This is a genomic window from Pseudomonas sp. S2_E02, assembly GCF_054668355.1.
Window position 1 is genome coordinate 1 of the sequence record NZ_CP162761.1, and the last position, 57671, is coordinate 57671.

A 57671-nucleotide genomic window follows, 5' to 3' on the forward strand; every position below is an offset into this window, starting at 1 on the left:
CAACGGATCCACCCACCCCGTCGGATTCGGCACGTACTGGTACTGATTCAGCCCACCCGCCAATTTGATCGGATCCGGCGTCAGATACCGCCCCAGCCGCGGGTCGTAATACCGATGCCGGTTGTAATGCAGGCCGCTTTCGCCGTCGAAATACTGCCCCTGAAAACGCAGCGGCTGGTTCAGGTAGTCCTCGCCGGCCAGGGTCAGTGCGGCGACTTTGCCGTAGGCGTCGTATTGCGCGGACCAGACGATGTCGCCGCTGTAGTCGGTGAGTTCCTGCGGGGTGCCGAGGTGGTCGAGTTGGTAGTAGAAGGGGCAGGCTTTTTTCGGGCCTTTGCCGTCGAGCAGTGCCAGCGGGCGGAAGGTGCCGGGTTCGTAGACGTAGCTGCGGTATTCGTTTTCGCTGCTTTCGGCGACGAGGTGGTCGCCCTGCCAGAAGAACTCGGTGGTCTCGCCGTTGACGGTTTTGCTGATGCGTCGGCCGAAGGCGTCGTAGCGGTAACTGGCGGTCTGGCCGTCGGGGCGGGTCAGGCCGATCAGGCGGTGCTGGCTGTCGTAGCGGTATTCGGTGACGAGAGTCTGCGCGCGGCCGCGACGTTCGCGGATCAGGTTGCCGAAGGCGTCGTAGTCGTAATAACGGTCGCCCTGCATGAGCAAGCGATTGCCCTGGATCTGGCTCGGACCTGGGCGGTCCTGCATCAGCAGGTTGCCGGCCGGGTCGTGGGCGAAGGATTCCGGCAGTTCGTCGCGTGAATGGCGTACGCGGATCAGCCGGTCGAGGGCGTCGTAGCCGTAGGTGCGCTGGCCGTGGCGGCTGTCGGCGATGTGCGCGAGATTGCCGTTGGCGCTGTAGGCATAATCGCGGCGGTACAACGCATCGCGCTGATGACCTACGGCGTGGGCGAGTAATCGTCCCTGATCGTCGTAGGAATATTCGCTGAGCAGCAGGCCTTGCTGGCGCTGCAGTTCGCGACCGGACTGGTAGACATGGCGGGTCAGCGGCGTGCCGTTGAGGTCAATCCCGTTCAGCGCGCCGCCTTTGGCGTGGCGGTAGTCGAGCACGCTGTTGTCCGGCAGACGCATGCGTTTGAGCTGGCCGCAGGCGTCGTAGCGGTAACGCAGGGTGCCCCAGCCCTGATGCTCGGTGATCAAGCGGTCCTGGCGGTCGTACTCGAAGGCCAGCGGGTGTTGCTGGCCGTCGTCGACGCCAATCAAACGGCCGAGACGGTCGTATTGGTAGGTGACCTTGATGCCGTCGGGCAGGGTTTGACCAGCAGCCGGCCAGCAGCATCGCGCTCATAAGCAGTGAGCAAACAAGAGCCGTCATCACCGAACTCGGTCTTTTCCAGCAGATGCCCATTGAGGTCATAGGCGTACGCGGTACGCCGACCGTCAAAACCGCTTTCCTGACGAATCAGTCCGGTCGGCGTGTAGTCCAGCCGGTACTTTTCCCCGGACTCGTTTTCGATCTCGGTGAGCAGCAGTTGCGCATGGTCGTAGCGGTACTGCACCCGCGTGCCGTCGGGGTTGATCCGCCGCGAGACCAGGTGCAGATCGTCGTCATACTCATAACGGGTGATGTGCCCCTGTTCGTCGCGCTCGGCGGTGACCTGACCGTAGGCGCCGTAGCTGTAGGCGCGGGTGCTGCCGCCAGGAAATGTCGTCTGAATCAGTCGGCCAACGGCGTCCCAGTGCTGACGGGTGACTGCACCGTGTTCGTCCGCAGTCGTGGTCCGTCGCCCCAGCGCGTCGTAGGAAAAACGCCGTACGCCACCGTCGGGCAAGGTCTCTTCGGTCAACTGGCCGAGGCTATTCCAGACCAAGCGATGCCGGCTGCTGTCCGGGTAGCGGATCGACAGCAATTGCCCCCGGGTGTCGTAGTAGTAATGGGTGACCTGACCGTCGGGGTCGACCGCTTCGGTGACATTGCCCTCGGCATTGCGCCGGTAGATCCACACCGCCTCGCCACGCGAACGCCGATGCAGGAAACCGTTGCGATACTCGTAGGACGTGGGCGCCTCATCCGGTGGAATCAGCGCGATGAGCCGTCCGACTTCGTCGTAGCGGTATTCGGTGACAGCGCCCAAGGCATCCTGCTCGGCGATCAAGCGCCCGGCATCGTCATAGGCCTTGAGCTGCTCGCCACCATCCGCCGAGACTTGACGCACTAGTCGCGCACGCTCGTCGTGAACGTAGGTCTCTTCAGTGCCGTCGACGTAATGCACTGCGACGCTGCCGTCGTCATTCCAGACGTAACGCGTGTCCATCTGCGAGAACGACGCCCAGTGGCGCACGCAGCGCGCGGCTTTCCCCGAACGCTCCCACTCCCAGAAGAAGCTCGCACCGCCAGCCAGTTGCCGCTGCAGAATCACGTGAGCGTCGTCGTAGTCGTAGCGCTCGCTGTCACCGACGGCGTTGCTCGCTTCGATCAGGTGCTGATAGGCGTCGTAGCGGTAACTGACCAGCGCTTGTTCAGTGCTCCAGGCACCGTCGCGAAACACCTGGTAATCCACACCAACCAACTGCGCGCGGTCATAGCGCAACAACAGCGAACGCCCGGCGCCGTTGTCCAAGCGCTGCACCCGGTCAGACCGATCGCGCTGCACCGTCAGACGATTGCCATAGGCATCGCTGATCGCCGTCAGCCTTCCCGCACGAAAGTGATAAAACCGCGCCGCGTCCCCGGCCAGCGCGAGGATCAGTTCTTCCGGTTCATCACCGAGAAAAATCGCCGCCCGCGACAAACTGTTGTGAATCGCCGGCCGCTCAACGCTCGGCAACGGAAAACGGGTGCGACGGTTTTCGTGGTCGACCCAGACCACAAAGTCGCCTTCAAACGCCAGCCGATGCGCCAGCGAATGACTCCAGCCAAAGCCCAACCCAACATCGATTTCGGCGGCGCTGGAGCGATACAGGCGGGCGAACTCAAACGGCAACACGCCATCGAGCACCGCATCGCTCAAGGTCAACAGTTCTTCGCCGGTGACCATCGACACCGGGCAGCCGTTGGTGCAGGTGCGCGGCACACAATCGGCGCTGTCGCCGTTGGGGTTTTTCGCCTGATCCGGCGAATCGTCGTGAGGCTCATGCCGTTCCAACCGGCTCGAAGCACCAGACTTGTCCCGCACAACAGGCGCCGGATTCGGCACCGTCAACACCACAGAATCGGCCTGACGAATGTTCAGCGGTATCGACGGTGTCGGTTTCAACTCAACGTCACGCACATTGAGCATCAGCGGCTTCAAAACGCTGGCATGCCGCGTCAAATCCGCCGAGGACGTCAGTTCGGCCAAGCGCAAAGCCGAGGCTGCCAGCCACTCCCGCGCGCGCGGCGACTTGATCTTCGCCAGCACCTTGCTGCTCAAACGCAGCGGCACGCCCATGCCACCCGACACGCCCATCAACAGGAAGCTGATCAGCAATTCGACCCGCACCTCGGCCACCACTTCAGCCAGATACTGCGGCGGCAGCATCTTCAGCCAACTGGTAAACGCGGCCAGCTGAATGAACAGCAGCGGCTCGTCACTGAGGATCAACAGACCGTTGGCAATGGCGTCGCTGGAGGCATTCAATAACGCCTCAAGCTCGGCCTCGCTGAGGTATTCCAGCAACTTTTCACTGTTGGCCTGCAAGTCGGCGAGCAGGGCGAATACCTGGTGGATGTCATCCCAAACACCATTCAGGGCTTTCTCGAATCCACGCCAGTCGGCCTGTTGCAACTGACCGTAACGCTCAAGAAATCCGGCGCTGGAAAATTCCTTCCACTGCGGCTGAAATTCACTCCATTCCCCGCGCAACCAGCCCTCCAGGCCATCGATGATGCCCTGATAGGAGGCGTACAACGTCTGCACATGGTCCGTGGACACATCGGGAAAGAAGGTGATGCGATAACGCTGGCCCCGATCGCAGTCGGTCACTTGCAGAATGCCGCTGGGGCCGATGGTGTAATGCAGCGGCTCACCGAAAGTCAGCACGCCGCCGACATCGGCAAGCACCGGTTCGAGGGTTACCGGGGTGTTGCCAATCGGCACAAACCGCGCGGCCTCGAACATATGCACCAGTGTCAGCGACCCGCTGGCCGAGCACATGACCACCGATGAACTGAGCGGCTGGCGCGACGTGATCGGCGCGCTGAGGCGTACGTCGTTACCGACGGTGAAGACCTGCTCGACATCCAGCGCCGTCCCGGCCCAGAACTGCTCGGCCCAGGCCTCGTAGTTGTTCAGGCACAGGCGGAATTCGCGGATCAGGTGTTCGAAGTCCGGCTCATCGGGATTCAGGGCGGCAACAACGAGCAGGCCGATGCTGTTGTTCAGGGCCAGCAGCCGATCGGTTGGAAGCATTCGCAGTCTCTCGCGCACGTCAAAAAGGTGCGGGGACTTTGCGGGGGATCAAACAGGAAAGAAGTCGGGCGAGTAGGCGATGCCTGTAGGGCGTTTCGCTAAATATCTGCGAGTAGTTCATCGCTCAATAAACATTGGCCGTTGCTCAATGTCTGTCGCGCTCGTTATGCTGCTGAACCCTTTAATCAGATCCGAGCAGCGGTTCACCTGCCGCCTGGGATGTCTTTGTTAACGGATCCGATGATGAATGCACCACTGAAGGCGTTCGGCCCGATCAAGGCCGTGATTTTCGATATGGACGGTTTGCTGCTGGACACCGAGGGCATTTACACCGAAGTCACTTCGCTGATTGCCCAGCGCTACGGGCGCACCTTCGACTGGAGCGTCAAGCAGAACATCATTGGTCGTGGAGCCAACGATCTGGCCAATTACGTGGTGCAGGCACTGGATCTGCCGATCACCGCCGAAGAGTTTCTGGTGATCCGCGAACCATTGATGCGCGAGCGTTTTCCCACGGCGCAAGCGATGCCGGGTGCCGAGGAGCTGATTCGCCACCTCAAGGCGCACAACATCCCCATCGCCGTCGGCACCAGTTCGTCGCGGCTATCGTTCGGACAAAAAACCACGCTGCACCGCGACTGGTTCGCGCTGTTCGACTTCATTGTCACGGCGGACGATCCGGAAGTCGGCGCGGCGAAACCGGCACCGGATATCTTCCTGACCGCTGCCCGCCGTCTGGGTGTGGCACCTGAGGACTGCCTGGTGTTCGAGGATTCGCCGTTTGGCGTGACCGCAGCGAAAGCCGCAGGCATGACGGCCATCGCCATCCCCGATGCCGCCATGGCCGATGAAAAGTACGCACATGCTGACGGGATTCTTCGTAGTTTGAAAGCGTTCACGCCAAGTGCCTGTGGTTTGCCGGCGCTGGAATGGGTGTAAACATCTGAGACAAAAAAACGCCGCCCCTCTGTAAAAAGAGGAGCGGCGTTTTTCGTTCAGGCGACTCGAAAAATCAGGCGCCGAAACCACCGTCGATGGTCAGGCTGGCACCGGTGATGTAACCGGCTTCCGGGCCCGCCAGATAGGCGACGAAACTGGCGATTTCTTCGGCTTTACCGTAACGACCGACGGCCATCAACGGAATGAGGCTTTCGGCAAAGTCACCGTGCGCCGGGTTCATGTCGGTGTCGACCGGGCCAGGCTGGACGTTGTTGATGGTGATGCCGCGCGGGCCGAGGTCGCGGGCCAGACCTTTGGTCAAACCGACCAGCGCCGATTTGCTCATGGCGTACACACCGCCACCGGCGAAGGGCATGCGGTCGGCGTTGGTGCTGCCGATGTTGATGATGCGCGAACCTTCGCCCATGTGCTTGGCGGCTTCTTGCGAGGCGATGAATACGCTGCGCACGTTGATGGCCAGGGTCTGGTCGAAATCTTCCAGGGTGAAATCTTCCAGCGGAGCGACAGCCAGCACACCAGCGTTGTTGACCAGGATGTCGAGTCGGCCAAAGGCTTCGACCGTGGCGCTGACCGCGTGGCGGATCGCTGCGGCGTCGGCGCTGTCGGCCTTGATCGCCAGGGCTTTACCGCCGCTGGCGGTGATGCTGTTCTGTAACTCTTCGGCTTTGGCGGTGGAGCTGACGTAAGTGAAGGCTACTGCAGCGCCTTCAGCGGCCAGGCGTTTGACGATGGCAGCGCCGATACCACGGGAACCGCCTTGAATCAGAGCGACTTTGCCGCCGAGGTGTTGAGTGGTCATGTTCGATCTCCAGACTATTCAAGGCGGGATGCCTTGTTGTTGGTGCCGAGTATCGGCCTCTGATCCACAACCGTGTAGACCCTGATTGCTATAGTCTGTGTAAACCAAAAGTTTATAGTGGCGGCCATGGAAACCTTCAGCAGTATCGAATGCTTTGTCCGTAGTGCTGAGGTCGGCAGCTTTGCCGAGGCGGCGCGGCGCTTGAGTCTGACCCCGGCAGCGGTTGGCAAAAGTGTCGCAAAGCTTGAGGTGCGGCTGGGTGTGCGGCTGTTTCAGCGCAGCACCCGCAGTCTGACGCTGACCGAGGCGGGGCAGCTGTTTTTGAGTGAAGTCAGTGCCAGTCTGACCACGATCCAGAATGCCGTGGCCAATCTGGCCAGTGCCGAAGGGCAGCCGATCGGCACCTTGAAAGTCAGCATGGGCACGGTGTTCGGGCGCCTTTATATAGTGCCGTTGCTCGGCGAGTTTCTGCGGCGCTTCCCGGCGATCAATCCGGACTGGCATTTCGATAATCGTCAGGTCGATCTGATCGGGCAGGGCTTTGATGCGGCGATTGGCGGCGGCTTTGAGCTGCCACAAGGTGTGGTGGCGCGCAGATTGACGCCAGCGCATCGGGTGTTGGTCGCTTCGCAGGATTATCTGAACGGCAATCCTGCGATCACTCATCCGGACGATCTCAAGCAGCACGACGGCATTCTGATTCGCTCACCGCAAACCGGGCGTGTGCGTTCATGGCAATTGACGCACCGCGATCAGCTGCACAGTCCGTTGATGCTCAAGGCCAGGATGACCATGAGCGATTCCGAAGCCGCGTGTGCGACAGCAGCGCAGGGCCTGGGGATTGCACTGGTGAGCATGCCGTTTGCGGTGGGGTATCTGCAGGCGGGTACGTTGCAGCGGGTGTTGCCGGACTGGTTCGTCGATGATGGCAACATCTCCATCTATTACGCCGAACACAAATTGTTGCCGGGCAAGACGCGTGCGTTTGTCGATTATGTGATTGAACAGTTTGCGGAACAGGGATTGGCGCGGCGCTTTAGTGCGATTTGAGCAACCTTGATACCGAGTTGCAGTCTTCGCGAGCGGGCTCGCTCCCACATTTGGAATGCATTTCCCCTGTGGGAGCGAGCTTGCTCGCGAATGGGGCGACTCGGTTTCCGATGATGAGCCTAGCGGGCAAACCGCCCCGTCCAGCCAATGATGTTCTTCGGTCGGGGTGTTGCATACGTTCGCACTTTCGACGTCGACAAGCGCAAGCGCACCAGCGATTCCGCAATCGTTACCGCCGCCGTCACGCCATCCACCACCGGCACGCCAGTGCGCCGACGAATCTGCTCATCCAGGCCGGCCATGCCACCGCAACCCAGGCAGATCACCTCGGCTTTGTCCTGCGTCACCGCCAGTTCTGCCTGATGCACGATGGCTTCCAAGGCACGCTGTGGCTCGTGTTCCAGTTCCAGAACGGCCAGACCACTGGCCCGTACCGATGCACAACGATCCCACAGGCCGGAGAGTTTCAGCCGATCTTCGATCAGCGGTACGGTGCGATCCAGCGTTGTCACCACCGAATAGGCGTGGCCGAGAAACATCGCCGTGCTCGCGGCCGCATCGGTGATATCCACCACTGGCACGTTGAGCAATTCCTGCAGACCTTCGCGACCGTGCTCGCCGTAGCCGGCCTGAATCACGGCATCGAACGGCTGGTCGTAGGCCATCACCCGATCCATCACCGCGATGGCCGCCAGATAGCTTTCGAAATTGCCTTCAATCGAGTCGGCGCCGAAAAACGGTGTCAAACCGACGATTTCGGTACCGGGCGAGGCGACAGCCTGCGCCGAGCGGGCAATGGCCTCGGTGATGGATTCGGTGGTGTTGACGTTGACCACGAGAATACGCATGGGGAAATCCTTATAGCGGGCAGTTCGGCGGCCCGAAGTCCGGGCCACGAGGGAGTTAATGGCAGACGTTGTCGACAGCGATCGATTCGCCGCTGATGTCGGCGTAGTGCGGCTGGCGTTTGGCGATGATCAGGTAGAGCATTCCGGCGATCCCGGCGCCGATCAGCCAGGAGAACGGGGAGACGCTGTGGAAACCCGGCACGAGCGCCAGGACGATGGCGATCAGCGCCGCAGGAATAAATGCCGCCACCGCACGGAAATTCACCCCACGGCTGTAGTAATAAGCGCCGTCGGGATCTTCGCTGTAGAGCTGCGGGACGTTGATCCGGCCTTTGCGGATCAGCCAATAGTCGACCATGATCACCCCGTACAGCGGGCCGAGCAGGGCGCCGAGGCCAGACAGGAAGTACACGATCACCAGCGGGCTGTTGTAGAGATTCCACGGCAGGATCAACACGGCGATGGTCGCGCTGATCAGTCCGGCGCGGCGGAAGGTCAGGTACTTCGGCGCCAGGTTGCTCAGCACGAATGCCGGGGCGACGAAGTTGGCCATGATGTTCACCGCCACGGTGACAATCAGGAATGCCAGGCAACCGAGCACCAGGAAGAAGGTGTTGGGAATCGAGGCGATGATCTCGGTCGGGCTCTCGATGATCCGGCCGTTGATCTGAAATTGCGCACCGCAGAGCAGCACGGTAATCGCGGCGAATACCAGAATATTCACCGGCAAACCCCAGAAGTTTCCTACTTTGATGGTCTTGCGGCACGGCGATGAGCGGGCGAAGTCGCAGAAATTCAGAATCAACGTGCCGTAGATCGCCAGCCACAGTGCGCCGCCGGCAAAAATGTTGCGCCACATCTCGCCACCGGTCAGTGGCTCGCGGATCGACCAGGCGATGGTCGCGTTGGCCTGGAAGTACATCCACGCGGCGAGGGCGGCAACGGTCAGCAGAATCACTGGCCCGGCAAACGCTTCGTAACGGCGGACCATTTCCATGCCGTAGGCGAGGATCGCGAGTTGCACGAACCAGATCGCCACGAAGCACACCCAACCCAGCGACGACAGACCAAGAATCGAATCGTGGTCGTATTCGGCGAATCCGGGATGGACTGCAGTGAGCAATACGCGAAATACCACTGACGCCAGATACGTCTGAATGCCGAACCAGGCGATGGCGATAACCGCGCGGATCAGTGCAGGAATTTGCGCGCCGTGGATGCCGAAACTGATCCGGCTGATCACTGGAAACGGCACCCCGGTTTTTTGTCCCATGTAACCGGACAGGTTCATGAAGACATACACCAGCGCCGCGCCGATCCCCAGCGACAGCAGAATCTGCCAGCCCCCCAGGCCCAAGGCGTACAGACCGATGGCGAACGAGTAGTTGGCGATGTTGTGCACATCGTTGGTCCACAGGGCAAAGATGCTGTATTTGCCCCAGCGTCGACCTTCGGCCTTGGTTGGCGCCAGATCGCTGTTGTGCAGACGCGGACTGAGTTGTAACGGCTCGGCCAGACCGTCATGGGGTAACGGTTGGTCGAGAGCAGCGGCGGGCAGATTCAGCGCGATGTTGTTGGAGAGACTTGTACGCATTCCGGCAGGCTCCTGATGTTCAGGGCCGCGATGACTGTGCATGAGCCGTCAGGCTCGACAAATCTTCGTCGCGGCAGTGAAAGCATCACTGGTTACGGGGCATCTGCAGCCTGTACGGGATAGGGCGCTTCAGGCTTGCGGATCGAAAGTGGTTTTATGTTTTGCAGTTTTGTATACAAAACATGTATGCACCTAAGCCAGATCTGTGCCAGTCGTTGATCTATGTGCAGCCGTGCTCATTTCGAAAAGTTATCGATGTGCGCTAAGTGTCTGAAAATAATTGGCTAAAAATTGACCGGTTGAACAGGTATTTATTTTTGGCGGGGGATTTTGATGGCGGGCGGAGGCGAGGGATTTTTGGCAGGGATGTAACTTTTCAGGGCGCTTAAACAAAAAAGTGCACACATAAATGGCACCGATGGTGACATTCCTGTGTACATATTTATTGATTCGCTACAAAACCTTGTGGGAGCGAGCTTGCTCGCGAAGGCGGTGTGTCAGTTTAGGAAGATGCTGACTGACATTGCGCTTTCGCGAGCAAGCTCGCTCCCACAGGGAATGGGGTGACAATTAGAAGGATTACGCCTTGCTGATGATATTCCCGGCATGCAACCCGCACTCTTTCTGCGTCGCCTCTTCCCACCACCAGCGGCCTTCGCGCTCGTGCTGATTCGGCAGGACAGGGCGGGTGCACGGTTCGCAGCCGATACTGATAAAGCCGCGCTCATGCAGGCTGTTGTACGGCAACTCGAGCATGCGGATGTAACCCCAGATCTCTTCGCTGGTCATCTGCGCCAACGGGTTGAACTTGTACAGGGTGCGCTCGGGAGTGGAGAACGCGGTATCGATTTCCATCACGGCTACAGCACTGCGGGTGCCCGGGCTCTGGTCGCGGCGCTGGCCGGTGGCCCAGGCTTTGACGGTGGACAATTTTCGGCGCAGCGGCTCGATCTTGCGGATACCGCAGCATTCGCCGTGGCCGTCCTTATAGAAACTGAACAGGCCTTTTTCCTTCACGAACGGTTCGAGTTTCGTGTAGTCCGGCGACACCAGTTCGATGTCGATCTTGTAGTGCTCGCGCACCTGATCGATGAAGCGGTAGGTCTCCGGGTGCAGACGGCCGGTGTCGAGGCTGAACACCTTGACGTTCTTGTTGAGCTTCCAGGCCATGTCCACCAGCACCACATCCTCGGCGCCGCTGAAAGATATCCACAAGTCATCGCCGAACTCGGCGAACGCGAGTTTGAGGATGTCTTGCGCGGATTTGTTGGCATAGGTCGTGGCGAGTTCCACGACGTCGAACGTTGCACTCATCAGGGCGGCTTCCTACAGGTCGGTGGCGCTGGGCGCTCTATATGGCGCTGATGGTAACAAAAAGCTGCACGGCTCGGGGGCGTGCTGTGCGTTGCGCGTCTGCATGTGAGTCGCTAGAGTTCGGCCTCGCTCGACTCAAATAATCAATACAAACGGGAGTGTCTTGTGGAAATTGCTTGCCTGGATCTTGAAGGGGTGTTGGTGCCGGAAATCTGGATCGCCTTCGCCGAAAAAACCGGAATCGAATCCCTCAAGGCCACCACCCGGGACATTCCGGATTACGACGTGCTGATGAAGCAGCGCCTGCGCATCCTCGATGAGCACGGCTTGAAGCTGTCGGACATTCAGGAAGTGATCGCCACACTGAAGCCGCTGGACGGCGCGGTGGAGTTCGTCAACTGGCTGCGCGAACGCTTTCAGGTGGTGATTCTGTCGGATACGTTTTACGAGTTCTCGCAGCCGCTGATGCGGCAGCTGGGCTTTCCGACGTTGCTTTGCCATCGCCTGATTACTGACGAAACCGGGCGGGTGACCAGCTATCAGTTGCGCCAGAAAGATCCCAAGCGCCAGTCGGTACTGGCGTTCAAGAGCCTGTATTACCGGGTGATTGCGGCGGGGGATTCGTATAACGACACGACGATGCTGGGCGAGGCTGATGCGGGGATTCTGTTTCATGCGCCGGAGAATGTGATTCGTGAGTTCCCGCAGTTTCCTGCGGTGCATACCTTTGCCGAGTTGAAGCAGGAATTCCTCAAAGCCTCAAATCGCGACCTGAGTTTGTAGTCGTCTGGAAGGGCCCCTTCGCGAGCAGGCTCGCTCCCACTTTTGGAATGCATTCCCCTGTGGGAGCGAGCCTGCTCGCGAAGCTTTTAGAGGTTTTGCAGGGTTTCCAGCAGAATCTTCACTTTGGTAATCGACTCCTGATATTCAGCCTGCCAATCCGAATCGGCCACAATTCCGCCACCGCCCCAGCAGCACACCTGCCCATCCTTGACCAACAGACTGCGAATCGCGATGGAACTGTCCATCTCGCCGCGCACGTCCAGATACAGCAACGAGCCGCAATACAACCCACGCCGCGTCGGTTCCAGCTCATCGATGATTTGCATCGCGCGAATCTTCGGCGCGCCGGTAATCGAGCCACCGGGGAAGCTGCCGGCAATCAAATCCAGTGCGTCACGATTATCCGCCAACTCACCGGTGACGCTACTGACCAAGTGATGCACGTTCGGATAGCTTTCCAGACTGAACAGCTCCGGCACTCGCACCGAACCGATGCGGCAGGTGCGCCCGAGGTCGTTGCGCAGCAGGTCGACGATCATCAGGTTTTCCGCACTGATCCTTGGGGCTGGCCAGCAGTTCGGCGGCGTTCGCGGCATCTTCAGTCGGGGTCATGCCGCGCGGACGGGTGCCTTTGATCGGCCGGGTTTCCACCTGACGGTCGCTGACTTTGACGAAGCGCTCTGGCGACAGACTCAAAACGGCACCGCCATCAGGCAGGCTCTGGAAACCGGAGAACGGCGTCGGGCAGGCTTCGCGCAATGCGCAATAAGCCAGCCACGGATCGCCTTGGCATGAAGCGCGAAAGCGCTGAGCGAAGTTGACCTGATAGCAATCGCCGGCCTGGATGTAATGCTGGATGCGCTCGAAGGCCTGACGATAATTGTCGGCCGAGAGGTCGGCGGTCATTGGCTGGTTCAGTTTGAACGGCGCCATCGACTCGACAAGCGGCTGGCTGAACAGCGCGATCAGCCGCTGTTTCTCGCTATCGATCACGGATGGATGAAACACCAGTTGGCTGCTGGCCGTCTGGTGATCGCTGATCAGCGCCCAGTCGTACAGGCCAAAGCGGGCATCAGGCAATTGCAGATCATCCAGCGCCTGGCTCGGCAGGTTTTCCAGATGCCGACCGAAATCGTAGCTCAGGTAGCCGATCAAACCGCCAGCGAATGGCAGGTCGAAACCCGTTGGCAAATCAGCCTTGCCCAGACGGGTCAGATTATCCCGCAGGCGCTGAAGGAATACGCCGCCGCTTTCGTCGGGCAACACCGCCAGATGTTCCAGCGGCCAGGCGCTGAGCAGGTCATAACGACCACGGCCGGCACTCGGCCGGCCACTGTCGAGCAGCACGGCGCCGGGCGCGTTGCGGATGGCCGCGAAGTAGTCGGCGGGATTGGCATGGTAGGGCAGCGGGTGTACGGAACAGGTCAACATGGGCGGGGCAGATCGGCCGTTGAGGCGGGGTGGGGATTGTAGTCCTCTCTCGGCTGTCAGATCAAAATCAAAAGCCTACCCCCTCACCCCAACCCTCTCCCCCAAGGGGGCGAGGGGGAAAGGGAGCAGATCTTCATGCTTTTCAAGACCCGAGTTCGGCTCGATATCTCAAGCTGGCGAGGGGGAAAGGGAGCAGATCTTCATGCTTTTCAAGATCCGAGTTCGGCTCGATATCTCAAGCTGGCGAGGGGGAAAGGGAGCAGATCTTCATGCTTTTCAAGATCCGAGTTCGGCTCGATATCTCAAGCTGGCGAGGGGGAACGGGAGCAGATCTTCATGCTTTTCAAGATCCGAGTTCGGCTCGATATCTCAAGCTGGCGAGGGGGAAAGGGAGCAGATCTTCATGCTTTTCAAGATCCGAGTTCGGCTCGATATCTCAAGCTGGCGAGGGGGAAAGGGAGCAGATCTTCATGCTTTTCAAGATCCGAGTTCGGCTCGACATCTCAAGCTGGCGAGGGGGAAAGGGAGCAGATCTTCATGCTTTTCAAGACCCGAGTTCGGCTCGATATCTCAAGCTGGCGAGGAGAAAGGGAGCAGATCTTCATGCTTTTCAAGATCCGAGTTCGGCTCGATATCTCAAGCTGGCGAGGGGAAAGGGAGCCGATCATCATGCTTTTCAATGCCGGAGTTCGACTCAAGACGTTCAGGTCGGCGTACCTCGAACATCCACCTCGGTCAGTCCCCTCTCCCTTTGGGAGAGGGCTAGGGTGAGGGGCTTTTTGTTTTTCAGCTTTTAGCCTTCCACAGCAGGAATATGCCCAAACATCTCCTGCGTAAACGCCACCCGCTCTTCAACCGTCTCCGTCACCCCACGCGCCTTCAGCTCTTCCAGCCGCGCTTCAACCGCATGGGTACGCAACGTCAGCCCACAGTCGTTAGCAATCTGAATATTCAGCCCAGGCCGCGCATTCAGCTCGAGAATCAGTGGGCCTTTCTCCTGATCAAGCACCATATCAACACCGATATAGCCCAACCCGCACAGCTCATAACAGCCAGCGGCGAGTTTCATGAAACCATCCCAGTAGGGCAGTTGCACGCCGTCCACCGCGTTGGTGGTGTCAGGGTGTTTGGCGATGATGTTGTTCAGCCAGGTGCCGCGCAACGTCAGACCCGTGGCCAGGTCAACACCGACACCGATGGCGCCCTGGTGCAGGTTGGCCTTGCCGCCGGACTGCCGGGTTGGCAGACGCAGCATCGCCATCACTGGATAACCCATCAAGACGATGATGCGGATGTCCGGCACGCCTTCGTAGCTGATGCTCTTGAAGATCTGATCCGGGGTCACGCGGTATTCGATCAGCGCGCGATCACGGTGGCCGCCGAGCGAATACAGGCCAGTGAGGATGCTCGAGATGTGATGCTCCAGCTCTTCATGAGCGAGGATCTTGCCTGACACCGTGCGATAGCGGCCCTCGAAGCGGTCGGCAATCACGATGATGCCGTCACCGCCAGCGCCCTGCGCCGGTTTGATCACGAAGTCGTTGCGCCCGCCGATGATCTCGTCGAGCTTGTCGATTTCCTTCTCGGTGGAGATCACGCCGTACAGCTCCGGCACGTGAATGCCGGCCTCGATGGCGCGCTCCTTGGTGATGATCTTGTCATCGACAATCGGGTACAGGCTGCGCTTGTTGTACTTGAGCACGTAATCGGCGTTACGCCGATTGATGCCCATGATGCCCCGCGCCTCCAGGGCCTTCCAGGTCTTCCAGAAACCGAACATCAGGCGTCAGCCTTCTTCAGGAAAGCCTTGAAACGCACCAGTTCGGTCAGGCGGTAACCGCGATAGCGCCCCATCGCCAGCATGAAACCGACCAGAATCAGCAGGATCGCCGGGAAGGTGAACACGAAGTAGACCAGCTCTGGCACGGTCATGATCAGGTGCGCGAGTGACGCCGCGAACAGCGTGCCGATCGCGACTTTCATCGCATGGCTGGCGCCGCGTTCTTCCCAGGTGATCGACAGACGTTCGATGGTCATGGTCAGAATCACCATCGGGAACAGCGCCACCGACAGCCCGCGTTCCAAGCCAAGTTTGTGGCTGAACAGGCTGATCGCCGCGATCAACACTACAACAAAGGTCAGCACCACCGAGAGTCGCGGCAGCATTTGCAGCTTCAGGTGTTCCAGATACGAACGTAACGATAGGCCCAGCGCCGTGATCACGGTAAACAGCAGAATGCCGAAGCCCAGTTGCGTTTCGCGGAAGGCGAGGGCGATCAGCACCGGGGTGAACGTGCCGAGTGTCTGCAGGCCGATCAGGTTGCGCAGAATCAGGATCACCAGCACGCCGATCGGGATCATCACCATGATCATGAACGTCTGCTGCGTCTGCAGCGGCAAGCCGTACAGCGAGTATTCGAGGAAGTTGGCGTCGGTGTTTTCGTCCGTCAGCTTGGCCAGACGAATCGCGTTCATCTCGCTGTTGTTCAGGCTGAAGGTCACGTTGGCTTTCTTGCCGCCGTCGACGGTGATCAGGTTTTCATCGCCGGTCCACCACAGCAGGCGGTCGGTCGGCAGGCCTTGCTCGCCGGTTTCCGGGTTGAAGTACAGCCAGTCGTTGCCGTTGAAGCTGCGCAGCCACAGTTCAGGCGTTTGCGGCTGGTCGGCGACGAGGCGGATGGTGTGGACTTTTTCCACCGGGACGTGGGCGATGGACAACAGCAGTTCAACGATTTTGGCTTTGTGCGGCGTCGACGGATCGCCGGCCAGCAGCAGTTTCACGTTGTCGTCGTTGACGTTGTTGACGCGTTTGATCGCCTCGCCAATAAAGGTTTCGACGTCGGCGGAATGCTGGCGGATTGGCGCGAGCAGGGCTTCGGCGGCGATTTTCTCAGGACCTTCGATGGCGATGCTGTCGCGGAAGGTCGGGCCTTTGATCTTGGATTTTTCGGCGGTGTAACGCTTGGTCAGCACCAAACGGTAATAAAGGGTCTGGTTGCCCTTGGCCCGGCGCGCCGACCAGGTGACCTTGCGGTTGCCGTCGACGCGGTTGACGGCGACACCGTAGTTATTGGAGATAAAACTCTCGTTGAGGCTGACGTAATCGCGGCTCAACGGTGGCACGAACATCTGGATCTTCACCGGATCCTTGGTGCTGGCGACGAACTCGACCTTGGCGTCGATGTTCCACAAGTCGTCGGTGGCGTCTTCGGTCACCGGGATGCCGAGCACGAAAATCTGATAGGCCGTAACCGAAACGCCCAGGAGCACCAGAATGGTGATCAGGATTTTCAGGTGGAAGGTTAGAGAACGCATGGAAATTACTCGGCGGTATGAGCGGCGATGGTGCAGGCGGGTTTGCCGGCAGCGTATTTAAGGCTTGGATCGACCAGCGCATCAAAGCGTTTCAGCGCTTCGGAGCCAATCAAAAGCGGATATTGGAACGCACTTCGGTCGGTCAGGTTCACTTCGATGCTGCGCATCGCCGTGCCCATGCAGATATCCAGCTCGATCACCGGACGGGCGGTGTACTTCTTGCCTTCCTCCGGGTCGTAATCGCCAGCGCGGCGCTTGATCTTGCTGACCCGCGCCAGCGGCCGTTCGATCGGGTGCGAATGCGCGGCGTCGATGGCCAGGTAGAAACGTACCCAGGACTCACCGTTGCGTTTAAAGCGTTTGATGTCGCGGGCACTCAGCGATGCGGTTTTCGCACCGGTGTCGAGTTTTGCCGCAACTTCCAGGTTGATGCCGTCAAGCGAAGCGTATTCGTTGAGGCCGTACACGGTTTTTCCCCCGCGGCGGCGAGGCCGGGCAGGCAAAACAGGGCAAAGAATGTGGGAAAAGGCTTGAGTCTCATAAATCCTGGTGCGCAGCGTTCCGTTTTCGGTTCAGGTCCTTGGCAAAACTTGCGCAAGGCCCTTCGTGTGCCTGGCAGCTTTTTATGACAAGCCGTACAAATGGCCAGCAAATGCGGGCGGCATTCTAGCACGGTGGGTTTATGGCGCCAGCGCTTGGGCCGGTCTATAAAAGATCAGAAGATCGCAGCCTTCGGCAGCTCCTACATTGGATTTGCGTGCGCCCTGTAGGAGCTGCCGAAGGCTGCGATCTTTTAAGGTTATTAGACGATTGTCGACAATACCTATTTATCCTTTGACTGATGTGGGCGAATTGGCTAGTTTTTGCCGCATTGGATTTAAAGGTGTCGACAATCATGCTGGATCAACTCGATCCCCCGGTCATCAGCGGCGACGATTCCGAGACGCTCTCGGAAAACGTCTTCCGGCGCATTCAAGCGGCCATCGTCAAAGGTGAGATCGCCCCGGGCAGCAAGATCTCCGAGCCGGAGCTGGCGCGCACCTACGGCATCAGTCGCGGGCCGTTGCGTGAGGCGATTCATCGCCTGGAAGGCCAACGCCTGCTGGTGCGTGTACCGCACGTCGGTGCGCGGGTGGTGTCGCTCAGTCATGCCGAATTGCTCGAACTCTACGAAATCCGCGAATCCCTCGAAGGCATGGCCTGTCGTCTCGCGGCCGAGCGCATGAGCGTCGAAGAAATCGACGAACTGCGCCGGGTGCTGGAAACCCACGAGCGCGACGCGGCGTTTCAGGCCGGCGTTGGCTATTACCAGCAGGAAGGCGATTTCGACTTCCACTACCGGATCATCCAGGGCAGCGGCAACCGCACGCTGACGCAGATGCTCTGCCGCGAGCTGTATCAACTGGTGCGCATGTACCGCATCCAGTTCTCGACCACGCCGAACCGCCCGCGCCAGGCCTTTGCCGAACACCACCGGATTCTCGATGCCATCGCCGACCGTGACGGCGAACTCGCGGAATTGTTGATGCGCCGTCACATCGGCGCTTCGAAACGCAACATCGCCCGTCATTACCAGGACGGCGCCCACAACAAGACAGCCACTGAACGAGGTGAGTCATGAGTTCCAACCTGAACACTCCAGGCCAGCGTTTCCGCGATGCGGTCGCCAGCGAGCATCCATTGCAAGTGGTCGGCGCGATCAACGCCAACCACGCGCTGCTGGCCAAGCGCGCCGGTTTCAAGGCGATCTACCTGTCCGGTGGCGGCGTGGCCGCAGGCTCCCTCGGCGTGCCGGATCTGGGCATCACCGGTCTGGACGACGTGCTGACTGACGTGCGGCGCATCACCGATGTCTGCGATCTGCCGCTGCTGGTCGATGTGGACACCGGTTTCGGCTCGTCGGCGTTCAATGTGGCGCGCACGGTCAAGTCGATGATCAAGTTCGGCGCGGCGGCGATTCACATCGAGGACCAGGTTGGCGCCAAGCGTTGTGGCCACCGTCCTAATAAAGAGATCGTCAGCCAGCAGGAAATGGTTGATCGCATCAAGGCTGCGGTGGATGCGCGTACCGATGACAGCTTCGTGATCATGGCGCGAACCGATGCACTGGCGGTGGAAGGTCTGGAGTCGGCACTCGATCGCGCAGCCGCGTGCATCGAGGCCGGCGCCGACATGATCTTCCCGGAAGCCATCACTGAACTGGAGATGTACAAGCTGTTCGCTAACCGCGTAAAAGCGCCGATCCTGGCCAATATCACCGAGTTCGGCGCGACGCCGCTGTACACCACCGAGCAACTGGCTGGCGCCGATGTGTCGCTGGTGCTGTATCCGCTGTCGGCGTTCCGCGCGATGAACAAGGCTGCAGAAAACGTTTACACCGCGATCCGCCGCGATGGCACGCAGCAGAATGTCATCGACACCATGCAGACTCGCATGGAGCTGTACGATCGCATCGACTATCACACCTTCGAGCAGAAGCTCGATGCGTTGTTTGCACAAAAGAAAGGCTGAACAAGATCCCCTGTGGGAGCGAGCCTGCTCGCGAAGGACGCCAACGATGACGCGGTGTCCCTGACGCACCGAGGTGTTCCAGCCACCTTCGCGAGCAGGCTTGCTCCCACAAGTTTTCCCCATACAAATTCAAAAAGATTGGAGAACACAATGGCCGAAGCAAAAGTACTCAGTGGTGCCGGGCTCCGTGGCCAGGTTGCCGGGCAAACCGCACTGTCCACCGTGGGCCAGGCCGGTGCCGGGCTGACCTATCGCGGCTACGACGTGCGCGAACTCGCTGCCGATGCGCAATTTGAAGAAGTCGCGTACCTGCTGCTCTACGGCGAGCTGCCGACGAAGGCGCAACTCGACGAATACCAAGGCAAACTGAGCAAGCTGCGCGACCTGCCGCAAGCGCTGAAAGAAGTGCTTGAACGCATCCCCGCCGACGCCCACCCGATGGACGTGATGCGCACCGGTTGCTCGTTCCTTGGCAACCTCGAGCCGGAGCAAGACTTCTCCGAGCAGCGCGACAAGACTGACCGCTTGCTGGCCGCGTTCCCGGCGATCATGTGCTACTGGTATCGCTTCAGCCACGACGGCAAACGCATCAACTGCGTCAGTGACGAGCCGACTATCGGCGGTCACTTCCTGCACCTGCTGCACGACAAGAAGCCAAGCGAACTGCACGTCAAAGTGATGAACGTTTCGCTGATTCTTTATGCCGAGCATGAATTCAACGCCTCGACCTTCACCGCGCGCGTTTGTGCGTCGACCTTGTCTGACCTGTATTCCTGCGTAACAGCGGCCATCGGTTCGCTGCGCGGCCCGCTGCACGGCGGGGCCAACGAAGCGGCAATGGAAATGATCGAGCGCTTCTCGTCGCCGGAAGAGGCGATCAAGGGCACCCTCGGCATGCTCGAGCGCAAGGACAAGATCATGGGCTTCGGCCACGCGATCTATAAGGACAGCGATCCGCGCAACGAGGTGATCAAGGGCTGGTCGAAAAAACTCGCAGACGAGGTCGGCGACAAGGTGTTGTTCGCGGTTTCCGAAGCCATCGACAAGACCATGTGGGAGCAGAAAAAACTGTTCCCCAACGCCGATTTCTACCATGCCTCGGCGTACCACTTCATGGGCATTCCGACCAAGCTGTTCACGCCGATCTTCGTCTGCTCGCGCCTGACCGGCTGGGCCGCGCACGTGTTCGAACAGCGTGCCAACAACCGCATCATCCGTCCGAGCGCCGAATATATCGGCGTTGAACAGCGCAAGTTCGTGCCAATCGAACGTCGCTGAAATGGTGAGCTGACCCGGAACCAGAGAACACCGCTAGACCCTGTGGGAGCGAGCCTGCTCGCGAAGACGGACTGACATTCACCATCGATGTCGACTGATCTACCGCTATCGCGAGCAGGCTCACTCCTACAAGGGACGGTGTGAATCTTGAGTCTGGCGTCAGCCCACCCTTTGCAACCACCGTGACCCGAGTCCTGACCCGATGAACACAGAATTCCGTAAAACCCTGCCCGGCAGTCCTCTGGATTATTTCGACGCCCGCGCGGCGGTCGAGGCGATTCAGCCCGGCAGTTACGACACCCTGCCGTACACCTCCCGCGTGCTGGCGGAAAACCTCGTGCGTCGCTGCGACCCGGCCACGCTCACCGATTCCCTCAAGCAACTGATCGAACGCAAACGCGACCTCGACTTCCCGTGGTTCCCGGCGCGCGTGGTCTGCCACGACATTCTCGGCCAGACCGCGCTGGTCGACCTCGCCGGTTTGCGTGACGCGATCGCCTTGCAGGGCGGCGATCCGGCGCAGGTCAACCCGGTGGTGCCGACGCAATTGATCGTCGACCACTCGCTGGCGGTGGAAGCGGGCGGGTTCGACAAGCAAGCGTTCGAGAAAAACCGCGCCATCGAAGACCGTCGCAACGAAGACCGTTTTCACTTCATCAACTGGACGAAGAAAGCCTTCAAGAACGTCGACGTGATCCCGCCGGGCAACGGCATCATGCACCAGATCAACCTGGAGAAAATGTCCCCGGTGATCCAGGTGCGTGAGGGCGTGGCGTTCCCCGACACTTGCGTCGGCACCGACAGCCACACCCCGCATGTCGATGCTCTGGGCGTCATCGCCATCGGCGTCGGCGGCCTCGAGGCGGAGAGCGTGATGCTCGGTCGCGCGTCGTGGATGCGCCTGCCGGAAAGCGTCGGTGTCGAGCTGACCGGCAAGCTGCAACCGGGCATCACCGCCACCGACATGGTACTGGCGCTGACCGAATACCTGCGCAAACAGAAAGTCGTCGGCGCGTGGCTGGAGTTCTTCGGCGAAGGCGCCGCTGCGCTGACGCTCGGCGACCGCGCGACCATTTCCAACATGGCCCCGGAATACGGCGCCACTGCAGCGATGTTCTACATTGACCAACAGACTATCGATTACCTGAAACTGACCGGTCGTGAAGACCAGCAAGTGCAGCTCGTCGAGCAGTACGCCAAGCTCACCGGCCTGTGGTCCGATAGCCTGAAAGGAGCGCAATACGAGCGCGGCCTGACTTTCGATCTGTCCTCAGTAGTGCGCAATATGGCCGGCCCGAGCAACCCGCACGCGCGCGTTGCGGTGGCGGATCTGGCGGCCAAAGGCATCTCCGGGCAGTGGGAGGACGTGCCCGGGCAAATGCCCGACGGCGCGGTGATCATCGCCGCCATCACCAGTTGCACCAACACCAGCAACCCGCGCAACGTGATTGCCGCCGGACTGCTGGCGCGCAACGCCAACAAGCTTGGCCTGACCCGCAAGCCGTGGGTGAAATCCTCGCTGGCGCCGGGTTCGAAAACCGTGGCGCTGTACCTCGACGAAGCGGGGCTGACCACTGAGCTGGAGCAACTCGGTTTCGGTGTTGTCGCCTTCGCTTGCACCACTTGCAACGGCATGTCCGGCGCGCTCGATCCGGTGATCCAGCAAGAGATCATCGACCGCGATCTGTACGCCACCGCCGTGCTTTCCGGCAACCGCAACTTCGACGGCCGCATTCACCCGTATGCCAAGCAAGCGTTCCTCGCTTCGCCGCCACTGGTGGTCGCATACGCCATCGCCGGGACCATCCGTTTCGACATCGAAAAGGATGTGTTGGGCGTGGTCGACGGCAAGGAAATCCGCCTGAAGGACATCTGGCCGAGCGACGAAGAAATCGACGCCGTGGTGAAATCTTCGGTCAAGCCTGAGCAGTTCCGTCAGGTCTACATTCCGATGTTCGCCGTCCACGAAGACACCGGCCCGAAAGTCACGCCGCTGTACGACTGGCGCGAAATGAGCACCTACATTCGCCGTCCACCGTACTGGGAAGGCGCGCTGGCCGGCGCCCGTCCGCTTAAGGGTATGCGCCCGCTGGCCGTGCTGCCGGACAACATCACCACCGATCACCTGTCGCCATCCAACGCGATCATGCTCGACAGCGCCGCCGGCGAATACCTGGCGAAAATGGGCTTGCCGGAAGAGGACTTCAACTCTTACGCCACCCACCGTGGCGACCACTTGACCGCGCAGCGCGCGACGTTTGCCAACCCGAAACTGTTCAATGAAATGGTCGTGGAAAACGGCAAGGTCAAGCAGGGTTCGCTGGCCCGTGTCGAGCCGGAAGGCAAGGTCATGCGCATGTGGGAAGCCATCGAGACCTACATGGAGCGCAAGCAGCCGCTGATCATTATTGCCGGCGCCGATTACGGTCAGGGTTCGTCCCGTGACTGGGCGGCGAAAGGCGTGCGTCTGGCCGGTGTCGAGGCGATTGCCGCAGAAGGTTTCGAGCGCATTCACCGCACCAACCTGGTGGGCATGGGCGTGTTGCCGCTGGAGTTCAAGCCGGGCACTGACCGTCACACCCTGGCCATCGACGGCAGCGAAACCTACGACGTGATCGGCGAGCGCAAACCGCGCGCGGACCTGACGCTGGTGATCCATCGCCAGAACGGCGAGCGCGTTGACGTGCCGGTGACCTGCCGTCTGGATACCGCTGAAGAAGTGTCGATCTATGAGGCTGGCGGCGTGTTGCAGCGCTTCGCTCAGGACTTCCTCGAAGAGTCGGCGGTTGCCGTTTAAATCTACTGATGCAGGCGTGAGGCTTGGGTCTCACGTCTGTGGTTAAGGAGCACCATGGCTCACGCACCACAAATCAAAATCCCTGCGACCTACATGCGCGGCGGCACCAGCAAAGGCGTGTTCTTCAGCCTCAAGGATCTGCCCGAAGCGGCACAGATTCCCGGCCCGACCCGCGACGCTTTGCTGCTGCGCGTGATCGGCAGCCCCGACCCGTACGACAAGCAAATTGATGGCATGGGCGGCGCCACGTCCAGCACCAGCAAAACCGTGATCCTGTCGAAAAGCATCAAGGCCGATCACGACGTCGATTACCTGTTCGGTCAGGTCTCCATCGACAAGCCGTTCGTGGACTGGAGCGGCAATTGCGGCAACCTCTCGGCAGCGGTCGGTTCGTTCGCCATCAGCAACGGTCTGGTCGACGCCAGCCGCATTCCGCACAACGGTGTTGCGGTGGTGCGCGTGTGGCAGGCCAACATCGGTAAAACGATTATTGCCCATGTGCCGATCACCAACGGCGAAGTGCAGGAAACCGGTGATTTCGAACTCGACGGCGTGACCTTTCCGGCGGCCGAAGTGCAAGTCGAATTCATGGACCCGGCAGCGGAAGAAGAGGGCGGCGGTGGTTCGATGTTTCCCACCGGCAACCTCATCGATGAGCTGGAAGTACCGGGTGTCGGCACGTTCAAGGCGACCATGATCAATGCTGGCATCCCGACGATCTTCGTCAATGCTGAAGACATCGGTTACACCGGTACCGAGTTGCAGAGCGCGATCAACAGCGATCCGCAAGCGCTGCAGATGTTCGAGACGATTCGGGCTTATGGCGCGTTGCGCATGGGTCTGATATCGAATCTCGATGAAGCGGCCAAACGTCAGCACACGCCGAAAGTCGCGTTTGTTGCCAAGCCTGCGGATTACGTCGCATCCAGTGGTAAAGCGGTTGGCGCCGGTGATGTGGATTTGCTGGTGCGCGCCTTGTCGATGGGCAAGTTGCATCACGCGATGATGGGCACGGCGGCGGTGGCCATCGGCACCGCTGCAGCAATCTCCGGCACCCTGGTAAACCTCGCGGCCGGTGGTGTTGAACGTAGTGCCGTGCGTTTTGGGCATCCGTCCGGGACGTTGCGCGTTGGCGCCGAAGCCAGTCTGGAAAACGGCGAGTGGGTGGTGAAGAAAGCCATCATGAGCCGTAGTGCGCGGGTGCTGATGGAAGGCTATGTACGCGTCCCCGGGGATTCCTTCTAACTTGAGATCTTATACCCTCACCCCAGCCCTCTCCCAGAGGGAGAGGGGGCCGACCGAGGTGTCTGGAGATGTACATCGACCTGAAAGATTGAGGCGATTACGGATCTGGGGGCTGATTGAGGTGTTTGAAGTTGTGCATTGATCAGATCGATTCTGGATTCAGCGCATATCGCTCAAGTCGGTGAACCTCCACAACATCCCCCAATCAGTCCCCTCTCCCTCGGGAGAGGGCTAGGGTGAGGGGCCACCCACTGAAGAAACCCAAAACAAGCAGGCACCCCAGACCTGCAATCAACCAGACCAACCCAGCCAAGCCCTGAGGAAGACCGCACCCACTCATCATTCCCGCACAGGAGAACCGCAATGAGCGCCAACGTCGACCTGAACAACCGCCCCGACTACGACCGTGTCCTGCAGGACATCGCCGATTACGTCCTCACCTTCAAAGTCACCTCCACCGAAGCCCTCGACACCGCCCGCAACTGCCTGATGGACACGCTGGGCTGCGGCCTGCTGGCGTTGCGCTTTCCCGAATGCACCAAGCATCTGGGCCCGATCGTCGAAGGCACCGTCGTCCCGTTCGGCGCACGCGTTCCCGGCACCTCCTATCGCCTCGACCCGGTCAAGGCCGCGTGGGACATCGGCTGCATCGTCCGCTGGCTCGACTACAACGACACCTGGCTCGCCGCCGAGTGGGGTCATCCATCCGACAACCTCGGCGGGATTCTCGCTGTGGCCGATCATCTTTCGCAGAAGCGTCTGGCCAACGCTGAAGCACCGCTGACGATTCGCGATGTGCTCGAAGCGATGATCATGGCCCACGAAATTCAAGGCGTGATCGCTCTGGAAAACTCCTTCAATCGTGTAGGACTCGATCACGTCATTCTGGTGAAAGTCGCTTCAACCGCTGTCAACGCCAAACTGATGGGCGCCAATCGCGAGCAATTGCTGTCGGCGTTGTCCCACGCGTTCGCTGATGGTCAGGCGCTGCGCACTTATCGTCATGCACCTAACGCCGGTTCACGAAAATCCTGGGCGGCGGGGGATGCGACGAGTCGTGGTGTGCGACTGGCCGACATCGCCATGCGCGGCGAAATGGGTATTCCCGGCGTGCTGACTGCGAAACAGTGGGGCTTTTATGACGTGCTGTTCAGCCATACCAACAGCGATCTGGCGCTGAAACCGGAGAATAAACGCGCCTTCAGTTTCTCGCGGCCATTCGGTAGTTACGTGATGGAAAACGTGCTGTTCAAGATCAGTTTCCCCGCCGAATTCCACGCGCAAACCGCCTGCGAAGCCGCGGTGACCTTGCACCCGCAAGTGCGCAATCGTCTGCATGAAATCGACCGGATCGTCATCACCACCCACGAATCGGCGATTCGCATCATTTCCAAAGTCGGGCCGCTGGCCAACGCCGCCGACCGTGACCACTGCATCCAGTACATGACCGCCGTGCCGCTGGCCTTTGGCAATCTGGTCGCCGAGCAGTACGAAGATGATTTCCACAAGGCGCACCCGATCATCGATGTGCTGCGCGAGAAAATGGTCATCGTCGAAGAACCGCGTTTCACCCGTGAATATCTGGAGCCCGACAAGCGCTCGATTGCCAACGCCGTACAGGTGTTTTTCAAGGATGGCAGCAGCACTGAAAACGTTGTGGTGGAATACCCGATCGGTCATCGTCGCCGCCGTGTCGAGGGCATTCCATTGCTGGAAGACAAGTTCAAGGCCAACCTGGCTACACGTTTCACCGGCCAGCGCAGCAGCGAGATCTTCGCGTTGTGCAAGGATCAGGCGCTGCTTGAAGCGACGGCAGTAAACCGCTTTGTGGATATGTTGGTTATCTGAACCACTTTTCCACAGGCATTTTGGTGATCGCAAACCCGCTCAACAAAACCGCCGAATAGATCATCAGCTCCCGGGACAGGGTTTGCCCCTCGTACCAGGCGCCGATGATCACGGCGAATACCGGGAAAATGATAAACACGAACGACAGAATGATCGGGCTCAAGCGTTTAAGCAGCAAAAAGTAAACGATGAATCCGCCCACTGATGCCACCAGTCCCAGATACAGCAGGGCGCCCCACGAGCGCGCGCTGACATCGCTGAATACCGGCGTCTCAACGCTCAATCCGACAATAAATAACATCGCCCCGGCAATGCCGATTGGCAGCGTGTTGTAGGTGATCACGCTGATCGCGCTGCCGTGTTTTTTCGTCACTACGTAACACAGCGCATGCATCACCGCCGCACAGAGAATCGCCAATACTCCCAGCCATTCCGCTTGATCCAGATGCAGGCCCTGACTACGAATAATCATGAACAGACTGCCAAAACCAATGGCGATGCCGAGCATTTGTGACGGGTAGATTCTCTCGCGCAGAAACAGCGCGGAAAACAACAGGATAAACACCGGCATGCAACTGAACAGCAGGGCGGTCAGGCCGGACGATACGTGCATCTCACCGTAGTTGAGCAGGTAGTAAGGCAGGCTGAAATACGACAGCGTGACGAACACAAAGAACCAGCGACTTTGCCGGGGAAACAACAGCGGTTCCTTGCGCAACAGCGTGAAGCTCAGGAACAGCGGAAAAGCGATCAGAAAGCGCAGCCCGGCGGCCGTCAGCGGCGGCACGCTTTCCACCGCAATCTTGATCCCCAGCCACGTCGTGCCCCAACTCAAACAGACGATGAGAAACAGCGTGCTGGTGATCAATCCGGCGAGCCAGGGTTTGCTGATGTGCATCGATGTGCTGACGGCGGTCGACATGTGGCGTACTCCGAACGGTGGAATTGACCTGATCGCGGAAACGGTCTATTTCTGATTGAACCTTTTTAAGCACGCTATTCGGGGCGAGAATGACTGTCAAAGTAAGTATTGCCATGGTGTCAATCCTCCGTGATGGACTCGCCAATGGCGTGGGCGTGAAGTACAAACGCCTGGCGAATGCCGTCGCGCAGGCCATCGACGAAGGCGTAATCGATGCCGGTAGCAAACTGCCGCCGCACCGGTTGTTGGCCGACAGTCTCGGAGTGACCATCGGTACGATCAGCCGTGCCTATGGCGAATTGGAACGCGTGGGGTTGGTCGTCGCCCGCGTCGGAGATGGCACTTATGTGTGTCAGCGCGGGATGGAACGGCCGCAGGACAAAGGCTTTCGTAATGTCAGCGATGAGCCGTCAGCCTGCTTCGACATGAGCCGCAACCAGCCTATTCCGGCGCAGGAAGCGGCGTTCATGAGCCAGAGTCTGCAGGAACTGGCCAGCGATCCTCGGGTGCTGCAACAGTTGACCGGGTACACCGCTGAAGCCGGGTTGGCGCGGCATCGTGTGGCGGGGGCGGTGTGGTTGCAGCATGCGGCGTATGTCCCGCATGCCGATCAGGTGTTGTGCGTCAACGGTGGCCAGCATGGTCTGCTGTGCACGTTGATGGGCTTGCTCAAGGCCGGCGACACCGTTGTGACCGAGCATTTGTCCTACCCGGGATTGATCGGCGTCGCACGCCAGCTCGGAATAAAACTCATTGGCGCGGCAATGGATGACGAAGGGCTTTTACCGTCGGCACTGGAGGATATCTGCCGTCAGCATCGGGTTTCGGCGGTGTATTGCACCCCGACGATCCAGAATCCTACGGCCGCTGTAATGTCGATCCCACGGCGCGAGGCGATTGCCGACCTCTGTCGTCAACACAATCTGCTGATTATCGAAGACGAGGCTCATGCCGTTCTGGATCGCCAACGCCCGTTACCGCTCAGCTATTTTGCGCCGGAGCGATCGGTGTTGATTGGCAGTCTGAGCAAGGCTGTTTCGGCGGGATTGCGCGTCGGTTATCTGCATGCGCCGCAAGCGTTGACCGGACGTTTGAGTGCCGCCATCCGCGCAACGTGCTGGATGGCCAATCCGTTATCGATGGAAGTCGCGAGCCTGTGGATTGAAAGCGGCATGGCCGAGCGTTTACTGGACGAGCAGATCAGCGAGATCGCTCGGCGCAAAGCGTTGGTGGCACCTGTGCTGCAGGGTTTGAACTACAAGACTCACCCTTATAGTCCGCACTTCTGGGTGGAGGTGCCTGAGCTTTGGCGGGCGTCGCAGATTGCGGCGGAGTTGAAGGAGAACAACTATCTGGTGGCCACCGCTGAGGCGTTTGCGGTGGGGCATGCGGCGGTGCCGCAATTTATTCGGGTGAGTGTGTGTAATGCGGTGGGCGATGATCGGTTGTTGCTGGCAGGTTTTGAAGCTCTGGCCAAGGCATTAACAGACACCGTGTGATCGTTCTTCGCGAGCAGGCTCGCTCCCACATTCGACCGCATTTCAACGGGATAAACGCGATCAAACTGTGGGAGCGAGCCTGCTCGCGAAAGCGTCAGAACAGGCAATACAGACCTATTTGAACCGCCGCTCTACACCTTTCTCCACCAGAATCTTCGCCGAAATCTCTTCCACGGAAAAATGCGTGGAGTTGATGTTGGGGATGTTCTCGCGACGGAACAGATTCTCCACTTCACGCACCTCGAACTCGCACTGGGCGTAGCTCGAATAACGGCTGTTGGGCTTGCGCTCGTTGCGGATTGCGGTGAGGCGGTCCGGGTCGATGGTCAGGCCGAACAGCTTGTGCTGATGAGCGCGCAGGGCCGTCGGCAGGGTCAGGCGTTCCATGTCGTCTTCGGTCAGCGGATAGTTGGCCGCGCGAATGCCGAACTGCATGGCCATGTACAGACACGTCGGCGTTTTGCCGCATCGCGACACGCCCACTAGTATCAAATCGGCTTTGTCGTAATAGTGCGTGCGCGCGCCGTCGTCGTTGTCGAGGGCAAAGTTAACCGCCTCGATACGTTCCATGTAGTTGGAGTTGTGGCCGATCGAATGCGACTTGCCGACGGTGTAGGAAGAGTGCTCGGACAGTTCCTGCTCCAGCGGGGCAAGAAAGGTCGAGAAAATGTCGATCATGAAACCATTGGACGTTGCGAGAATCTCACGGATGTCCTGATTGACAATGGTGTCGAAGATGATCGGGCGAAAGCCGTCGGTTTCAGCGGCTTTGTTGATTTGTTGTACCATGGCCCGCGCTTTTTCAACGCTGTCGATGTACGGTCGCGTGAATTTGCTGAAGGTAATGTTTTCGAACTGCGCCAGAAGGCTTTGACCCAGGGTTTCGGCAGTGATGCCGGTGCCATCGGAGATGAAGAAAGCAGATCGTTTCATTTGCACCTTGGGCCTTAAGCTAATGAGCATTTCTGGATATGATAGGCGCGATTTGTCGGCCGCGACTGGCCCGCATTCTCACTTATTTTCCAGGTCCAGGCCATACAACCGGCCAAGGCTCCCCCGGGCCACCGGTTTCTGAGCTTTTCCAACACAGTTAGTGGAGAGATCACCTTGGTAGAGTACGTAGTTTCCCTCGATAAGCTCGGCAAACACGATGTTGAGCATGTGGGGGGCAAGAACGCATCCCTGGGCGAGATGATCAGTAACCTGGCAGGCGCCGGTGTTTCGGTCCCCGGCGGCTTCGCCACGACGGCCCAGGCCTATCGTGATTTCCTCGAACTGAGCGGCCTCAACGACCAGATCCACAAGGCCCTCGACGCGCTCGACGTTGATGATGTCAACGCCCTGGCCAAGACCGGCGCACAGATCCGTCAATGGATCATGGAAGCCGAATTCCCTGAAAAACTGAATGCCGAAATCCGCACCGCGTTCGCCGCGCTGTCGGCCGGCAATCCTGATGTGGCCGTGGCCGTGCGTTCTTCCGCCACCGCCGAAGACTTGCCGGACGCCTCGTTCGCCGGTCAGCAGGAAACCTTCCTGAACATCCGTGGTGTGGAAAACGTTATCCGCGCCGCCAAAGAGGTGTTCGCGTCGCTGTTCAACGACCGTGCGATCTCCTACCGCGTGCACCAGGGCTTCGACCACAAACTGGTCGCCCTGTCGGCTGGCGTGCAGCGCATGGTGCGTTCGGAAACCGGCACTGCCGGCGTGATGTTCACCCTCGACACCGAATCCGGTTTCCGTGACGTGGTGTTTATCACCGGCGCCTACGGCCTGGGCGAAACCGTCGTACAAGGCGCGGTCAACCCGGATGAGTTCTACGTGCACAAGGGCACGCTGGAGGCCGGTCGTCCGGCGATCCTGCGTCGCAACCTGGGCAGCAAAGCGATCAAGATGATCTATGGCGACGAGGCCAAGGCCGGTCGTTCGGTCAAGACCATTGACGTCGACAAGGCGGATCGCGCGCGTTTCTGTCTGTCCGACGCTGAAGTCAGCGAGCTGGCCAAACAAGCGATGATCATCGAGAAGCACTATGGCTGCCCGATGGACATCGAGTGGGCCAAGGACGGTGACGACGGCAAGCTCTACATCGTGCAGGCGCGTCCGGAAACCGTGAAAAGCCGCACCCAGGCCAACGTCATGGAGCGTTACCTGCTGAAAGAAACCGGCACCGTGCTGGTTGAAGGTCGTGCGATTGGCCAGCGCATCGGCGCCGGTAAGGTTCGCATCATCAAAGACGTGTCCGAGATGGACAAAGTCCAGCCGGGCGACGTACTGGTTTCCGACATGACCGACCCGGACTGGGAACCGGTCATGAAGCGCGCCAGCGCGATCGTCACCAACCGTGGCGGCCGTACTTGCCACGCGGCGATCATCGCTCGTGAGCTGGGTATTCCGGCAGTGGTCGGTTGCGGCAACGCCACCCAACTGCTGAAGGATGGCCAGGGCGTGACCGTTTCGTGCGCCGAGGGCGACACCGGTTACATCTTCGAAGGCGAACTGGGCTTCGACATCAAGAAGAACTCCGTCGACGCCATGCCGGAGCTGCCGTTCAAAATCATGATGAACGTCGGCAACCCGGACCGCGCCTTCGACTTCGCGCAACTGCCGAACGCCGGTGTGGGCCTGGCCCGTCTGGAATTCATCATCAACCGCATGATCGGCGTCCACCCGAAAGCGCTGTTGAACTACGACGGTCTGCCGCAGGAAATCAAGGACAGCGTCGATAAGCGTATCGCCGGTTACGACGATCCGGTCGGCTTCTATGTCGAGAAACTGGTTGAAGGCATCAGCACCCTCGCGGCCGCGTTTGCACCGAAGAAAGTTATCGTGCGTCTGTCGGACTTCAAGTCCAACGAATACGCCAACCTGATCGGCGGCAAGCTCTACGAGCCGGAAGAAGAAAACCCGATGCTGGGCTTCCGTGGCGCTTCGCGTTACATCAGCGAATCGTTCCGTGACTGCTTCGAACTCGAATGCCGCGCGCTGAAACGTGTGCGCAACGAGATGGGCCTGACCAACGTCGAAATCATGGTGCCGTTTGTCCGTACTCTGGGCGAAGCCAGCCAGGTTGTTGATCTGCTCGCCGAGAACGGCTTGAAGCGCGGCGAGAACGGTCTGCGCGTGATCATGATGTGCGAACTGCCATCCAACGCGATCCTTGCTGAAGAATTCCTCGAATTCTTCGACGGTTTCTCGATCGGTTCCAACGACCTGACTCAGCTGACCCTGGGTCTGGACCGCGATTCCGGTATCATCGCGCACCTGTTCGACGAGCGTAATCCGGCGGTCAAGAAGCTGTTGGCCAACGCGATTGCGGCATGCAACAAGGCCGGCAAGTACATCGGTATCTGCGGTCAGGGTCCTTCGGACCACCCGGATCTGGCCAAGTGGCTGATGGAGCAGGGCATCGAAAGCGTGTCGCTGAACCCGGACTCCGTGCTGGAAACCTGGTTCTTCCTCGCCGAAGGCCAGGCGCAGGCTTGATCAATATGTGAACGGCCTGTTCCCTCTCAGGGGGCGGGCCTTGAGATTCAAGTAGGGCGGGCTCCTGTAGATGCCGCCCTTTTTTGTGCAAGAGCATTATGCAAAGCAGCAGCAACTTATTTCCTGTCGCCCTGATCAGCGCCGAACGGCGTGGTGATCTGAGCGAAGACGTGTATCGCTTGAAACCCGGCAACAGTCCCGACTGGTCCGTGGAAATCGCTGTGACCCGTTTGGGCATGGCCGATGACTCGACGCCTCGCGGTGTGCCGGTGATTCTGCTGCACGGCAGTTTTTCCAATCGGCGCTTCTGGTTCTCACCCAAAGGCCTGGGCTTGGGCGCATATCTGACGCGCCTGGGGTTCGACGTTTGGATTCCGGAGATGCGCGGCCACGGCCTGTCGCAGCGCAATGAGGAATACCGGCGCAATCGCGTGGCCGACTATGCCCGCTACGACCTGCCGGCGATTGCCGCGTTCGTGCGTGAGCAGAGCGGACAGGTGCCGCACTGGATTGGTCATTCGCTGGGCGGCATCACCCTGGCGGCGGCGCTCGGTGGCGAATACCTGGGCGAGCCGGCAGTGGCCTCGGCGGCGTTTTTCGGCACCCAGGTCAGCCGCACCTACTGGCCACTGAAAATCCCGCCAGTGGAGTGGAGCGGGCGCTTTATCCTCAAGCGTTTTGCGCAATTGTCGGGTTCGCGTCTCAAGCGTGGCCCGGAAGATGAGCCGATCGGTCTGGCGCTGGAAAGCATGCGCTGGTACGGCTTGTTCGGTCGTTTTGGCGACAAGGACAAGGATTGGTGGGCGGGGCTGGCCGATGTTCAAGTGCCAGTGCTGGCGGTGACCGCAGCAGGGGATCATCAGGATCCGGCCTGGGCCTGTCGCAAATTGTTCGAGCAGATCGGCTCCGAGCACAAGCAGTTCCTCAATCTGGGGCGCGAGCAGGGCTTCAACGATAATTTCGGCCATGTCGAGATGTTGGTGAGCAAAGCGGCGCAGACCGAGGTCTGGCCATTGGTGTCGCGTTGGTTGAACGATCAGCACACGCCATTGCTGGGTGAGAAGCCGGATCTGGCCGCTGCCGTGTGAGTGCGAAGGCCTTGAAGGGATTTCGTTCGGGTTGGCTTGCGGCTAAGATATGACGCAATGTGCGGATCTGGTCATTTTTGGTGGCGGTTTAGCTATTACGTTTCAGGGTTTGTTCAGGTTCGTTCAGCGACCATGGGATGGACTAAGGTAAACAACGACCAGCGAAACTCGTCTCCTCAGAACGCAGCATCCTTGATCGTTTTCCTTTTTACAGGAGTTTTTCGATGAACCATTACCTTACGCCTGATCTGTGCGACGCCTATCCGGAGCTGGTACAGGTGCTGGAACCGATGTTCAGCAATTTCGGCGGCCGTGATTCGTTCGGCGGCGAAATCGTGACCATCAAATGCTTCGAAGACAACTCGCTGGTCAAGGAACAGGCTGAACTCAAGGGCAGCGGCAAGGTGCTGGTGGTCGATGGCGGCGGTTCGCTGCGCCGTGCGCTGCTGGGCGACATGATCGCCGAGAAGGCGGCGAAAAACGGTTGGGAAGGGCTGGTGATCTACGGCTGCATCCGTGACGTTGACGTCATCGCCCAGACCGATCTGGGCGTGCAGGCGCTGGCCAGCCATCCGATGAAAACTGAAAAACGTGGTATCGGTGACCTCAACGTCCCGGTGACTTTCGCCGGTGTGACGTTCCACCCGGGCCACTACATTTATGCGGACAACAACGGCGTGATCGTCTCGCCGAGTCCGCTGAAGATGCCTGAATAAGCTTTTCGACAAAGGGATGCGGATGTTCGAGGAAGAAAACGCGCAGTGGGGGCTGGTGCATGCCCTGGTGCTGGACGGAAAAGGCGGTGCGCGTTCGATAGCCCGGACTGAGCTCGACGATTTGCAGCTGCAGGCCCATGAAAGCCTGTGGCTGCATTGGGATCGCAGCCATCCGCAGACCCAGACCTGGCTGCGCAAATCCAGCGGGCTCAATGAATTCACCTGTGATCTGCTGCTGGAAGAGAACACCCGGCCGCGCCTGTTGCCGCTGCCGGATGCCGAACTGTTGCTGTTTCTGCGCGGGGTCAATCTCAACCCGGGCGCCGAGCCGGAAGACATGGTCTCGGTGCGGATTTTCGCTTCTGCCCAACGGGTGATTTCCCTGCGTTTGCGCCCGTTGCGCGCCACCGATGAGCTGCTGGCGCAATTGGCCGACGGCAACGGCCCGAAAACCTCCTCCGAACTGATCCTTTATCTGGCGCAGTTCCTCACCAACAAGGTGCAGGATCTGGTCACTTGCCTCTCGGAAATCGCCGATGAGGAAGAAGAAAAGATGGATGCCGACGAACGGTATACTCCCGAGCATGGCGCCATTTTGCACATCCGTCGCCGGGCGGCCGGACTAAAGCGTTTTCTTGCACCGCAGCGGGATATTTTCGGACAACTCACGCGGATAAAACTGCCTTGGTTTGTCGATGACGATGCCGATTACTGGAACGAACTGAACAACAGTCTGACCCGCTATCTCGAAGAGCTCGAATTGACCCGAGAGCGCGTGGGGCTTGTGCTGGAGGCCGAAGACCGGCGCTTGAGCGAGCGTATGAATCGCACGATGTACCGCTTCGGGATCATCACCTGCATCTTTTTGCCGATGAGTTTTATCACCGGTTTGCTGGGTATAAACGTCGGCGGAATTCCGTTCTCCAGCAGCCCTTATGGTTTCCTGATTGCCTGTTTGACGGTGCTCGCCCTGGCCTTCGGTCAGTGGTGGTTATTCCGTCGTTTGCGCTGGGTATGAAGATGGCGCATGTGACCCGACCAAATCTGCCCGCGTCTTTCACAGACATCACGAGAGGTGCGTATGCACGATCCGTTTGAACAGTCTTTGCGCGACATGCTCAACGCTTCGCCGTCCAGCCGCGACGACGATGCGTGCCTGGGCCGCGTACTCAAAACCGCCAACCGCCAGGTTGGCGCCGGTGATCTGTTCAGCCTGCTGGGCCGCTGGCTGCCCGCGCTGATGATCGCCCTGAATAATGGATCGGCGCATGTCTCGCCGGTTTCCCGACTTCGTAAACCTACCGCTCGCACTGCTGATAAGGCTGATTGAATATGGAACTTGATCTCTGGACTCAGAGCCTCGTCACGGCAATGACTGCGTTGTGGACCAAAGTCGCCAACTTCATCCCGAACCTGTTCGGCGCACTGGTCGTGCTGCTGTTGGGTTTCGTCGTGGCCAAGCTGCTCGATACCCTGCTGTCCAAACTGCTCGCCAAGCTCGGTCTTGATCGCCTGATGGGTGGCACCGGGCTGACCAAATTGATGTCGCGCGCCGGGTTGCAAGTTCCGATCTCGACCCTGATCGGCAAGATCGTTTATTGGTTCGTCCTGCTGATTTTCCTGGTTTCTGCAGCAGAATCCCTTGGCCTTGAGCGAGTTTCGGCTACGCTGGATATGTTGGCGCTCTATTTGCCGAAAGTATTCGGCGCGGCGCTGGTATTGCTGGTAGGTGTTTTGCTCGCGCAACTGGCCAACGGGCTGGTGCGCGGGGCGGCAGAAGGTGTGGGCCTGGACTACGCTTCGGGGCTGGGGCGAATTGCACAAGGGCTGGTGATCATCATCAGCATCTCGGTCGCGATCAGTCAGCTTGAGGTCAAGACTGACCTGCTGAACCATGTGATCGTCATCGTTTTGATTACCGTTGGTCTGGCCGTTGCGCTGGCCATGGGTTTGGGAAGCCGGGAAATTGCCGGTCAGATTCTTGCGGGAATCTATGTGCGTGAGTTGTATCAGGTTGGGCAACAAGTGCGTGTTGGCGAGGTCGAAGGCCAGATCGAGGAGATCGGCACGGTTAAAACCACATTGCTGACCGATGAGGGTGAGCTAGTCTCTCTTTCCAATCGGATCCTGCTGGAACAGCATGTGAGTAGCCGCTAATCCGGCAAACCCTGCTAATGTATGCCGCCGCAAAATGCCAGCTGATGCTGGTTGCGGCGGACATTGACCTGACTGTCGGCACGACTTGTTTTGAATAAAGCCCAAACGCTATCCACGCGCTACGACCCCCGCGAGCTCTCTGATGAGGAGTTGGTCGCGCGCTCGCATACCGAGCTTTTTCACGTAACGCGCGCCTATGAAGAACTGATGCGGCGTTACCAGCGAACATTATTTAACGTTTGTGCGAGATATCTTGGGAACGATCGCGACGCAGACGATGTCTGTCAGGAAGTCATGTTGAAGGTGCTGTATGGCCTGAAGAACTTCGAGGGGAAATCGAAGTTCAAAACGTGGCTCTACAGCATCACGTACAACGAATGTATTACGCAGTATCGGAAGGAACGGCGAAAGCGTCGCTTGATGGACGCATTGAGTCTTGACCCCCTCGAGGAAGCGTCCGAAGAAAAGGCGCCGAAACCCGAGGAGAAGGGCGGGCTTGATCGCTGGCTGGTGTATGTGAACCCGATTGACCGTGAAATTCTGGTGCTTCGATTTGTCGCAGAGCTGGAATTTCAGGAGATCGCAGACATCATGCACATGGGTTTGAGTGCGACAAAAATGCGTTACAAACGTGCTCTAGATAAATTGCGTGAGAAATTTGCAGGCATTGCTGAAACTTAGTTCAGCGCAAATATCTCTTACGTGTAGGCAAGTTCTGATAGACTTGCCGCCGAGTTGTCCCCCGGTTTGCGGGACTGCTTCACAATCACCAGATGGGGATTTAACGGATGAAACTGAAAAACACCTTGGGCTTGGCCATTGGTTCTCTGATTGCCGCCACTTCGTTCGGCGCTCTGGCACAAGGCCAAGGCGCAGTTGAAATCGAAGGCTTCGCAAAGAAAGAACAATTCGACAGCGCTCGTAACTTCAAGAACAACGGCAACCTGTTCGGCGGCTCGATCGGTTACTTCCTGACCGACGACGTTGAACTGCGTCTGGGCTACGACGAAGTGCACAACGTGCGTTCCGACGACGGTCGTAACATCAAGGGCGCTAACACCGCTCTGGACGCTCTGTACCACTTCAACAACCCAGGCGACATGCTGCGTCCATACGTATCGGCTGGTTTCTCCGATCAGAGCATCGGTCAGAACGGTTCCGGCGGTCGTGACCGCTCCACCTTCGCCAACGTTGGCGCTGGTGCCAAGCTGTACTTCACCGACAACTTCTACGCCCGTGCTGGCGTTGAAGCTCAGTACAACATCGACCAGGGCGACACCGAGTGGGCTCCTAGCGTCGGTATCGGTGTGAACTTCGGTGGCGGCTCCAAGCCTGCTGCTGCTCCAGTTCCAGCACCAGCTGAAGTCTGCTCCGACAGCGACAACGATGGCGTTTGCGACAACGTTGACAAGTGCCCGGACACCCCAGCCAACGTAACTGTTGACGCTGACGGCTGCCCAGCAGTTGCTGAAGTTGTTCGTGTTGAGCTGGACGTTAAGTTCGACTTCGACAAGTCGGTTGTGAAGCCAAACAGCTACGGCGACATCAAAAACCTGGCTGACTTCATGAAGCAGTACCCATCCACCACCACTACTGTTGAAGGTCACACTGACTCCGTCGGTCCTGACGCTTACAACCAGAAACTGTCCGAGCGTCGTGCAAACGCCGTTAAGCAAGTTCTGACCAACCAGTACGGTGTTGAATCGTCCCGCGTTCAGTCTGTTGGCTACGGCGAATCCCGCCCAGTTGCTGACAACAAAACTGAAGCTGGCCGCGCTGTAAACCGTCGCGTAGAAGCGCAGGTTGAAGCTCAAGCTAAGTAATTAGCTGCCGCTCTGAGAAAAGCCCGGCTTAGGCCGGGCTTTTCTTTGCCTGCGATTTGGCTTTGCAGCTTTAAAAAATCGCAGCCTTCGGCAGCTCACAGGACCAATGCAGATCCAAAGTAGGAGCTGCCGCAGGCTGCGATCTTTTGTTCTTCAACAACAGCCGCCACCGCCCCGATCACCAGAATCGCCGGGCTTTTCAATCCAAACGCACGCGCATCATCACTCATACTCGCCAGATCACTCCGGCATTCGCGCTGCTCTGGCAACGATGCATTCTCGATCATCGCCACCGGCGTATCCGCCACCATCCCGCCTGCCAGCAGTTGATCGCGAATCTCCCCAAGCTTGGCCACGCCCATATAAACCACCAGCGTCGTACCACCCTGCGCCAGCGCCTGCCAGTTCAACTGGCTGTCGTCCTGGGTGTGTGCAGTCACCAGCGTCACCCCGCGTGCCACACCGCGTAACGTCAGCGGAATATCGCACTGCGTCGCCCCGGCCAGCCCGGCGGTGATGCCATTGACCAACTCTACTTCGACGCCACGTTCACGCAACCACTGCGCCTCTTCGCCACCACGGCCGAAAATGCACGGATCGCCGCCCTTGAGCCGCACCACACACTTGCCATGGCGGGCATAGCGCAGCATCAGCCGATGGATAAACGCTTGCGGTGTCGAACGGCAGCCGCCGCGTTTACCCACTGCAATGATGCGGGCGTCAGGGCAGTGTTCCAGCACCGCGTCGTTGACCAGATCATCAATCAGCACCACATCGGCCTCGCGCAAGGCGCGCACCGCTTTGAGGGTCAGCAGTTCCGGATCACCCGGTCCCGCGCCGACCAGCCAGACTTTTGCGTTCATGGTGTTTTCCTCATCAGATGATGGCGGCTGGCTGCACGTCGGCAGCCAGTAAGCGTTTTATTTCCGGGACGCACGAGCCGCATTGCGTGCCGCAGCCCAGTTGGTTTTTCAAGCCCTGCAGATCCAGGCCTTGGCGAATGCCGGCGCAGACCGCGTTGAGGCTGACGTTCTTGCAGTTGCACAGGGTTTTATCCACAGCCATTTGCGCCCCGAAACTGCCCGGCGGCGCACTCATTGGCGCCAATAGCCAGCGCCGCAGTTGCTCATCCGCACGGCCTTCCAGCCACAACCCTTGCAGCCAATGCTGAGCGAGGGTTTCACCGGCTAACCGGATCGCAGTGATCCGGCCGTTTTCAATGCGCACGCGTTTGCCAATGGCGCGGCGAGGATCGTCATAAGCCAATACCGGGCCGTCGATCAGTGACAGGCATTGGTCGATTTCACCGAGCAATTGCGCATTCGGAGCTTCGCTGCTGGCCGCGCGTATCAGCAATGCCGATCGTTCACGTCCGACAAGGCTGAGACTCACGTAGGAAAATGCCTCACAGAGCGGTCGTAGCGTCTCGAAATGCCGTTGAACATCACCCTCGATCAGTGCGAAAAGTTGCCACGGCAGACTGACCGGCTCGAGACGCACACCGCTGTGTTTCAGCTCCGGTTGCTTCGACAGCGGATCAAAGTCCGGCAGGGTCAGGCTGTTCACACCGCCCTTGAGAAAACGGTCGCCCCAGTGCATCGGCAGAAACGCTTGCCCCGGACGTACGCTGTCATCGCTGCCAACCGCGACGATTACCGCGCCGCGACGACTTTTAAGGTTGACCAGATCGCCCGGCTGCAAACGATGCCGGCGCATTTCGTCCGGGTGCAGGCTCAACACCGCTTCGCTGACATGCCCGAACAATTGCGCTGCCGTGCCAGTGCGGCTCATACCGTGCCATTGATCGCGCAAGCGGCCAGTGATCAACGTCAGTGGAAAGCGAGCATCGCGCTGCTCTTTGGCGGCGCGATACGAATCGGCAATAAACTGAGCCCGACCGTTGGCCGTAGGAAAAATCCCGTCCTCGTACAGTCGTGGCGTTCCTTGCCGCGCTCCGACAGGGAAGGGCCATTGCTGCGGTCCGATCTCGTCGATTAGCGCGTGGCTGATCCCGGACATATCCAGATCCCGTCCACGCGTCAGCCCTTTGAATTCATCGAACAACTGCGCAGGTTGGTTAAACGTAAACAGGCTCGACTCAGCGGGACGCAGACGTTTCTCCAGACGTTGTGCGAAATCTACCGTGATCGCCCAGTCCGGCTGCGCCTCACCCGGTGGGAGGATGGCTTTACGCACGTGGGAAATGCGTCGCTCGGAATTGGTCACCGAGCCTTCTTTCTCGCCCCAACTGGCGGCAGGCAGCAGGAGATCGGCGAATGCAGCGGTTTCGGTGGTGCGAAAGGCTTCTTGCAGAACCACAAACGGGCAGGTCTCAAGCGCTGCTCGCACAGCATGTTGGTCCGGCATCGATTGCGCAGGGTTGGTGCAGGCAATCCACAACGCCTTGATCTTGCCGTTGCGCACTTGCTCGAACAGTTCGATGGCACTGAGACCGGTACTTTCCGGCAACCGATCAACGCCCCAATATGCCGCTACTTCGGCGCGATGTTCAGGGTTGGCCGCGTCTCGATGGCCCGGCAACAGATTCGACAAACTGCCCGTTTCGCGCCCGCCCATGGCATTTGGCTGACCGGTAAGGGAGAAAGGTCCTGCACCCGGACGGCCGATTTGCCCGGTAGCTAAATGCAGATTGATCAGCGCGCTGTTCTTCGCGCTGCCAGCGGTGGACTGGTTCAGGCCCATGCACCACAGCGACAGAAAACTCGGCGAGGTGCCCACCCATTCAGCGCACTGCTGCAGTTGCTCGACACTGATCCCGCACAGTTGCGAAACCATTTGCGGGGTGTAATCGCGCACCAGATTTTTCAAGTCGGCGAGGCCATCGGTGTGCGCCTTGATGAAGTCACGGTCGATCCAGTCTTCCCACAGCAACAGATGCAGAATTCCGTGAAACAACGCGACATCGGTGCCCGGCAGAATCGCCAAGTGCAGATCCGCGAGGTCGCAGGTGTCGGTACGCCGTGGGTCAATGACGATGACTTTCATCTGTGGGCGGCGGGATTTTGCCTCTTCCAGCCGACGGAAAAGTACCGGATGGGCGTAGGCCATGTTACTGCCGACGATCATCACGCAATCGCTGAGTTCCAGGTCTTCATAACTGCACGGAGGAGCATCGGCGCCGAGGCTGCGTTTGTAGCCGACCACTGCTGAAGACATGCACAGGCGCGAATTGCTGTCGATGTTGTTGGTCCCGACCAACGCCCGCGCCAGTTTGTTGAAGGCGTAATAGTCCTCGGTCAGCAACTGCCCGGAGATATAGAACGCCACGCTGTCCGGGCCGTGCTCGGCAATGGTCTCGGCGAACACGTTGGCAGCGTGTTCCAGTGCCGTATCCCAATCCGTTCGGCTGCGCGCCAGGCCTTTGCCCAGACGCAGTTCCGGGTACAGCGCGCGGGCTGCCAGGTCGCCGGTCAGGTGCAGGGTTGAGCCTTTGCTGCACAGTTTGCCGAAGTTGGCCGGGTGCGCCGGATCGCCGCTGACGCCGAGGATGCGCTCGCCGTCATGCTCGATCAGCACGCCGCAGCCGACCCCGCAATAACAGCAGGTCGAGGCGGTCGTCTGGCGGTTCATCAGATGGCGTCCCGCAGGGCCAGTTGCACACGACCGTTTTCGACCCGCGCCGGGTGATGGTGCGCGCAACCGATGTCCGGCGCCTGAGCTTCGCCAGATTCGAGGTCGATCTGCCAGTTGTGCAACGGGCAGGCCACACGTTTGCCGTAGATCAAACCTTGCGACAATGGTCCGCCCTTGTGCGGGCAGCGGTCGTCGAGGGCGAAAACCTCATCGTCGCTTGTACGAAAAATCGCGATGTCACCTTTCGGCCCGGCAATGATTCGCGAACCGAGGGCATTGATCTCGTCGAGGGCACAGATATCCAGCCAGTTCATGCCGGCACCTCCAGGTTTTTCACGGGAATTACGTCGAATTCTTTCTTCAGTTGCGGCTGCGCCAGACGCTCTTTCCAAGGGTCTTGCTCGAACGACAGAGAGAATTGCAGGCGCTCGTTCAGGGCCTTGCGACGCTCGGGGTCTTCGAGCACGGCTTTCTTGATGTGCTCCATACCGACCCGTTGCAGGTAGTGCACGGTGCGTTCGAGGTAGAAGGCTTCTTCGCGGTAGAGCTGCAGGAACGCGCCGTTGTATTCGCGGACTTCCTCGGCGGTTTTCAGCTTGACGAAAAACTCAGCGACCTCGGTTTTGATTCCGCCGTTACCGCCGATGTACATCTCCCAACCGGAGTCGACACCGATAATTCCTACGTCTTTTATCCCCGCTTCCGAGCAGTTGCGTGGGCAACCGGAGACGGCGAGTTTCACTTTGTGCGGCGACCACATGTTGAACAGATCGTGCTCGAGCTCGATGCCCAGTTGTGTCGAGTTCTGCGTGCCGAAACGGCAGAACTCACTGCCGACGCAGGTTTTCACGGTGCGGATGGATTTGCCGTAGGCATGCCCGGACGGCATGTCGAGGTCTTTCCAGACGCCGGGCAAGTCCTGCTTCTTGATGCCGAGCAAATCGATGCGCTGACCGCCGGTGACCTTGACCATCGGCACGTTGTACTTGTCGGCCACGTCGGCAATCCGCCGCAGTTCCGAAGGATTGGTCACGCCGCCCCACATCCGTGGCACCACCGAATAGGTGCCGTCCTTCTGAATGTTGGCGTGGGCGCGTTCGTTGATCAGGCGCGATTGCGGATCGTCCTTGGCTTCGCCGGGCCAAGTGGAAATCAGGTAATAGTTGAGGGCAGGGCGGCATGTTGCGCAGCCGTTCGGCGTGCGCCAGTTGAGGTAGCTCATGGTGCCGGCGATGGTCAGCAGATGTTGCTCGCGGATGGCCTGACGGATCTGCCCGTGATTGAGGTCGCTGCAACCGCAGATGGCTTTTTCGCTCTTCGGTTTGACGTCCGCCGCACCGCCGACGGTGTTGATCAGGATCTGTTCGACCAGCCCGGCGCAGGAGCCGCAGGAGCTGGCAGCCTTGGTATGTTTCTTCACCTCATCGACGCTGAACAGGCCGTGTTCCTGAATGGCTTTGACGATGGCGCCTTTGCACACGCCGTTGCAGCCGCAGACTTCGGCGGTGTCGGCCATGACCATGGCTTTGTCCTGGCCTTGATGTCCTACGTCGCCTAACGCATTTTCTCCAAACATGAGGTGATCGCGGATTTCGCCGATGGCGTGATTCTCACGAATCTGCCGGAAATACCAACCGCCATCTGCCGTATCGCCGTACAGACAGGCGCCGACCAGCACGTCATCCTTGATCACCAGTTTTTTGTACACGCCGCCAATCGGGTCGGAGAGGGTGATGGTTTCCGTGCCTTCGCCGCCCATGAAATCGCCGGCAGAAAACAGATCGATGCCGGTGACTTTCAATTTGGTCGAGGTCACCGAACCCTGATAACGGGCGAAACCCAGTTGTGCGAGGTGGTTGGCGCAGACCTTGGCCTGTTCGAACAACGGCGCGACCAGACCGTAGGCAATGCCGCGGTGGCTGGCGCACTCGCCGATGGCATAAATGCGCGGGTCGTAGGTTTGCAGCGTGTCGTTGACCAGAATCCCGCGATTGCACGGGATGCCGGCCTTTTCCGCCAATTCTGTGTTGGGACGAATACCGGCAGCCATTACCACCAGATCGGCGGGGATGATCTCGCCGTTCTTGAACTGCACCGAGCCGACCCGGCCATTGCCTGCGTCGTGCAGCGCCTGAGTCTGTTCGCACAGACGGAAGTGCAGGCCACGGGATTCAAGAGCGTTTTGCAGCAGTTGGCCGCTGGTTTTGTCGAGTTGACGTTCCAGCAACCACTCACCGATGTGCACCACGGTGACGTGCATGCCGCGCAGCATCAGGCCATTGGCGGCTTCGAGCCCGAGCAGACCGCCACCGATGACCACCGCGTGTTTGTGGGTTTTAGCGGTGTCGATCATTGCCTGGGTATCGGCGATGTCGCGATAGCCGATCACTCCGTGCAAGGTGTTGCCGGGGATCGGCAGGATGAACGGCGTCGAACCGGTGGCGATCAGCAGGCGATCGTATTCGGCTTCGGTGCCGTCCTCGGCGATCACCCGGCGTTTGACCCGGTCGATCTCCACCACTTTGCGGTTGAGCAGCAACTTGATGTTGTTTTCCAGGTACCAGTCGAGGTCGTTGAGCACGATCTCCTCGAAAGTCTGCTCACCGGCCAGCACCGGCGACAGCAGGATGCGGTTGTAGTTGGTGTGCGGTTCGGCGCCGAAGACCGTGATGTCGTACAGCTCGTTGCTCAGCTTGAGCAGTTCTTCGAGGGTGCGGACCCCGGCCATGCCATTGCCGATCATCACCAGTTTGAGTTTTTTCATCAGGTTCTCCGGGGAGCTGCGGCTGGCCTCTTGTGGGCAGTCAGGCCTTGCTCGAGAAATTTTGCGCAAACAAAAAAAGGCGTCCCGCTAGTTGCCTAGCGAGGACGCCTTTGTCCTGGTCCCGTTCTCTCGGGAAGCGCAGCCTTCGTCGTTGAAGGTTGGGCTTTATGTGTGTGTTGGGTGGGGTAATGCAGTGGTTGTGCCAAGTGGGGGCGGTGGCGGGTTTATTGGGGTTTGGCAGTTTTTGAGGGTAATTTTTTGCACTGAATCGAGGCGGGTTGCTCGTTCGTGGGGCATTCAGGCAGGTGGATTTGTAGTGATTGGGCGGGCCCCTTCGCGAGCAAGCTCGCTCCCACAGGGGATTCGTGTCGTTCGCAAATCTCCTGTGGGATCGAGCTTGCTCGCGAATGGCGCGACGCGGTTCAACTGTGAAACAACAAAACCAGCAGCGCCACATTTCCGAGCAACGCCAGCAACGCCATCGTCCGCCAGACCTTCAATGGCTCACGCTCCAATAATGGTCTGGGCCGCACACTCAAACTCCGCCGCTCACCCTGTTCCAGCACCAACAGCCATTCCTCAGCCGTTTCAAACCGTTGTTGCGGATCAGCCGCCACCCCACGCTCCAGACTCTGCGCCAGCCATTCCGGCAGATCCGGCCGATAGCGACTGGCGCTCACCGGCAGACCAAAGCGCGGTCGTTGAAACGCTTCAATTTCGCCATAGGGAAAATGCCCTGTCAGCAGGAAATACAGGGTCACGCCGACCGCATACAAATCCTGCGGCACACTTGGCGGATCACCGCGAAATGCTTCCGGAGCGATGTAACTGGGTGTCCCGGGCAACGTTGACGGCGCGTCTTCGGACAAGCCTGGGCAGTACGCCAGGCCAAAATCCAGCAGACGCAATTCGCCGTCGTCGCCCACGTGCAGATTTTCCGGTTTGATGTCCCGGTGCAGGATCTGCCGCCGATGCAACAGCCCGACCGCACGCAACAGGCGCTCGGCGATGTCCTGCCACTGTGCCAACGGCAGCGGGCCTGACTGTTGAAACAGCTGTGCCAGCGTCGCCCCGGAATATTCCCGCATCACGTAGTACAAATGCTGACGCTGCTGGCAGGCATGGACTTCAGGAAAGTGGCGACCGGCTACGCGTTTCAGAAACCATTCCTCGGACAACAGTGCTTGCCCGGCGTAGGAATCATCGGCGGAACGCGTGGGTAGGGTTTTCAGAAGCCACGTTTGACCTTGTCCATCAAGCACCCGATACAGCAGCGATTGCTGGCTCTGAGCGACAACCTCCAGCACTTGCCAGCCTTCGAACGACTGACCGGGTTTCAACGGTGGCGGCAGGGGCCATTGCTGCAGATGAATCAGCGCATCGCCGATACTGGCCTCACCCAAAGCATCCACCCGCACCAGCAAAGCACTGGCATTGTCCTGGCTCCCCGCCAGATGCGCGGCGTTGATCAGCGTCTGCGCGGCACTGTGCAGATCCGGTTGATCACGCAGAATCGCCGCAATGGCGGTATCGCCGAGTGTCGACCAGACCCCGTCACTGAGCAAAACAAAGCACTCGCCGTCGCGCAGTTCGCCATCAAGGAAGTCCAGCACCAGATGCTGATCCAGCCCTAGCGCACGCTTGAGCACATGCTGCATGCCCGGCTGATCCCAGACGTGGTCTTCGCTGATTCGCTGCAAGCTGTCGGCGTGCCAGCGATACACCCGGCAATCGCCGACGTGGGCGAGGGTGAAACGCCGACCACGCATGACCAAGGCGCTGACCGTGGTCAGCAACGGTTGCCCACCACCGTTGGCCTGCAACCAGCGGTTTTGCGCGAGCAGCAGGCGATCCAGTGCCTGGGCCACGCTCCAGGTTTCCGGCGTGGCGTAGTAGTCGAGCGCCAGCGCCTGCAAGGTCGAGCGCGCGGCCAGTCCGCCATCGGCACACTGGCTGACGCCATCGGCGATAGCGAACAGATAACCCTTGCTCGCCGCCAGCGCCGGCGCGGGCGTGACCAGACGCAAAGCGTCCTGATTCTCCGCGCGCGGACCGGTGGCGCTGGCTTCGGCGAAACTCAGTTGCAGGGCCATCGAAGGTTCAGACCCGCGCCGCCGTCACTGCCGCCGACCCCCAGGTGGTTCTCCAGCGACGCTTGACGCCGTGCAGGCCAAACCACGCCAGCACGCCAAGGCTGGCGAACAACCACAACGCCAACTGATAGCTGCCGGTGCTCTGCTTGATCGCGCCCATACCGGCGGCCAAGGCAAAACCGCCGATGCCGCCGGCCATGCCGATCAGCCCGGTCATCACGCCGATCTCCAGACGAAAACGCTGCGGTACCAGTTGGAAAACTGCGCCGTTGCCTGCCCCTAAACCGAGCATGGTGCAGACGAAAAGCGCCAGAGCAGCGTAGGAACTTGGCAGGTTGAAACCGACGGCCGCGATGCACACGGCGGCGACGGTGTACATCGCCAGCAACGTGCGAATACCACCGAAGCGATCAGCCATTGCGCCACCCAGCGGCCGCATCAAGCTGCCGCCGAACACGCAGGCTGCGGTGTAGTAGCCAGCGGTCACCGGGCTCAAACCGTACTGATCGTTGAAGTAGCCGGGCAGGGCGCTGGCCAGGCCGATAAAGCCGCCGAAGGTCACGCTGTAGAAAAACATGAACCACCAACTGTCACGGTCGCCCAGGGCTTTGAAGTAGTCAGCCATGGCTTTGGCTTTCGGCCGCTCAGGGGCGTTTTTTGCCAGCCAGGCGAACAGCACCAGCGTCAGGATCAGCGGGATCAGAGCGAAACCGAAGACATTGCTCCAGCCGAACGCGGCGGCGAGCACCGGTGCGAGCAGAGCGGCAAACACGGTGCCGGAGTTGCCCGCACCGGCAATGCCCATGGCTTTGCCCTGATGCTGCGGCGGGTACCACTGCGACGCCAACGGCAGGGCGACGGCGAACGAGGCGCCGGCCATGCCGAGGAACAGGCCGAGTATCAGCGCCTGTTCATAACTGTGGATGCCGAGTTTCCAGGCGCCGAACAGCGCACAGATGACGATGACCTGGCCAATCAGGCCGGCGGTTCTCGGCGACAGCCGATCGGCGAGCATGCCCATCACAAAACGCAGCACTGCACCGGCGAGGATCGGCGTGGCGACGACGAGGCCGCGTTGTTGCGTGGTTAGCTGCAGGTCGGCGGCAATCTGCACCGCCAGCGGGCCGAGCAGGTACCAGACCATGAAGCTCAGGTCGAAATACAGGAAGGCCGCGAACAGGGTCGGGGTGTGGCCGGATTTCCAGAAGCTTGAATTCATCGCGCACCTCAGCTGAAAAGAGTCTCGAAAGGAGTCATGCAACAGCAGGTGGGGCGCCGCCACGGCCGCACCACCGGCCCCGCTCTGTGGGGCCAAAACGCAAAAACGCCGCTCCCTGATGCGCCGGTTGGGCGAACGGGTGAGCGACGTCTTTGTCGTAGGTGGGGCAACCGCCGTTGGTTACCTGTGCGTTTTACTTAGCGAGATTTGTGCCAATAACCTGAAAATCAAAAGCCCCTCACCCTAGCCCTCTCCCAGAGGGAGAGGGGACTGACCGAGGTGTCGGACCTCAAACATCGACCTGAAACACCGAGTCGATTATGGATTCACAGAAGGAATTGCAGGTCGGCGTATTTCCCGAGCATCCCCCAATCGGTTCCCTCTCCCTCCGGGAGAGGGCTAGGGTGAGGGGCTCTTAAGCTGTCAGAACACCTCAGCCCAATAACTCACTCATCGCAATAATCTGCTCCGCCACCTGAATCAGCTTCTGCTGCCGACTCATCGCCTGGCGCCGCATCAAGGTGTAAGCCTCTTCCTCATTGCAATCCTTCATCTTCATCAACAACCCCTTGGCCAACTCAATGCGCTTACGTTCAGCCAATTGCTGATCACGCGCCTGCAACTGCGCGCGCAAGGCCTGATCACTCTCGAATCGTGCCATCGCCACATCGAGAATCGGCTGCAAGCGCTGGGCGTGAATGCCTTCGACGATGTACGCACTGACCCCGGACTTGATCGCCTGACGCATCACACCGGGGTCATGCTCGTCGGTAAACATCACGATCGGCCGTGGCTGGTCGCGGCTGACCAGTACCACTTGCTCCATGACATCGCGGCTCGGTGACTCGGTATCGATCAGGATCACGTCCGGGCGCACCGTTTCGACGCGCGCGGGCAGGTCGATGGTCAGGCCGGACTCGTCGATCACCTCGAAACCGGCCTCGGTCAACGCAGCTTTCAGGCGCCCGACTTTTTTCGCTGTGTCGTTGATCAACAGAATACGCAACATGTTCGCGGTCTCCTGTCAGCGGCGGGCGAGAAGGGGGGCGTCGTCGTTCAGCGCGTGCAACTTGAAACTGCGCGCGTAAGCAGCCGGGTCGCTGCCGTCCCAGACTTTGCCGTCGAGCAACTGGCTGCTGCGCATGTCAGTGCCCCATGCGGCGACGCCGACAGCGGTGGCGGCGTCGCGGTAGACGTCCAGCCGCTGAACCTGGCGGGCGACGGCGAGGTAATCCGGATCTTCGCGCAGCAAACCCCAGCGGCGGAACTGGGTCATGAACCACATGCCGTCCGACAGATACGGCAGATTCACTTCACCGTTGCCGTGAAAACGCAGCGCATGCGGATCCTGCCAGCGATTGCCGAGGCCATCGGCGTAATCACCGAGAAAACGCGGTTCGATGCACGCCACTGGCGCATCGAGATATTCCGGCGCGCTAAGCAACTGCGCGGTGCTGCGGCGGTTTTCCGGGCTTTCTTCGATGAAGCGGCTGGCTTCAAGGATCGCCATCACCAACGCCCGTGCGGTGTTCGGATACTGCTCGACAAATTCGCGAGTGCAACCAAGGACTTTTTCCGGATGATCGGGCCAGATGGTCTGGCTGGTGGCCAGGGTAAAACCGAGATTCTGCTGCACTGCACTGGCGGCCCACGGTTCGCCGACGCAAAAACCGTCGATACGCCCGGCTTGCAGGTGCGCGACCATTTGCGGCGGCGGCACCACCACGCTGTCGACGTCCTGCAATGGATGAATGCCCTGGCTCGCCAGCCAATAATACAGCCACATGGCATGAGTGCCGGTGGGGAAGGTCTGCGCGAAGGTGAGTTTTGCGCGGCTTTGGTGCACATGCCGGTCCAGTGCTTCAGGACTGCTCACGCCGAGGTTTTGCAGGCCGTGAGAGAGGTTGAGGCTCTGACCGTTCTGATTCAGGCCCATCAGCACGGCCATATCGGTCGGGGCGACGCCGCCGATGCCCAGATGCACCGCGTAAATCAGTCCGTACAAACTGTGCGCGGCGTCGAGTTCGCCGCTGACCAGATTGTCGCGCAGATTCGCCCATGAGCTCTGGCGCTTGAGGTTCAGCGTCAATCCATAAGGCTGGGCGAAGCCCTGTGTGGCTGCGACCACCACCGACGCGCAATCGCTCAGGGCCATGAAGCCGAGGTTGATCGCGCTTTTTTCCGGGGCATCGCTGCCATTGACCCAGGCCAGTGGCCCTACCGAAGGTTCATTCATCCGACGTACCTCGAAAAAAAGCGCCGCCCCGGACTTTGCGCAGGCAAACCCCGAAGACGACGCCATTGTCCGTGCCCGCCTGCCGTCATTGACCGGCGCGCTGATAGCCAGGAGGGTGCAAGGCATATGCCAGTGCCAGTGATTTGCGCGTGCGCCTCGCGCCGCAGGTCGATGCCCGGCTATAATCGCCGCCTCTTTTCGCCGCCCGAGTCATCGCCGCCCATGTATTCCCTGGCCCGTCAGCTGTTGTTCAAACTTTCCCCGGAAACCTCCCACGATCTGTCGCTGGATCTGATCGGCGCGGGTGGGCGTTTGGGCCTCAACGGCTTGCTGTGCAAGGCGCCGGCGAAGAAGCCGGTGACGGTCATGGGCCTGGAGTTTCCGAACCCGGTGGGGCTGGCGGCCGGTCTGGACAAGAACGGCGCGGCCATCGATGGCTTCGCGCAACTGGGTTTCGGTTTTGTTGAAATCGGCACCGTGACCCCACGCCCGCAGCCGGGCAACCCGAAACCACGGATCTTCCGTCTGCCGGAAGCCGAGGCGATCATCAACCGCATGGGTTTCAACAACCTCGGTGTCGATAACCTGCTGGCGCGCGTGGCAGCGGCGAAATACAAAGGCGTGCTGGGTATCAACATCGGCAAGAACTTCGATACGCCGGTTGAGCGCGCGGTCGACGATTACCTGATCTGCCTGGACAAGGTTTACGCTCACGCCAGCTACGTGACAGTCAACGTCAGCTCGCCGAACACTCCGGGCCTGCGCAGCCTGCAATTTGGTGATTCGCTCAAGCAGTTGCTCGCCGATCTGGCCACCCGCCGCGCCGAACTGGCCTTGCGTCACGGCAAGCATGTGCCGCTGGCGATCAAGATCGCGCCGGACATGACCGATGAAGAAACCGCACAGGTTGCTCAGGCGCTGATCGAAACCGGCATGGACGCGGTGATCGCGACCAACACCACCCTGAGCCGTGTTGGCGTCGAAGGCATGGAGCATGGCGACGAGGCGGGCGGTTTGTCCGGCGCACCAGTGCGGGAGAAGAGCACCAATACCGTGAAGGTGCTGGCGGGTGAGTTGGCTGGGCGGTTGCCGATCATTGCGGCTGGCGGGATTACCGAAGGCAAGCATGCTGCCGAGAAGATTCTGGCCGGTGCGAGCCTGGTGCAGATCTACTCTGGCTTTATCTATAAAGGCCCGGCGCTGATTCGTGAATCGGTAGACGCGATCGCCGCCCTGCGCTGATCCATAGACACCACTGTTCCCTTGTAGGAGTGAGCCTGCTCGCGATAGCTTTCTTTCGGTCACTTCATCAGCGACTGACAGACCGCTATCGCGAGCAGGCTCACTCCTACAGGTTATGCGCTCGGCACAAAAATCCATGCAATAAAAAGGGCTCCTCGAAGGAGCCCCTGGGCCGCAGCCCGCCGTCCGGGAAGGACGTGCATGGTAAGTCGCTACAAATTCAGATTGTCGTGTCGGAATTAATGCCCTGTGTCAGCCGACGGCGTGAAGTTCGTTGAGTCTGTGGATTCCCGCAGTGCCGGTCATACCGTCCCAGTTGTCGCCGCGTCCTTCTCGCCAGCCGTTAATCCAGGCTTGGCGTACCGACGGTAGAGTAAATGGGCAAAGCTCACGGGATTTGCCACCAACGCCATATTGATATCCGCGTAAAAATGCTCTTTCCAACGGATCACGCTTAAGTCTTCTCATAGGGTGTTTCCCTCACTTGTTGACTGTTTTGTGTCGCGTTGACCTCAACTGAGGTCTGGCAGAAGAAACCTGCCATGGTGCGGCTCGCTGCCGGCGTGGCGAGCCAAGGTGTTGACGCCGTTGCGACGTCAACCTGTGTTCAGTTCTAACCAATGAGTCACACCGAGGGAATGATCGTTTTGTCATAAGGACGTAACGAAATTGGTGCTACAGCCATAAGTAACGACGGGTTTCATGCACGGTTTTTCAGCAAACCCCGGTATGATCGGCCCCGCGCTGCATGATGGGGTTAATTCTTTAGTGAGAATGACCCACGTTTGCGCTGGGGTATAAAGCGACGAAGGGTCGCTTTAAGACTTTTTGTTTCATCAACTTTTTTATCTGTCCCGGCATCTAAGCTCTTTTAACCCGAGCAGCGGGGATGGAACGGCACACCTTCGTGCCACGCGGGCGTTCTTTTAGAAAAGCGCCTGATTGAAAACCGGATCGGCAATGCGTTGCCGATTCACTAGCCAAAGGCTCTGGAAATACCATGTCCGACCGTTTCGAACTCTTCCTCACTTGCCCTAAAGGTCTTGAAGGCCTGCTCATCGAGGAAGCCGTCGGGCTTGGCCTTGAAGAAGCGCGCGAGCACACTTCCGCCGTGCGTGGCATGGCGACCATGGAAACCGCTTATCGCCTGTGCCTCTGGTCGCGTCTGGCCAACCGCGTGTTGCTGGTACTCAAGCGTTTCCCGATGAAAGACGCTGAAGACCTGTACCACGGTGTGCTCGACATCGAGTGGCAGGATCACATGCTCAGCGACGGCACCCTGGCCGTTGAATTCAGCGGCCACGGCTCAGGCATCGACAACACCCACTTCGGTGCCCTGAAGGTCAAAGACGCCATCGTCGACAAACTGCGCACGCCGCAGGGCGACCGTCCGTCGATCGACAAGCTCAACCCGGACCTGCGCATTCACCTGCGTCTGGATCGCGGCGAAGCGATTCTGTCCCTCGACCTGTCCGGCCACAGCCTGCACCAGCGCGGTTACCGTCTGCAGCAGGGCGCGGCGCCGCTGAAGGAAAACCTTGCGGCGGCGATCCTGATCCGTTCCGGCTGGCCGCGCATTGCCGCTGAAGGCGGCGCGCTGGCTGACCCGATGTGCGGTGTCGGTACGTTCCTCGTCGAAGCCGGCATGATCGCCGCTGATATGGCGCCGAACCTGCGCCGTGAGCAGTGGGGCTTCACCGCATGGCTCGGTCACGTGCCGGCGCTGTGGAAAAAGCTCCACGAAGAAGCCGTCGAGCGTGCCGCTGCCGGTCTGGCCAAGCCACCGCTGTGGATTCGTGGTTATGAAGCTGACCCACGTCTGATTCAGCCGGGCCGCAACAACGTTGAGCGTGCTGGCCTGAGCGAGTGGATCAAGATCTACCAAGGCGAAGTCGCGACCTTCGAGCCGCGTCCGGATCAGAACCAGAAAGGTCTGGTCATCTGCAACCCGCCGTACGGCGAGCGTCTCGGCGACGAAGCCAGCCTGCTGTATCTCTACCAGAACCTCGGCGAGCGCCTGCGTCAGGCTTGCCTGAACTGGGAAGCGGCAGTGTTCACCGGCGCCCCGGATCTGGGCAAGCGCATGGGCATTCGTAGCCACAAACAGTATTCGTTCTGGAACGGCGCGCTGCCGTGCAAACTGCTGTTGATCAAAGTGCTGCCGGATCAGTTCGTCACCGGCGAGCGGCGTACCCCGGAACAGCGTCAGGCCGAGCGTGAGCAAGCGGCTTACGACCAGACCCCGGACGAGCCGCAAGAGCGCAAGTTCAACAAGAACGGTAACCCGATCAAACCGACGCCAGCCCCGGCACCGGTGATCGAGCAACCGCGCTTGAGCGAAGGCGGGCAGATGTTTGCCAACCGTCTGCAGAAAAACCTCAAGGCCATGGGCAAGTGGGTCAAGCGCGAAGGCATCGATTGCTACCGCGTCTACGATGCCGACATGCCTGAATATGCGATGGCCATCGACCTGTACCACGATTGGGTGCACGTGCAGGAATACGCCGCGCCGAAGTCCATCGACCCGGAAAAAGCCTCGGCGCGCATGTTCGACGCGCTGGCGGCCATTCCGCAGGCGCTGAACGTCGACAAGAGCCGCGTGGTGGTCAAACGCCGCGAGCGCCAGAGCGGCACCAAGCAGTACGAGCGTCAGGCTGCGCAAGGCAAGTTCAATGAAGTCAGCGAGGGCGGCGTGAAGTTGCTGGTCAACCTCACCGACTACCTCGATACCGGGCTGTTCCTCGATCACCGTCCGATGCGCATGCGTATTCAGAAAGAGGCCGCCGGCAAGCGCTTCCTCAATCTGTTCTGCTACACCGCGACCGCCAGCGTGCACGCGGCCAAGGGCGGTGCGCGCAGCACCACCAGTGTCGACCTGTCGAAAACCTACCTCGACTGGGCACGCCGCAACCTGTCGTTGAACGGCTTCTCGGACAAGAACCGTCTGGAGCAGGGCGATGTGATGGCGTGGCTGGAAAGCAGCCGTGACGAGTACGACCTGATCTTCATCGATCCGCCGACCTTCTCCAACTCCAAGCGCATGGAAGGCATCTTCGACGTGCAACGTGACCAGGTGCAGTTGATCGACTTGGCCATGGCGCGTCTGGCGCCGGGCGGTGTGCTGTATTTCTCCAACAACTTCCGCAAGTTCCAGTTGGAAGAAAACCTCGCCGAGCGTTACGCGGTCGAGGAAATCAGCGCGCAGACCATCGATCCGGATTTCGCCCGTAACACCAAGATCCACCGCGCCTGGAAAATCACGGCTCGTTGACGCTTGGCGCAATTGGATCCACAGAGCCTTGATTTTTAAAGGCTCCGTGGATCTGCCCGCGCTAGCTAAATTAGTGGCTAATAGCTATAACTCACACACGGTCAATGGGGTTTTCCCGTAAATGCTGGCGTAGTGTGAGTTGTCTTTATGTCGTTGCACCCCGTGCGCCCAAAGATTCTGGGTTTTATCAGCGAAGACGTCTCGGCCTGGTTGGTCGCGTTACTGGTATTGCTCGCCGGCGGGATTCTCACGGGGCTGCTCGCTTGGGCCACCCTCAATCAATTCCAGCAACAGACCCGTCAGCGTTTTCAACTGCTGGCCAACGAACGTTACTCCCGCATCGAAGAACGCTTTCAGGATCAGGAGCAACGCCTCGATGGCCTGCGCCGCTTCTTCGCCAACTCTGAATCGGTGTCCCGCGCCGAATTCGACGGTTACACCCACCCCTTATTGATGCGTACCCAGGCCTATTCGTTTGCCCTCAAGGTCAATGGGGCCGAGCGCGCTGCATTTGAGCAGCGCGTGCGTGACGAAGGCCTGACCGACTTCACGATTCGTGAGCTGAATGCGCAGGGCGAACTGCAACTGGCGGGCGAACGCGAGGAATACGTGCCGGTGCTCTACAGCCAGACGCAGAGTCGACTCGGCTCACCGCTGGGCTATGACCTGCTGGCGCAACCCTTGCGCCGGGACACCCTGCAACGTGCCGACAAACGCGGCGGGCTGGCGGTGTCGCAACCGATGCACCTGGTCAGCATCGAGCCGTCCTATGCGCGCGGTGTGCTGCTGGTGGCGCCAGTGAGTCGTAATGGCGAGCGCCAGTCGTTTGGCTACGTGATGGCGGTAATCAGCATGCGCCAGTTGCTGGCCGATGGTCTGCCGGATGCCTTCCATGATTATCTGTCGGTGCGCATTCTCGACATGTCGACCAATGATCAGCACGAAGTGTTGTTCGAGTCGACCAATGAGCCGGCGCCGAGCGACCTGTCGGCCACGCGATTACTGCGCATGGCCGATCACGACTATCAGGTCGATATCCTGCCGAGCGACGCCTTCGCGCAGGCCAACCATTCGTCGGTCGGCAGTGTGATTATCCTGGGGGGCTTGCTCAGTCTGCTGCTCAGCGCCTTGCTCTACGTGTTGGTCAGTCAACGTCAGCGCGCCCTGCGCATGGTCGAATTGCGCACCCAGGAACTGCACGCCAGCGAACAGGAGCTGCGCGGCACCCACGGCCAGTTACGCGGCGTGCTGAATGCGGCGACGCAGGTGGCGATCATTGCCACCGACTTGCGCGGCGTGATCAACACCTTCAACCCCGGCGCCGAACAAATGCTCGGTTACAGCAGTGCCGAAGTCGTCGGGCACATGACCCTGGAAAACCTGCACCTGCCCCGTGAGCTGATGGCCCGCGCTGCCGAGTTGAGTGCGCGCTACGGGAAAAGCATCCCGACCTGCCACGCTATGCTGGTCGAGGGCGGCGAAGTCGGCGGCCATGAGGCCCGCGAATGGACGCTGGTGCGCAGCGATGGCAGTCATTTGCCGGTGAACATGCTCGCCACGCCGGTGCTCGATGAACAAGGGTTGTGGGTCGGGCATCTGGCGATCTGCATCGACATCACTGAGCGCAAGCGCGTGCACGAGGTGCTGGCGGCGCGGGATGTGTTGCTGAAGAAACTCAGCGCGCACGTGCCCGGCGGTATTTATCAGTTCAGGATGGAATTCGATGGGCGCTTCAGCGTGATCTACGCCAGCGACGGCATCCGCGAGATCTACGAGCTGGAGCCGGACGTGCTGTTGTTCAACGCCGAAGCGATCTTCACGCGCATTCATCCACAGGACGTTACTCGTGTGCGCTCTTCCATTCGCGCCTCGGCCGACAGCCTCAGCCCATGGCGCGAGGAATACCGCGTGCAACTGCCCGAGCGCGGCCTGCGCTGGGTGCGCGGCGAGGCGACGCCGGAAGAGCTGCCGGGCGGCGGCGTGCTTTGGCACGGCTATATCTCGGATATTTCTGACCTCAAACGCGTCGAGGAAGAGTTGCGGGCGCTGTCGGTGACCGATTCGCTGACCGGCATCCACAACCGTCGCTACTTCCAGGAACGCCTGACCACGGAAATGGCCCGGGTCGAGCGCGGCGGCGGCGAGCTGTCGGTGATCATGCTTGATATTGACCACTTCAAACGTATCAACGATCAGTACGGCCACGCTGTGGGCGACCGGGTGCTGCAAGCGGTGTGCGAACGCATCGGCCATCGATTGCGGCGCACCGATGTGTTCTGTCGCTTGGGCGGCGAGGAATTCATGGTGCTGTGCCCGGACATCGACGGCGAGCATGCGCACACGCTGGCGGTTGAGTTGTGGCAGGGTTTGCGCAGTGCGCCGGTGGATGTAGTTGGCGTGGTGACCGCGAGTTTCGGTATCGCCAGTTGGCGACCGGGGGAGGGCGCGGACGCGCTGCTGTTGCGGGCGGATTCGGGCGTGTATATGGCGAAGCAGCGCGGGCGTGATCGCGTCGAACAGATGAGCTGAGCCGCGACGCGATTCCCTTGTAGGAGTGAGCCTGCTCGCGATTGCGGTATGTCAGTCACACATGATGTATCTGGACTGACGCTATCGCGAGCAGGCTCACTCCTACAGGAGCCGCGGTGATCAGAGAACCGAAGCGGTCTGCGCCAGTTTCGGCTGCTTGTACAGATCCAGCAGCACCTGATCGAGCACCGACGATGCCCCAAACGGTGCCTTGTCATTGAGGATCGCCACCACTGCCCAGGTGTTGCCATTCACATCACGGCTGAAACCGGCGATCGCGCGCACGGTGTTCAGGGTGCCGGTCTTGACGTGAGCCTCACCGCGCATCGCCGTGGTTTTCAGGCGTTTACGCATGGTGCCGTCAGTACCGGCAATCGGTAGCGAGCTGATGTACTCGGCAGCATACGGGCTGTGCCACGCCGCTTGCAGCATGCTCGCCATCTCACGGGCGCTGACACGTTCGGCGCGAGACAAACCGGAGCCGTTCTCCATCACCAGATGTGGTGCAGTGATGCCTTTCTTCGCCATCCACTGACGCACTACGCGCTGCGCTGCCTTGGCGTCGTCACCGTCGGCATCGTTGCGGAAGCGTTGCCCAAGGCTGAGGAACAGTTGCTGGGCCATGGTGTTGTTACTGTATTTGTTGATGTCGCGGATGATTTCCGCCAGGTCCGGGGAGTAGGCACGAGCCAGCAGTTTCGCGTTGCTCGGGGTCGAGGCCAGACGATCCTTGCCCTGAATGCTGCCACCCAGTTCTTTCCAGATCGCGCGCACGGCGCCGGCGGTGTAGGTCGCGTGGTCGAGCAGCGACAGATAAGTCTGCGAACTGCAACCTTCACCCAACTGGCCGGCCACGGTCACGGTCACGCTGCCATCGGCCTGCGGCACCGGGTTGTAGCGCACGCCGCCGGTGCATTGT

The 57671-nt window shown here is 59.8% G+C and carries 40 protein-coding genes and 3 pseudogenes (1 of these 43 running past the window's edge); 22 read left to right on the forward strand and 21 right to left on the reverse strand.

Going from position 1 to position 57671, the window contains the following annotated elements; all coding sequences use genetic code 11:
• Positions 1-4343: pseudogene (locus AB4O01_RS00005) on the reverse strand (RHS repeat-associated core domain-containing protein); the annotation flags it as partial.
• Positions 4344-4586: 243 nt separating this feature from the next.
• Here AB4O01_RS00005 and AB4O01_RS00010 point away from each other — a divergent pair.
• Positions 4587-5282: an HAD-IA family hydrolase gene (locus AB4O01_RS00010; RefSeq protein ID WP_460090263.1), complete on the forward strand. Its 696-nt coding sequence runs from the start codon at positions 4587-4589 to the stop codon at positions 5280-5282.
• 73 nt (positions 5283-5355) lie between these two features.
• Here AB4O01_RS00010 and AB4O01_RS00015 read toward each other — a convergent pair whose 3' ends face one another.
• Entirely contained in the window at positions 5356-6102 is a 747-nt protein-coding gene (locus AB4O01_RS00015; RefSeq protein WP_093431727.1) for a 3-oxoacyl-ACP reductase family protein, read from the reverse strand.
• Positions 6103-6228: 126 nt separating this feature from the next.
• Between AB4O01_RS00015 and AB4O01_RS00020 the strand changes: the two genes are divergently transcribed.
• Positions 6229-7152 (forward strand): LysR family transcriptional regulator, encoded by a 924-nt coding sequence (locus AB4O01_RS00020; protein ID WP_460090264.1) that lies wholly within the window; start codon positions 6229-6231, stop codon positions 7150-7152.
• A 119-nt stretch (positions 7153-7271) separates the two neighbouring features.
• On the opposite strand, the gene AB4O01_RS00025 is transcribed toward AB4O01_RS00020, so the two are convergent.
• The 3 genes from AB4O01_RS00025 to AB4O01_RS00035 all read right to left on the reverse strand — a co-directional run bounded on the left by AB4O01_RS00025 (position 7272) and on the right by AB4O01_RS00035 (position 10908).
• Complete coding sequence (locus AB4O01_RS00025; protein ID WP_460090265.1) at positions 7272-8000, reverse strand: aspartate/glutamate racemase family protein; 729 nt, start codon at positions 7998-8000, stop codon at positions 7272-7274.
• Positions 8001-8055: 55 nt separating this feature from the next.
• The gene (locus tag AB4O01_RS00030; protein WP_093431735.1) at positions 8056-9594 is read right to left on the reverse strand and encodes an NCS1 family nucleobase:cation symporter-1; all 1539 of its coding nucleotides are present in this window, start codon (positions 9592-9594) and stop codon (positions 8056-8058) included.
• 579 nt (positions 9595-10173) lie between these two features.
• A complete protein-coding gene (locus AB4O01_RS00035; RefSeq protein WP_093431738.1) occupies positions 10174-10908 on the reverse strand; it encodes a phosphoadenylyl-sulfate reductase in 735 nt (244 codons plus the stop codon).
• Between the two features lie 165 nt (positions 10909-11073).
• Between AB4O01_RS00035 and thrH the strand changes: the two genes are divergently transcribed.
• Entirely contained in the window at positions 11074-11691 is a 618-nt protein-coding gene (gene thrH / locus AB4O01_RS00040) for a bifunctional phosphoserine phosphatase/homoserine phosphotransferase ThrH (RefSeq protein WP_007916444.1), read from the forward strand.
• A gap of 86 nt (positions 11692-11777) precedes the next feature.
• On the opposite strand, the pseudogene pabB reads toward thrH, so the two are convergent.
• A pseudogene (gene pabB / locus AB4O01_RS00045) lies at positions 11778-13122 on the reverse strand (aminodeoxychorismate synthase component I).
• 135 nt (positions 13123-13257) lie between these two features.
• Here pabB and AB4O01_RS00050 point away from each other — a divergent pair.
• Positions 13258-13893: a hypothetical protein gene (locus AB4O01_RS00050; protein WP_460090267.1), complete on the forward strand. Its 636-nt coding sequence runs from the start codon at positions 13258-13260 to the stop codon at positions 13891-13893.
• 22 nt (positions 13894-13915) lie between these two features.
• Here the strand turns inward: AB4O01_RS00050 and AB4O01_RS00055 are convergent, their stop codons facing one another.
• The 3 genes and pseudogenes from AB4O01_RS00055 to rloA form a co-directional block, all read right to left on the reverse strand.
• Positions 13916-14902: an alpha-L-glutamate ligase-like protein gene (locus AB4O01_RS00055; protein WP_460090268.1), complete on the reverse strand. Its 987-nt coding sequence runs from the start codon at positions 14900-14902 to the stop codon at positions 13916-13918.
• Complete coding sequence (gene rloB / locus AB4O01_RS00060; protein ID WP_093431750.1) at positions 14902-16437, reverse strand: osmotic stress tolerance membrane protein RloB; 1536 nt, start codon at positions 16435-16437, stop codon at positions 14902-14904. Before rloB ends, AB4O01_RS00055 begins: the two co-directional genes overlap by 1 nt.
• Positions 16438-16442: 5 nt before the next feature.
• A pseudogene (gene rloA, locus AB4O01_RS00065) lies at positions 16443-16978 on the reverse strand (retropepsin-like aspartic peptidase RloA).
• A 357-nt stretch (positions 16979-17335) separates the two neighbouring features.
• Between rloA and AB4O01_RS00070 the strand changes: the two are divergent.
• The 6 genes from AB4O01_RS00070 to prpD all read left to right on the forward strand — a co-directional run bounded on the left by AB4O01_RS00070 (position 17336) and on the right by prpD (position 26116).
• A complete protein-coding gene (locus tag AB4O01_RS00070; RefSeq protein WP_460092330.1) occupies positions 17336-18058 on the forward strand; it encodes a GntR family transcriptional regulator in 723 nt (240 codons plus the stop codon).
• On the forward strand, positions 18055-18948 hold the full coding sequence (gene prpB / locus AB4O01_RS00075; protein ID WP_093431754.1) for a methylisocitrate lyase: 894 nt from the start codon (positions 18055-18057) through the stop codon (positions 18946-18948). The genes AB4O01_RS00070 and prpB overlap by 4 nt, the downstream gene beginning before the upstream one ends.
• Positions 18949-19098: 150 nt before the next feature.
• Entirely contained in the window at positions 19099-20226 is a 1128-nt protein-coding gene (gene prpC, locus AB4O01_RS00080; RefSeq protein WP_460090269.1) for a bifunctional 2-methylcitrate synthase/citrate synthase, read from the forward strand.
• Positions 20227-20428: 202 nt separating this feature from the next.
• Complete coding sequence (acnD, locus tag AB4O01_RS00085; RefSeq protein WP_460090270.1) at positions 20429-23023, forward strand: Fe/S-dependent 2-methylisocitrate dehydratase AcnD; 2595 nt, start codon at positions 20429-20431, stop codon at positions 23021-23023.
• A gap of 54 nt (positions 23024-23077) precedes the next feature.
• Positions 23078-24268, forward strand: coding sequence for a 2-methylaconitate cis-trans isomerase PrpF (gene prpF, locus AB4O01_RS00090; RefSeq protein WP_257357947.1), 1191 nt, complete (start codon positions 23078-23080; stop codon positions 24266-24268).
• A gap of 363 nt (positions 24269-24631) precedes the next feature.
• A complete protein-coding gene (prpD, locus tag AB4O01_RS00095; protein ID WP_460090271.1) occupies positions 24632-26116 on the forward strand; it encodes a 2-methylcitrate dehydratase in 1485 nt (494 codons plus the stop codon).
• Here prpD and AB4O01_RS00100 read toward each other — a convergent pair.
• Positions 26109-27014 carry a DMT family transporter gene (locus tag AB4O01_RS00100; RefSeq protein WP_460092331.1) on the reverse strand — a complete coding sequence of 302 codons (906 nt, stop codon included), beginning with the start codon at positions 27012-27014 and terminating at the stop codon, positions 26109-26111. The genes prpD and AB4O01_RS00100 overlap by 8 nt on opposite strands.
• A 113-nt stretch (positions 27015-27127) precedes the next feature.
• Between AB4O01_RS00100 and AB4O01_RS00105 the strand changes: the two genes are divergently transcribed.
• Complete coding sequence (locus AB4O01_RS00105) at positions 27128-28537, forward strand: aminotransferase-like domain-containing protein (RefSeq protein WP_460090272.1); 1410 nt, start codon at positions 27128-27130, stop codon at positions 28535-28537.
• A 114-nt stretch (positions 28538-28651) separates the two neighbouring features.
• Here the strand turns inward: AB4O01_RS00105 and ppsR are convergent, their stop codons facing one another.
• Positions 28652-29470 (reverse strand): posphoenolpyruvate synthetase regulatory kinase/phosphorylase PpsR, encoded by an 819-nt coding sequence (gene ppsR, locus AB4O01_RS00110; RefSeq protein WP_093431771.1) that lies wholly within the window; start codon positions 29468-29470, stop codon positions 28652-28654.
• A 174-nt stretch (positions 29471-29644) separates the two neighbouring features.
• Between ppsR and ppsA the strand changes: the two genes are divergently transcribed.
• The 8 genes from ppsA (at position 29645) to AB4O01_RS00150 (ending at position 37804) form a co-directional block, all read left to right on the forward strand.
• A complete protein-coding gene (gene ppsA / locus AB4O01_RS00115; protein WP_093431773.1) occupies positions 29645-32020 on the forward strand; it encodes a phosphoenolpyruvate synthase in 2376 nt (791 codons plus the stop codon).
• Between the two features lie 98 nt (positions 32021-32118).
• Positions 32119-33108 carry an alpha/beta fold hydrolase gene (locus AB4O01_RS00120; RefSeq protein WP_460090273.1) on the forward strand — a complete coding sequence of 330 codons (990 nt, stop codon included), beginning with the start codon at positions 32119-32121 and terminating at the stop codon, positions 33106-33108.
• A gap of 224 nt (positions 33109-33332) precedes the next feature.
• Positions 33333-33824: a ribonuclease E activity regulator RraA gene (gene rraA, locus AB4O01_RS00125; protein WP_460063720.1), complete on the forward strand. Its 492-nt coding sequence runs from the start codon at positions 33333-33335 to the stop codon at positions 33822-33824.
• A 22-nt stretch (positions 33825-33846) separates the two neighbouring features.
• Positions 33847-34842 carry a zinc transporter ZntB gene (locus AB4O01_RS00130; protein WP_093431779.1) on the forward strand — a complete coding sequence of 332 codons (996 nt, stop codon included), beginning with the start codon at positions 33847-33849 and terminating at the stop codon, positions 34840-34842.
• A 63-nt stretch (positions 34843-34905) separates the two neighbouring features.
• A complete protein-coding gene (locus tag AB4O01_RS00135; RefSeq protein ID WP_008076827.1) occupies positions 34906-35154 on the forward strand; it encodes a hypothetical protein in 249 nt (82 codons plus the stop codon).
• A gap of 2 nt (positions 35155-35156) precedes the next feature.
• Positions 35157-35981, forward strand: coding sequence for a mechanosensitive ion channel family protein (locus tag AB4O01_RS00140; RefSeq protein ID WP_007916401.1), 825 nt, complete (start codon positions 35157-35159; stop codon positions 35979-35981).
• Positions 35982-36071: 90 nt separating this feature from the next.
• Entirely contained in the window at positions 36072-36662 is a 591-nt protein-coding gene (sigX, locus tag AB4O01_RS00145) for an RNA polymerase sigma factor SigX (protein ID WP_011333251.1), read from the forward strand.
• 107 nt (positions 36663-36769) lie between these two features.
• Positions 36770-37804 (forward strand): OmpA family protein, encoded by a 1035-nt coding sequence (locus AB4O01_RS00150; RefSeq protein ID WP_034152869.1) that lies wholly within the window; start codon positions 36770-36772, stop codon positions 37802-37804.
• Positions 37805-37899: 95 nt separating this feature from the next.
• Here the strand turns inward: AB4O01_RS00150 and cobA are convergent, their stop codons facing one another.
• The 8 genes from cobA to AB4O01_RS00190 form a co-directional block, all read right to left on the reverse strand.
• On the reverse strand, positions 37900-38667 hold the full coding sequence (gene cobA / locus AB4O01_RS00155; protein ID WP_099758461.1) for a uroporphyrinogen-III C-methyltransferase: 768 nt from the start codon (positions 38665-38667) through the stop codon (positions 37900-37902).
• A gap of 13 nt (positions 38668-38680) precedes the next feature.
• Positions 38681-41395 carry a nitrate reductase gene (locus AB4O01_RS00160; RefSeq protein ID WP_460090274.1) on the reverse strand — a complete coding sequence of 905 codons (2715 nt, stop codon included), beginning with the start codon at positions 41393-41395 and terminating at the stop codon, positions 38681-38683.
• Positions 41395-41712 carry a nitrite reductase small subunit NirD gene (gene nirD / locus AB4O01_RS00165; RefSeq protein ID WP_016985592.1) on the reverse strand — a complete coding sequence of 106 codons (318 nt, stop codon included), beginning with the start codon at positions 41710-41712 and terminating at the stop codon, positions 41395-41397. The genes AB4O01_RS00160 and nirD overlap by 1 nt, the downstream gene beginning before the upstream one ends.
• On the reverse strand, positions 41709-44162 hold the full coding sequence (gene nirB / locus AB4O01_RS00170; protein ID WP_460090275.1) for a nitrite reductase large subunit NirB: 2454 nt from the start codon (positions 44160-44162) through the stop codon (positions 41709-41711). The genes nirD and nirB overlap by 4 nt, the downstream gene beginning before the upstream one ends.
• 422 nt (positions 44163-44584) lie before the next feature.
• Positions 44585-46255 carry a protein kinase domain-containing protein gene (locus AB4O01_RS00175; RefSeq protein ID WP_460090277.1) on the reverse strand — a complete coding sequence of 557 codons (1671 nt, stop codon included), beginning with the start codon at positions 46253-46255 and terminating at the stop codon, positions 44585-44587.
• 7 nt (positions 46256-46262) lie between these two features.
• Positions 46263-47474 carry a nitrate/nitrite transporter gene (locus AB4O01_RS00180; protein WP_460090278.1) on the reverse strand — a complete coding sequence of 404 codons (1212 nt, stop codon included), beginning with the start codon at positions 47472-47474 and terminating at the stop codon, positions 46263-46265.
• A 433-nt stretch (positions 47475-47907) separates the two neighbouring features.
• Positions 47908-48483, reverse strand: coding sequence for an ANTAR domain-containing response regulator (locus AB4O01_RS00185; RefSeq protein WP_007916390.1), 576 nt, complete (start codon positions 48481-48483; stop codon positions 47908-47910).
• 15 nt (positions 48484-48498) lie between these two features.
• Positions 48499-49710 (reverse strand): CmpA/NrtA family ABC transporter substrate-binding protein, encoded by a 1212-nt coding sequence (locus AB4O01_RS00190; protein WP_460090280.1) that lies wholly within the window; start codon positions 49708-49710, stop codon positions 48499-48501.
• 222 nt (positions 49711-49932) lie between these two features.
• Here AB4O01_RS00190 and AB4O01_RS00195 point away from each other — a divergent pair, with 222 nt between their 5' ends.
• On the forward strand, positions 49933-50952 hold the full coding sequence (locus AB4O01_RS00195; protein WP_095120055.1) for a quinone-dependent dihydroorotate dehydrogenase: 1020 nt from the start codon (positions 49933-49935) through the stop codon (positions 50950-50952).
• A 252-nt stretch (positions 50953-51204) separates the two neighbouring features.
• On the opposite strand, the gene rmf is transcribed toward AB4O01_RS00195, so the two are convergent.
• Positions 51205-51420: a ribosome modulation factor gene (rmf, locus tag AB4O01_RS00200; RefSeq protein WP_003223300.1), complete on the reverse strand. Its 216-nt coding sequence runs from the start codon at positions 51418-51420 to the stop codon at positions 51205-51207.
• A 532-nt stretch (positions 51421-51952) separates the two neighbouring features.
• Here rmf and rlmKL point away from each other — a divergent pair.
• A complete protein-coding gene (gene rlmKL, locus AB4O01_RS00205; RefSeq protein WP_116255232.1) occupies positions 51953-54223 on the forward strand; it encodes a bifunctional 23S rRNA (guanine(2069)-N(7))-methyltransferase RlmK/23S rRNA (guanine(2445)-N(2))-methyltransferase RlmL in 2271 nt (756 codons plus the stop codon).
• Between the two features lie 147 nt (positions 54224-54370).
• Positions 54371-56752, forward strand: coding sequence for a sensor domain-containing diguanylate cyclase (locus AB4O01_RS00210; RefSeq protein WP_460090281.1), 2382 nt, complete (start codon positions 54371-54373; stop codon positions 56750-56752).
• A gap of 120 nt (positions 56753-56872) precedes the next feature.
• Here the strand turns inward: AB4O01_RS00210 and dacB are convergent, their stop codons facing one another.
• Positions 56873-57671 carry the 3' portion of a D-alanyl-D-alanine carboxypeptidase/D-alanyl-D-alanine endopeptidase gene (gene dacB / locus AB4O01_RS00215; protein ID WP_116255233.1) on the reverse strand. Its footprint extends 662 nt past the window's final position, so only the last 799 of its 1461 coding nucleotides appear in the window; the start codon falls outside the window, past its right edge; its stop codon occupies positions 56873-56875.

Bases quoted from the DNA above. Each gene is read 5' to 3' on its own strand.
- AB4O01_RS00010 (WP_460090263.1), top strand. From the start codon at position 4,587: ATGAATGCACCACTGAAGGCGTTCGGCCCGATCAAGGCCGTGATTTTC.
- AB4O01_RS00160 (WP_460090274.1), bottom strand. From the start codon at position 41,395: ATGAACCGCCAGACGACCGCCTCGACCTGCTGTTATTGCGGGGTCGGC.
- AB4O01_RS00185 (WP_007916390.1), bottom strand. From the start codon at position 48,483: ATGTTGCGTATTCTGTTGATCAACGACACAGCGAAAAAAGTCGGGCGC.
- nirD (WP_016985592.1), bottom strand. From the start codon at position 41,712: ATGAACTGGCTGGATATCTGTGCCCTCGACGAGATCAATGCCCTCGGT.
- AB4O01_RS00180 (WP_460090278.1), bottom strand. From the start codon at position 47,474: ATGAATTCAAGCTTCTGGAAATCCGGCCACACCCCGACCCTGTTCGCG.
- AB4O01_RS00105 (WP_460090272.1), top strand. From the start codon at position 27,128: ATGACTGTCAAAGTAAGTATTGCCATGGTGTCAATCCTCCGTGATGGA.
- AB4O01_RS00025 (WP_460090265.1), bottom strand. From the start codon at position 8,000: ATGCGTATTCTCGTGGTCAACGTCAACACCACCGAATCCATCACCGAG.
- AB4O01_RS00175 (WP_460090277.1), bottom strand. From the start codon at position 46,255: ATGGCCCTGCAACTGAGTTTCGCCGAAGCCAGCGCCACCGGTCCGCGC.
- ppsR (WP_093431771.1), bottom strand. From the start codon at position 29,470: ATGAAACGATCTGCTTTCTTCATCTCCGATGGCACCGGCATCACTGCC.
- AB4O01_RS00035 (WP_093431738.1), bottom strand. From the start codon at position 10,908: ATGAGTGCAACGTTCGACGTCGTGGAACTCGCCACGACCTATGCCAAC.
- AB4O01_RS00140 (WP_007916401.1), top strand. From the start codon at position 35,157: ATGGAACTTGATCTCTGGACTCAGAGCCTCGTCACGGCAATGACTGCG.
- AB4O01_RS00055 (WP_460090268.1), bottom strand. From the start codon at position 14,902: ATGTTCGGTTTCTGGAAGACCTGGAAGGCCCTGGAGGCGCGGGGCATC.
- rraA (WP_460063720.1), top strand. From the start codon at position 33,333: ATGAACCATTACCTTACGCCTGATCTGTGCGACGCCTATCCGGAGCTG.
- AB4O01_RS00150 (WP_034152869.1), top strand. From the start codon at position 36,770: ATGAAACTGAAAAACACCTTGGGCTTGGCCATTGGTTCTCTGATTGCC.
- AB4O01_RS00210 (WP_460090281.1), top strand. From the start codon at position 54,371: ATGTCGTTGCACCCCGTGCGCCCAAAGATTCTGGGTTTTATCAGCGAA.
- AB4O01_RS00120 (WP_460090273.1), top strand. From the start codon at position 32,119: ATGCAAAGCAGCAGCAACTTATTTCCTGTCGCCCTGATCAGCGCCGAA.
- rlmKL (WP_116255232.1), top strand. From the start codon at position 51,953: ATGTCCGACCGTTTCGAACTCTTCCTCACTTGCCCTAAAGGTCTTGAA.
- prpB (WP_093431754.1), top strand. From the start codon at position 18,055: ATGAGTTCCAACCTGAACACTCCAGGCCAGCGTTTCCGCGATGCGGTC.
- AB4O01_RS00195 (WP_095120055.1), top strand. From the start codon at position 49,933: ATGTATTCCCTGGCCCGTCAGCTGTTGTTCAAACTTTCCCCGGAAACC.
- AB4O01_RS00015 (WP_093431727.1), bottom strand. From the start codon at position 6,102: ATGACCACTCAACACCTCGGCGGCAAAGTCGCTCTGATTCAAGGCGGT.
- AB4O01_RS00030 (WP_093431735.1), bottom strand. From the start codon at position 9,594: ATGCGTACAAGTCTCTCCAACAACATCGCGCTGAATCTGCCCGCCGCT.
- cobA (WP_099758461.1), bottom strand. From the start codon at position 38,667: ATGAACGCAAAAGTCTGGCTGGTCGGCGCGGGACCGGGTGATCCGGAA.
- rloB (WP_093431750.1), bottom strand. From the start codon at position 16,437: ATGCGTTCTCTAACCTTCCACCTGAAAATCCTGATCACCATTCTGGTG.
- nirB (WP_460090275.1), bottom strand. From the start codon at position 44,162: ATGAAAAAACTCAAACTGGTGATGATCGGCAATGGCATGGCCGGGGTC.
- AB4O01_RS00050 (WP_460090267.1), top strand. From the start codon at position 13,258: ATGCTTTTCAAGACCCGAGTTCGGCTCGATATCTCAAGCTGGCGAGGG.
- prpD (WP_460090271.1), top strand. From the start codon at position 24,632: ATGAGCGCCAACGTCGACCTGAACAACCGCCCCGACTACGACCGTGTC.
- AB4O01_RS00100 (WP_460092331.1), bottom strand. From the start codon at position 27,014: ATGCACATCAGCAAACCCTGGCTCGCCGGATTGATCACCAGCACGCTG.
- AB4O01_RS00020 (WP_460090264.1), top strand. From the start codon at position 6,229: ATGGAAACCTTCAGCAGTATCGAATGCTTTGTCCGTAGTGCTGAGGTC.
- AB4O01_RS00130 (WP_093431779.1), top strand. From the start codon at position 33,847: ATGTTCGAGGAAGAAAACGCGCAGTGGGGGCTGGTGCATGCCCTGGTG.
- prpC (WP_460090269.1), top strand. From the start codon at position 19,099: ATGGCCGAAGCAAAAGTACTCAGTGGTGCCGGGCTCCGTGGCCAGGTT.
- AB4O01_RS00190 (WP_460090280.1), bottom strand. From the start codon at position 49,710: ATGAATGAACCTTCGGTAGGGCCACTGGCCTGGGTCAATGGCAGCGAT.
- acnD (WP_460090270.1), top strand. From the start codon at position 20,429: ATGAACACAGAATTCCGTAAAACCCTGCCCGGCAGTCCTCTGGATTAT.
- prpF (WP_257357947.1), top strand. From the start codon at position 23,078: ATGGCTCACGCACCACAAATCAAAATCCCTGCGACCTACATGCGCGGC.
- rmf (WP_003223300.1), bottom strand. From the start codon at position 51,420: ATGAGAAGACTTAAGCGTGATCCGTTGGAAAGAGCATTTTTACGCGGA.
- AB4O01_RS00135 (WP_008076827.1), top strand. From the start codon at position 34,906: ATGCACGATCCGTTTGAACAGTCTTTGCGCGACATGCTCAACGCTTCG.